Origin of the sequence: Peptoniphilus senegalensis JC140, from assembly GCF_000321025.1 — a bacterium.
GTDB lineage: Bacteria > Bacillota > Clostridia > Tissierellales > Peptoniphilaceae > Peptoniphilus_A > Peptoniphilus_A senegalensis.
This window is the reverse complement of record NZ_HE610718.1, coordinates 38872-95281: the sequence shown is the minus strand read 5'-3', so window position 1 is coordinate 95281 and position 56410 is coordinate 38872. Positions and strand designations below refer to the sequence as shown.

Sequence of the window (56410 nt, the reverse complement as noted above, 5' to 3'; positions counted from 1 at the left end):
AAGAGGTGGAAAGCAAGAAATTTACTCACGAGAACAATAAATTTCTTGGCATCAAAAAGAGATATTACAAGTCTATGGCTGGCTTTAACACAGTTAATAGAATTTTCGATGGACTAATGTATTTGATTTTAATTGCAAGTGGCGGCTACTTTTTAATGAAGAGAGAAATTGGTCCAGAGGACTTAATCGTCTATGTAATGTTTATCCAATCACTTCTTGCTACTGTTAGAAGAATTATTGAATTTACTGAACAGTTCCAAAAGGGAATGACAGGCATTGAAAGATTCGCAGAGATTATGTCCATTGAATCTGACATTTTGGACAAGGAAGATTCCCTTGAAATTAAAAATGTTAAGGGAGAGATTTCCTTTAATCATGTGGACTTTTCTTATGGAAAGGGAGAAGGCAAAGTTTTGGATAATTTTTCTGTTGACATCACTCAGGGCGAAAAACTTGCCATAGTTGGGCCAAGTGGTGCAGGAAAGACTACAATTTGCAATCTCATCCCAAGGTTTTATGATGTTAATAGTGGATCTGTTACAGTTGATGGAATTGATGTCAGAGACATAAAAATAAAATCTTTGAGAGAAAATATTGGCATTGTACAACAGGATGTTTATTTATTTTCTGGTACAGTTAGAGACAATATTGGCTACGGTAAAAGCGATGCTAGTGAAAGAGAAATTATTGAAGCGGCAAAACTTGCAGGGGCCTATGAATTTATAAAAAATTTGCCTGATGGTTTTGACACTTATGTTGGAGAGCGTGGAGTAAAATTATCTGGTGGACAAAAACAGAGAATTTCCATTGCAAGAGTCTTTTTAAAAAATCCACCAATTTTAATTTTAGACGAAGCAACTTCTGCTCTTGACAACAAAAGTGAAATTGTGGTCCAAGATTCCATAGAAAAACTTTCCAAGGGAAGGACTACTATAACTATTGCCCACAGACTTACAACAGTTCAAAATGCAGATTTAATTATTGTAATGACAAGAGACGGTATTGTTGAGAGAGGAAGTCACAAAGAGCTAATGGAAAAGAAGGCTTATTATTACAACCTCTACACTAAGGGTGGCAGATTAGAATAATAAATAAAGTTTGGGGTATTATCTTACTAAGTATAAAAATAAGAAGACAATAGCGAGGTGTATTATGCAAAATTATATAGAAATTATTAAAAAGAGAAGGTCTTATTACAATTTGTCAGAGAATGTAGAACTGTCCAATGAAGAGATAAAATATTTAATTGAGGATGTCTTAAACACAACTCCATCACACATGAATTCACAAACAACTAGAGTCCTCTTGCTTTTTGATGACAATTCAAAGGACTTTTGGAAGAGAGTTAATGAAACTTTTGACAATAAAATTAATGAAGAAAAGTTCCATGGATTTTATCATGCCAAGGGAACTGCACTAATTTTTATGGACAAGGATGAAATTAAGTCCCAAGAAAAAGATATGCCTTCCTACAAAGAATATTTTGAAACTTGGGGACACCATTCAGCTGCCATGATTCAGCTAAATATTTGGCAAGCTCTTAGAGATGAAGAAATTGGAGCAAGCAATCAACATTACAATCCTGTTATTGACTCTTGGGTAAAGGAATTATATGAAATTCCTGACTCATGGGAACTTATTGCAGAAATGCCCTTTGGAAAAATCGAAGAAGAACCAGAAAAAAAGGATAAAAAGCCTATTGATGAAATTTTAAGAGTAATTGAATAAAGGTAATATAAAAAGTAGGCGAGAGTCTACTTTTTTCTTTTAACTGGCCCTTGTAATAAAAAATTCTTATGACTATAATAAAAGTATCAGGGGAGCTTTTGCTGAGATTAGGTTTATCCTTAAACCCTTTGGACCAGGACAGGTAATGCTGTCTCGGGAAAAGTATGTCTCCCTTTGGGGACTTTTTTTATGCAAAAATTTATTTTTGCAAATTTATTTGAGGAGGTTATTATGAAAATATCAATAGCGATACAAATTCTTCCTACAACTAAAGAAGGCACAACAGAATCTGTAGTTGCAGTTGTAGATAAGGTAATTGAATATATTATAAGTCAAAAGGTAAATTATGTTGTTACGCCCTTTGAAACAGTTATAGAATTAGATGACTTTGACAAAGCCTTTGAAATTTTAAAAAATTGCGTGAAGATAGCAGGAGAAATTTCACAACAAGTTGCTTGTTATTCCAAGACTTTTTATTCTGAAAAGGGGATTTTGACAATTGAAGAAAAAACAGGCAAGTATCAAGGATAATATCTCAGCAGCTTCTTTGATAATAGTCATTTTAGTTATTTGGCATTTTATAACTACTAGAGGGATTGTAGGACCATATTTACTTCCTAAGCCCTTTGATGTAATTAAAGCCTTTGTGACAGATTTTCCTACAATTTTATCGCACTTAGGCACGACACTTACAGAAGCCTTTTTAGGTTTATTTGTTGGCGTGAGCCTAGGTTTTATTGCAGCACTTTTAATGGATTTATCAGCCACTATTTATTCTGCACTTTATCCGATTTTAGTTTTGACACAGACTGTGCCAACAGTTGCAATAGCACCTTTATTAGTCTTGTGGATGGGCTATGGTATAGCGCCAAAGATTGCACTTATTGTAATTGTGACATTTTTTCCAGTTGCTGTTTCTCTTCTTGAGGCCTTTAAGCAGGTGGACCAAGACAAGATAAAATTATTAAAGGCAATGGGTGCTGGAAAGGCGGAAATTTATAGATACATTAAGCTGCCAGAAAGTTTAGGGAATTTTTTCTCTGCTTTTAAAATAGCAGTCTCCTATTCAGTTGTAGGAGCAGTTATTGCAGAGTGGCTAGGTGGTTACAAAGGTTTGGGAGTATATATGATTAGAGTTCAAAAAAATTACTCCTTTGATAAGATGTTTGCAGTTATATTTTTAATTTCGGCAATTTCTCTTTTATTGATGAAGTTAGTTGGCTTTTTACAAAAAAAGATGATGCCGTGGATGGAGGAAAAATGAAAAATTTAAAGAAATTATCAGTTTTATTATTGGCAGGCCTTATGCTTACAGCTTGTGGCAAAACAGAAAATAAAAAAGTTGAAGAAAAAAAAGACCTTCCAACAGAAAGAGTTAGCTTTTTGCTTGATTGGGACCCAAATGTAAATCATGCAGGACTTTATGTTGCAATGGACAAGGGATTTTTTGCAGATGAAGGCATTGAAGTTGAAGTAAACCAACCACCGGCAAATGGAGTTGAAGCTCTTGTTGCATCAGGCAAGGCTGACTTCGGAGTATCTTTCCAAGACACAATTGCACCAGCTTTTGCAAGTGATGAACCACTTCCAGTTACTGCTCTTGCTGCAATAATAAATCACAACACTTCAGGTATTTTTTCTGCAAAGGACAAAAATATTGAAAGACCTAAGGATATGGAAAATCACAATCATTCAACTTGGGGACTTCCTATTGAACAAGCAATTTTAAAGCAAGTTGTAGAAGATGATGGTGGAGATTTCTCTAAAGTTAATTTAGTTCCTGGTGACGTTACAAATAATATTGCAGCAATCCAAGGAAAGGACATTGACACAGTTTGGATTTTTTACCCAGTAGATGGCGTAAGAGCTGGAATGGAAAATGTGCCAATTAATTATTTTGCTTTCAAAGACATCAACCCAATTTTTGACTACTACACACCAATTTTAATTGCAAATAATGACTTCTTAAAGAACAAGGAAGATGTGGCAAAGAGATTTATGCGAGCCTTCTCTAAAGGCTATGAATATGCAGCAGAAAATCCTAAAGAAGCTGCAGAAATTCTAGTTAAATTAAATCCAGAACTTGATAAAGATTACACAATAAAGGCAATGGAATATATTGCTGACAAATACAAAGATGATGCAAATTACTTTGGCGAAATTAATCCAGAAAGATGGAACGATTTCTACGCTTGGTTATGGGAAAACAAACTAATTGACAAAGAAATTCCAAAGGACTTCGGTTTCACTAATGATTTTGTAAATCCAGAAAAATTAAAATGAGTGACAAGTTAGAAATTTTAAAAGTTACTGATGTTGATAAATCCTTTGGAGACAAACTTGTCTTAAAGGATATAAACATTAAATTAAATGAGGGGGAGTTAGTATCTCTTGTTGGAGTTTCTGGCTCTGGAAAGACTACGCTATTTAATATAATAGCGGGTCTTTCGAAACCAGATAAGGGAAAAGTTTTTTTAAAGGGGGAAGAAATCACAGGTATTGCAGGGAAAGTTTCTTATATGCTACAAAAAGATCTTCTTCTTCCCTATATGACAATCATTGACAATGTATCTCTTCCCCTAATTCTTCGTGGTAAAAAGAAAAAAGTTGCTCGTGAAGAAGTTAGAGAGCTTTTTGCTGATTTTGGACTTGAGGGATGTGAAGATAAATTCCCATCACAACTCTCTGGAGGAATGGCACAGCGTGCTGCCCTTCTCAGGACTTATGTATTTAGCAATGAAGTTGCACTTTTAGATGAACCCTTCTCTGCACTTGATGCTATAACAAAGGCTTCAATTCACAAGTGGTATAAAAATATTATTAGCGAAATGAAAATTTCTACAATTTTTATAACTCACGACATTGAAGAAGCAGTTAAGCTATCTGATAGAATTTATATTTTGGGGAAAAATCCAGGAACAATAATTGATGAAATTGAAATCAATGAAGATTTTCAAGAAAACTTTTTTGAAAATAAAAAATTTATTGAGTATAAAAAATACATTATAGAAAAACTTGATAAAATAATTTAAACGAGGAAATTTCCTCGTTTTTTGTTTATCTATTATTGGTATAAGCTTATTAAATAGCATTTGGGAATGTTTGCATATTTTAATAAATTTTATTATAATTTACTTAGGCTATTTCAATTTTTTATTTAGAAAGAGGAGGAATTTAATGCAATATTTTGTAGATTTAAACAGCGACATTGGAGAATCTTTTGGTGCTTATAAGCTTGGAATGGATTCAGAAATTGTCAAGTATGTAACTAGCATTAACTGTGCTTGTGGTTATCACGCAGGAGACCCACTTATCATGGATGCAACTTGTAAGGCAGCTGCAGAAAATGGTGTAGAAATTGGTGCTCACCCTGGCTATCCAGATTTAATGGGATTTGGCAGAAGAAAAATTGATGTCAAACCTGAAGAAGCAAGAGCATATATGCTTTATCAAGTAGGAGCACTTGCTGCATTTGCAAAAGCTCATGGCAAAAAACTTCAACACATGAAACTTCATGGAGCATTTTACAATACTGCTTGCAATGACGAAAAACTTGCAAATGCAGTTTTAGATGCAGTAGAAGAATATGATAAAGATTTAATCTTAATGGTACTTAGTGGTTCATACATTGCAAAAGAAGGAAAGAGAAGAGGGCTTAGAGTTGCTCAAGAAGTCTTTGCTGACAGGGGATATAACGAAGACGGAACTCTTGTAAATAGAGCTCTGCCTGGCGCTTTTGTAAAAGATCCAAAAGAAGCAATCCCAAGAGTAGTAAAGATGATAAAAGAAAATAAAGTTACTACTGCGAGCGGTAAGGAAATTGACATTGTTGCAGATTCTATTTGTGTTCATGGGGATAATCCAGAAGCTCTTGAATTTGTAAAGAATATTAGAGAAGGACTTAAGGCAGAAGGTATTGAAATTAAATCTTTAACTTCTTTCTTAAAATAAGGAGAAAAATATGGAAAAAAATAAAAATAATTTATCAGTCCTATTAGGAGCAGCTTTCCTAATGGCAACATCTGCCATAGGACCTGGATTTATGACACAAACTGCTACTTTTACTACAAAAATTGGAGCAGACTTCGCAGCTGTAATTTTAATTTCAATAATCTTTTCATACATAGCACAGCTTAATGTATGGAGAGTTATTGCAGTTTCTAAAATGAGAGGACAAGACATTGCAAACAATGTACTTCCTGGACTTGGATATGTAATTGCATTTTTAGTTGCTCTTGGCGGTTTGGCATTTAATATTGGTAATGTCGGCGGTGCTGGACTTGGACTTAATGTAATTTTTGGAGTTGATGTAAAAATCGGTGCAGCTATTGGTGGAGTAATTGGTATAATTTTATTCTCATCTAAATCTGCATCTTCAATTATGGATAGAGTTACACAAGTTTTAGGTGCACTTATGATTATCCTAATTGCCTTTGTAGCAATTAAGACTCAACCACCAGTTGGAGAAGCTTTAAAATCAGCAGTAGGACCTTCAGGTGGATTTAATAGTATTTTACAACCAACTCTTACTCTAATCGGAGGAACTGTTGGTGGTTATATTATATTCTCAGGTGGACACAGACTTATTGATGCAGGAATCACTGGAGAAGAAAATCTTTCACAAGTTACAAAATCTGCATCACTTGGTATTGGTGTTGCTTTTATCGTTAGAGTTTTACTATTCCTAGCAATTCTTGGTGTTACAAAAATGGCAGGAGCACAAATTGACCCTGATAACATTGCAGCATCTTCATTTTTAGCTGCATCAGGTGTAATTGGATATAAGATTTTTGGATTTGTATTTGCAGCAGCAGCCTTTACTTCAGTAGTAGGTGCAGCTTATACTTCAGTATCTTTTTTAAAGACATTATTCAAATTTGTAGCTGATCATGAAAATATAGTTACAATTGCCTTTATCGTATTATCTACAATTATGTTTATCTTTATTGGACAACCACAAACTCTATTAGTAGTAGTTGGTACACTTAATGGTTTTATTCTTCCCATAACTCTTGCAGTAATTTTACTTGCATCAAAGAACAAGAAAATCGTTGGGGACTATGTTCACTCTAATCTACTTTTCATTCTTGGTTGGATTGTAGTTGCAGTTACTGCATTCATGGGAGTTCAAACTGTAATAGCAAATATTGGAAAACTATTTGGCTAAGTTAGGAGATAAAAATGTATGATAAAATAAAATTTCTAACTGCTGGCGATTCCGCCATTGTCATGGAATTTGGCAATACAATTGAAAAAGAAATCAATGCAAAAATTGCCGCAGTTGTAGAAAATTTAAAAAAGAAAAAATTAGATGGAATCTTGGATATTTTGCCAACTTATAGGTCAGTACTAATTAATTATGACCCAGTAAAAATTTCTTATGGCGAAATGGTAGATATTCTAAAGGGACTTAGCGAGGCGGATTCAAATAAAGAAAGTGATGAAGTTAGACTAATTGAAATTCCTACACTTTATGGAAAAGAATATGGTCCAGATATTGACTTTGTTGCTGAAAATGCAAATCTTAGCATAGAGGAAGTTATAAAAATTCACTCTGGCACAGATTATTTAGTTTATATGATGGGCTTTATGCCAGGCTTCACTTATCTTGGTGGTCTTGATGAAAGAATTGCTACTCCTAGATTAAAGAGTCCTAGACTCAAAATTGAACCAGGCTCTGTTGGTATTGCAGCCAACCAAACTGGTATGTATCCACTAGAATCACCTGGAGGTTGGCAATTAATTGGCAGAACTCCACTTAAACTTTACGATGATACTAAGGAGCCGCCAGTATTTATCCAAGCTGGAGACTACATTAGATACGTCTCAATTGATAAAAATGAATATGACAAGATAGCAAAAGAAGTGGAAAATGATACCTATAAAGTTTCAATTAAAAAAGTAAAGAGGGGTGATCTTCATGAGTAGTATTGATGTAATAAATGGTGGAATTCTTACAACAATTCAAGATTCTGGTAGATACGGTTATCAAGAATTGGGTATTCCTACATCAGGAGCCATGGATGATTACAACTTTAGACTTGCAAATATTTTAGTAGGAAATAAACTTGACGAAGCTGTACTTGAAATGACTTACTTTGGACCAACTTTGAAATTTAACGAAGATTTAACTCTTGCAATAACAGGTTCTGATATGAGTCCAAAGATTAATGGACAAGCTATTCCAATGTTTGAAACTATAAAAGTAAAAGCAGGGGACACTCTTCAATTTGGAAAAGTAAATGAAGGCATAAGGTCTTATTTAGCCTTTGGCGGTTCTATTGATGTGCCTATGGTAAACGGCTCAAAGTCAACTCACATCAAGACAAAAATGGGTGGAATTGATGGCAGAGCTTTAAAAGCAAAGGATACTTTAAACATCAAAAAGTCTAGAGAAAAGACAATGAGAAGAATACCTGAAAAATATCTTCCAAAGTTTTCGCATTGCAATATTTTAAGAGTTGTCCTTGGACCTCAAGATGATTATTTCACTGAAAAGGGAATCCACGACCTATTTAGGTCAGGTGGCTACCAAGTGACTAAGGACTTTGACAGAATGGGAATTAGATTAAAGGGAACTGAAATTGAACACAAAGAGACAGCAGATATTATTTCTGACGGAACTAATTTCGGCTCAATCCAAGTGCCAGCAAATGGTCAACCAATTATCCTTGTTGCAGACAGACAAACTACTGGTGGCTATACAAAAATTGGAAATGTAATTACACCAGACCTTCCAAAGCTTGCACAAATGACTTTCTTGGACAAGGTTCTTTTCCAAAAAGTTACCATTGAAGAAGCTCAAAAGTTAACTATTGATTATAAAAACAAATTTGATGATATAAAGAAGGAGTCAATAATATGAAATTAAGCCAACTTGCAAAAATGTATCCAAAGGATGTTAGAGAACTCATAAGAAAGGGCGAAGTTGATCTTCCAACTTCAGGTATGAGTGAAGGATATTTGCAAGCTAACCTTGCTATACTTCCAAGAAAATATGCCTATGACTTTTTGCTCTTTGCACAAAGAAATCCAAAGCCATGTCCAATACTTGAAGTATTAGACGAAGGAAGTCCTCTTACAAAAATTATGGCAGATGGTGCCGACATTAGGACTGATGTGCCAAGGTATAGAATTTATAAAAATGGCGAATTCGTAGAAGAAGTTAAGGACTTAAAAGATGTATGGCAAGATGATTTCGTTACCTTTGTAATTGGTTGTTCCTTCTCCTTTGAAAAGGCAATGCTTGAAGCAGATGTGCCCGTAAGACATATTGAAGATGAACACAATGTGCCAATGTATATAACAAATATAGCGACAGAGCCAGCAGGAATTTTCCATGGAAACACAGTTGTATCAATGAGACCAATCCCTTACAAGGACATTGTAAGAGCAACAACTGTAACAGCAAGATTCCCAGCAACTCATGGCGCACCAATTCACATTGGAGATCCAGCTGTTATAGGAATCAAAGACATTGACAAGCCAGACTTTGGCGAAAGAAGTGAAATTAAAGAAGGGGAAGTGCCAGTATTTTGGGCTTGCGGTGTAACACCTCAGGCTGTTGCTATGGCATCTAAACCAGAAATTATGATCACTCATGCTCCTGGTCACATGCTTATCTTAGACAAGAAAGATTCTTATGTCTCAGTATTCTAAAAACTTTTAATACAAATTTTAAAAATCTGTCAGGGAAATGATGTGTACACATCAAAACTTGACAGATTTTTTATGCTTAAAAATTTGTAGATTAAGTAGACGAAGAGTATAATTAAGTAAAGTAATAAAGTTTAAAGGAGTCCTTTCTATGAAAAAATATTTTAAATTTTTATTTGTATTAGGAGTCTTAATGCTTTTCCTCACTGCTTGTGAGAATAAATCTCTTTATCCTATGAAGACAGATTTGTCTAAGGAAAGGGGTCTAGAGAAATTAGTTGGAAGGATTGACTGGAGACCCTATAAGCCTGAAGATTATAAAGTAAAAAGCAAGGATTTGGAAATTAAACTAAGTGGCGAGTCTGACATAAGCCAAGATGAGTCCTTAAAAAAAGCTTTTATAAATGGAGTAATCCTACTTATCTTAACTGATGCAGAAGAAGTTAGGTATTCAGGAGAAGACCTATACTTTTCTTCAATTGATAAGGACCTTGCCAATGAAATTTTAAAAATTAAGTATGGGAAAGAAGTAGATGATTATAAAAAAAGCCAAGAGGACTTTGACAACTTAGTTGAAAGTTTAGACAATGAAAAATTTGAAGCTGGTGCTGCTAAATATGAACTGATGGAGTAAGCCTTTATTAAAAAAATTTTTAATTTCATATTCAACTTGTGATATTATATTTTGTAGTTTATAAGTTGAGGATGATTTAATGGAAAATAAATATATAATAATTTTAAACCTCATAAATTTTATTCTGTATGGCATAGATAAGTACAAGGCCAAGCACGATATGTGGAGAATAAGCGAAAAAACTCTTTTGACACTTTCAATCTTTGCAGGATTAGGAGGCTTTCTTGGAATGGAGATTTTCCGTCACAAGACTCGTGAGAAAAAATTTTACATAGCCAACATCATTGGCATGGCTCTTACAATTTATTTAATAAAAAATTAAGGATGCAAAAAAAATTGCATCCTTTTTTAGGCATCTATTTCAGCTAAAATATCTCGGTTATCCAACATTTTTAAAATATTTTTTATATCCAAAATTATAACATTTTCTTCCTTTAATTTTTTCTTAGTTTCCTTTTTTAAGAAAGAAGTGTTTACAAATAGAACGGGAGTGATGCCTTGATATAAATTAGAAAATTTATTGACTAAGGATTTTACTTCAGACTCTGGTAAAACTTCGATGTTATTGTATTTTTTTATTTCAAGAGCATATCTCTTTTTGCCCTTTTTAACATAAAAGTCAAAAGAAGCATCTTTCCTTGTATTTTTAAATCTTTCAACTATGTAGCCAGTTCTTTGAAGGGAAATTTGTGCTAGCTTTTCTGCTGTTATTTCTTCGTCAAGGCTTGAAAGTCCTCGCAAGAGATTTTGTGGGAAAATTTTAAAGATTCCTGTACAAACTTCTCTGCCCTCTGTTGCAGTTTTATAGTCGAAGCCAATTAACATATCCTCCACTATTGTAAAGTGTCCATGAGCAAGGGCATTTCTTATGTGACGAAGGAGGGAGTCAGTTTTAGATTCCCTTTCTCCTTGAATCAAAATTATCTTTTGTGAGTGAGGACAAATTTTCTTCTCATAAAATTTTACAATGTCTTTGTCTATGTAATCTAAAAAGGCAACATCCTTATTTTCTAAATTCATATAAGATTTTATTATGCCAAAGACAAAATTTTCAAAATTAATAGAAGATGTGAGTTCATTTTCTGGCGATTGAATTGAGTTTATGTTGGGGACATACCAAAGGAGGTATTCCAAAATTTTTGTCATCTCTTCTGTTAGTTTAATTGGTTTATTTTCGTGATAAATTGAATAAGAAATTCTATTTTCGCAATTTTCAAATTCAAATCCAAATCTTTTTAAATTAGGAAGCATTGTCATCCTTCTTTCATTTTAATTATAAAAAAAGTATATCATAGATTTATTGTTTTTATAATGTGATATAATTTGAATTGACATTTTAGTCAAAATTTTATTATTATAGATATAATTAGAAATTTTACTTATATGGAGGAAATATGGAAAATTTTGAAACTAATTTCGAAAATATAGAAAAGAAAAAGAAATTTGTTCCAAGTATAGAGACTGAACTTAGAAGAAGACAAGTGTCTGTTCCTGAAGTTACATATAGGGCAAGTGGAATAAATTTTATGGGAAAGCGAATAAAATCTCTCATGTTTACAAATGATATTCCAGTTGTAGTAAATAACAACGCACAGGCAATTATGTCTGTCTATCCTTTTACTCCACAACTAAAAATAATATCAGCAATAATAGAAGTTGCATCAGTTCCAGTTTTTGTTGGAATAGGTGGCGGAACGACATCAGGATTAAGATCAGTAAACATTGGACTACAAGCAGAGCTACTTGGAGCAACAGGAGTTGTAGTAAATGCACCAATGTCAAATGAAAACATAGAACTAATTTCAAAGACCCTAGACATAGCAGTTATTGCAACAGTAATAACGAAGTATGATGACATAAAGGGCAAGGTAGATGCAGGAGCAAGAGTTTTAAATATTGCTGGCGGCAAAAAGACTGCAGAATTAGTAAAATATACAAGAAAGATACTTGGAGATGAATTCCCAATTATCGCAACAGGTGGACATACAGATGAGCATATACTTGAGACAATAGACGCAGGAGCAAATGCCATCACTTATACACCACAGTCAAGCTCTGAAATTTTTTCAGAAGTTATGGATAAGTATAGATTTAACATGAAAGAAAAGGAGAAATAAAGGGGAAGAAATGGAATTTGGAATTTTATCAATAGTTCCTCCAATAGTTGCCATTGCCTTGGCACTTATAACTAAAGAAGTAATAACTTCACTTTTAATTGGCATTTTATCTGGAGGACTTATTTACACTGGTGGAAATATTATTGCCGCCTTAGAAACAGTTTTTGATTTAATGGGAACTAAGCTGGGCGACAACGCCTTAATGCTAGTCTTTTTGACCATGCTTGGCTCTCTTGTAATGGTAATGAATATGGCAGGGGGATCTTTTGCCTATGGAAAGTGGGCAAGTAAAAAGATTAAAAGCAAAAAAATGGCAAAACTAGCCACAGCTTTTCTTGGAATGTTAATTTTTATCGACGATTACTTTAACTGCCTAACAGTCGGTGCAGTTATGAAGCCAATTATTGACGAAAACAAAGTCTCAAGGGCAAAACTTGCCCACATAATTGACTCCACAGCAGCGCCTGTATGTATTCTTGCACCAGTATCATCTTGGGCAGCATCAGTAGTTGCAGTAATAGGAGATACTGGCGTAAAAAACCCAATGAGTATATTTTTAAGCACAATACCTATGAATGTCTATCCCATACTTACTCTTCTTTTAATCCTATATTTTTCAACAACAGATATAGAAATGGGAGTAATGGAAAAGTATGAATTAAATGACACATCAAGAATAATTGAAAAAGAAGATGTAGGTTATGAGTATTCAAAAAATGGAAAAGTTTATGACCTTGTAGTGCCAATTGTAGTATTAATTTTTGTAACAGTAATGATGATGCTAAAGACTGGAGGATTTTTCTCTGATGGAGTGGGAGCAGCAGCTGCCTTTGGCGATGCAAATGTAAACTTGTCCCTAGTAATAGGAGCCTTCTTTGCAATTGTCGTTTCCTTTGTATTATATATTCCAAGAAAACTTTTAAAGTTTGAAGAATTTATGAAGGGAATCGTAGAAGGAATGAAGACAATGGTATCTGCCATAGTAATTCTTTCTCTTGCATGGACAATTGGAGGAATAACAAGCGACGAATTTTTAAACACAGGATCCTACATTGCGTCTCTTATTTCTAATTCAACAATGCCAATGTGGCTTTTACCAGCAATAATTTTTGTAGTTGGAGCATTTTTGTCCTTCTCAACAGGAACAGCATGGGGAACTTTTGGTATTTTAATTCCAATAATTGTGCCAATCCTAATGCACACAGACCACATGCACTTCCTTACAATTGTCCTTGCGGCAATTTTTTCTGGTTCAGTATTTGGAGACCACTGCTCACCAATTTCTGACACAACAATTTTGTCATCAGCAGGAGCAGGCTGTGACCACATAGCCCATGTGTCCAGTCAGCTTCCCTATGCAATTAGCGTAGGCTGTGCGTCAGCTCTTGCCTTCTTAATATCAGGCATAATAGGAAAGCCAGCACTTACACTTCCAATTGGAATAGTAATACTTGCAGTAATTGTATTTGTGTTAAAGAGAATGACAATAAATAAATATTTGAAAATTGAAAATTAATTTTTAAGGCTAACTTCGTGTTAGTCTTTTTTTTGAGATATATTAAAAATTTGAAAAAAACTTTTATATATTACTTTAAAAATAAAATAAAGTGGTATATATTTAAAATAAGAAATATAAGGGGTGCATTATGAGCTTTCAAATTGAAAAGAAAAATATTTTAGATTACGAAGTTGACGCAATAGTGAATGCAGCAAATGCAGAATTAAAAAGAGGCGGCGGAGTTTGCGGACAAATTTTTAAAGAAGCCAGCGACAAAGGCTTAGAAGAAGAATGTAATAAACTTGCACCAATAAAACCAGGCCAAGCTGTTATTACAAGGGGCTATAATTTAAAATCAAAACACATAATTCATTCAGTTGGACCAATTTATTTTGATGGCAATAAGGGGGAAAGAGAAACTCTAGAAGCGGCATATAGGTCTGCTCTTTCCCTAGCAGTGGAAAATAATTTAAAGAGCGTGGTATTTCCACTTCTATCCTCAGGCATCTATGGTTATCCCCTAGATGAAGCAGCAGAAGTGGCAGTCTACACAATAAGAGACTTTATAAAGGATAAGGAGCTTGATGTGACTATTTCTGCTCTTAACGATTGCGTAGTTAAAGTTTTAAAAAAGAAAAATAAAGAGTGGATTGAAAGATAAAAACATAGTGAATAAATTTAGAAAAGGACCTGCATTTGAAGTGCAGATCCTTTTTTTAGTATAACAATCTTTTTATTTCGTTTCTCATTCTTATTCTTCCAGCGTGATAAGCAACTTTGCCTGCCCTCTTTGGGTTTAAGAGGGGCATTAGTTTTATTATTCTCCTTCTTCTTTTAGGCTTTATAAATCTTATAAAGGCAATTAATTTTATTAAGCTCTTTAATTTTTTCATATTTCCTCCTATTTTTTCTTCTTACTTGTTTTGCTTGTCTTTATTTTATCTGAAGATTTTTTTGATTTTTCTTGTTTTGATGATTTTTTAGCTTTATCTTTTTTTGGCGAATTATTTTCTTCTTCGCCAAATTCATTATACCACTCTCTAGTATGAACATCGCAGTGTTCCTTTGGAAGAGTCATATAGTCATCAGGATAGATGCCGTAGTGGTCCTTGGCGTCATATTTATCTTTTCTTTCAAAACGAACTGTATATAGGACTGACTCACTTGGGCAAAACTGCGTAGCAAGTTTATTGGAGTCTTTGCAAATTAAATATTTTTTAAACAAGTCATCTTGCTCACTTGGTTCAGTGCCAGAAATATATTTTTCACTGTAAGATGCACCTGCGTAATCGCTCATCTTTGTGGCAAGTTTGCCGCTCTTTGATGAAATTTTTCTCGTTACAATATAGGATGGGTCTTCATCAAAATTTTCAGCCTTGCTCAAATTTTTTGTCATTGTGTTAAATAAATCAATTGCCGCAGACTTGTCTGAAGTTAGAGAAATTTTTGGCGAGTCGGCACCAACCCAAAGAGAAATTGTGTGACTCTTATTAAATCCGTTAACAAAATAATCTGAATTGGTTTTATTTTGTCCCAGGTAAGCACCAGTTTCTGACTTGCCAATGTGGACACCCTTTGCGTTACCTCTTTGGCTGTTAGAAATAAATACATCTTTAAGAAGGTGGGAAGTCTTTTCGTCAAAAAGTTTTTTCTCCTTGTTGGAGTTGTCAATAATTATGTTTCCGCTAGGGTCTTCAATTTTTAAAATTGCCGTCTCTTCTTTATATACTCCACCATTTGAAATTGTCTGATGCATTTTTGATAATTGAGATAAGCTGATACCAACTTGCATATTGCCAAGGGCAAGGGACTCTAAATTTTCGTCATTTTTCTTTTTATTTTCACTGTGATTTATAAAATAATCGTCGCCATCTTCTCTTATTATTTCAAATTTTTTAAGGACATCCATGGCCTTGTCCTTTCCAATTTCCTTTAGGACTTCAGCTGCAATGACATTAGATGAATTTTCCATGGCAAGGCGAAGAGTCATGAGACCCTTAAAGGAATCATAATAATTGTGTGGCCAAAACATTCCGTCAACAGTTGTTGGAACATCGTCATAAACGTCGCCAAGAGTTTTTCCCTCCATAAGGGCAGGTAGGTAGACAGAAAAAGGTGTAAGGGCAGAGCCGGCTTGTCTATAGGAGTCCGTTGCACGATTTAAAATTTTTGCATTCTTTGTCCTTACATCGAGACCGCCAATTATTCCCTCCACAAAGCCACTGTCATTGTTGACAACGATCATTGCAGATTGTGGTTGCATAAGAGGGCTTGGATTGAAGTCAAAATATTTATTTGAAATAATCAAGTTGTCATTTTCAACTCTATAAAAGTCTGGATAGTCCTTTAAGTAGGCTCCGTCAATAATTAAATAATTATTTTTAAGTTCCCCAGCTCCTTCTTCAATTTTTAGGCCGCCAATTTCATAAGTGTTTAAAATTTTATTTTTGTCAATGATATAGGCATCTATGATGTCAATTCTTTGTCCTAAGTCTTTGAAGTAAAGGCTCTTAATTTTTAAATCGTCATGAGATGAAATGCTGTAAGATGATTTTGGAATTACCAAATTAAAGTTCTCATCTAAAATATTGTTGCGTGCAAAATACAAAATCTCGTCGCCAAAAATAATATTGTTGCCATCATCGAAGTTTAGGTTCAACATTCTGCTGCCACCACTTGATGACCTATTTAACAAAAAGCTTTTGAAGTTTTCGTACTTGTCTTCTAAGTCCTTTTGAATATTTTCATCAATTGTGGAATAAACCTTGTAGCCACCAGTGAAAAGTTTGTGCTCGCCTTCTTCCAAAGATGTCTTATAAAAATCAGCAAGGTATCTAGAAGCTTCTTTTTTTATGTAGTCAGTGGAATAGGTAGACATTGTGTGATTTTTAAAATTTCGTGGGTTTAGGGCATTTACAATATCATAGTTTTTGGCACGCTCATACTCTTTATCGTCAATGTAGCCAAGCTCGTGCATTCTCATCAAGACAATTTTTTGTCTCTTAAAGGCATCATCATTTAAGACCATGTATAAATCTTTGCCGTCAATTTCACGAGTGCCAATTACTTTAAAGTCATCCTTTAAATATTCTTCTGGGACAGATTTAAAGGGAGAATAATTTGTTGGAGATTTTGGTATGCCAGCAAGGAGTGCAGCTTCTGCAATGTTTAAGTCCACTGCGTCCTTAGAAAAATAAGTTTGAGCAGCAGCTTCAATTCCATAGGCACCTTGTCCAAGGTTAATTCTATTTAAGTAGGCTTCCAAAATTTCATTTTTTTCTAGGACATCCTCAACGCGTAGAGACAAATATGCCTCTTGAATTTTTCTGCCGAGAGTTTTTTGGTTAGTGAGATATACTGAACGCACCAATTGTTGTGTAATAGTAGACCCTCCACGTATAAGGGAGTGAGACTTTATATTTGCGGCAATAGAAGACATAATGCCAATGGGGTCAAGACCCTTATGTTTGTAAAATCTGTGGTCTTCGATTGCGACAAAAGAATTTTTTACGTTATCTGGAATATCATTTATGTCAATTAAAGTTCTATATTCCAGTGATTCAATTTTTTCAATTAGATTTCCTTCTTTAGAATAAATATAGGAGCTCTGATTAAAGGATGAGCTCAAATTATTTAAGTCTGTGGCAGGAGTTTTTGAAATAATTGAAACAATGAGTGCTGAAAAAAGTGAAATAATTAAAACAAAAATTAAAAGTAGAATTAAAAGTCCAATTTTAATTTTTTGTTTTTTATCTAAATTTTTAAAATTATTTTTTACATGTGCAAAATTTTTCATAGTTACTCCTTTTTTCAATTATAACATTTTAAGAAGATGATTACTATTATGTTAATAAGCTAAATAGTATTCCCTTATTTTTTTATGAAATGAGTGTAGCATAGTTTTGTTGAAAATAAAAATTTTATAAATTAAAATGTTATTGATTAACCTTAAATAAGCTAGGGGTGTAATATGAAATATTTAAAACACAATGTTTATATAGGAGATATTAATTTTTCTAAAGAAGATAATTTGTATTATGGGAAAATTCTAGGAATTTACGCACTTGTTCTTTACGATGGAAAAAATTTAGAAGAATTAAAAGAAGATTTTAAGGAAGCTATTAGATGTTATGAAGAGTTTTTTGAAACAGAAAAAGCTATAAAGAGTTTTGATGAGGCTGTAGAAGTTTAAATTTTATTAGACAAGGCTATTTAAGCCTTGTTTTTTATTATGCAAATTTTTTTAAAAGAGGAATTTGTCATTATGTAGTATAATGTAGTTATGGATAATGTTTATTTAGAGAATTTGAATTCAAATAAAAAATTAGAGAGAGTTATTATTGTTGGCACAAATATTGGTGCCTACCCTCACAGTCTTGAGACTTCTATGAAGGAGCTTAGTGACCTTGTCTTTGCAGATGGGGCAGAGGTTGTGGGAGAAGTTACGCAAAATATTTTAAAGTTCAATCCAAAATATTTAATTGGGTCAGGTAAAGTCGACGAGATAAAGGAAATGGTTGAGCTTTTAGAAGTTGATGCCGTTGTATTTAATGATGAACTTTCTGGCATTCAAGTTAGAAACTTAGAAAAGAGAATTAAGAAGAAAGTAATTGACAGGACAAATTTAATTTTAGATATTTTTGGACTTCGTGCCACTACTTATGAGGCTAAGCTTCAAGTTGAACTTGCCATGCTTGAATATCAACTGCCTAGACTTCTTGGAATTGACGGATGGTCAAGGACTGGTGGTGGAATTGGTACTAGAGGACCAGGCGAGCAAATTATTGAAACTGACAGGAGAAGGTTAAAAAGAGAAATCGACAAGATTAAGGAAAAGCTTGAGAAGGCAAAAAAAACTAGAGACACGACGAGGACTAGAAGACTTGATTCTAACATTCCAATTGTTTCCCTTGTTGGCTACACCAACGCAGGCAAGTCCACAATCTTAAATAGATTAAAGGATGAAGACTCTGGAGAGGTCTCTGTGAGAAATATGCTCTTTGAAACACTTGACCCGTCTTCAAGAAAGGCAAGGCTCCTTTCTGGTCGCGAGTTTATAATTTCTGATACTGTTGGCTTTGTTTCAAAGCTTCCTACAAAAATCGTCGAGGCTTTTAAGTCAACTCTTGAAGAAATTAAGTATTCTGATTTAATTCTTCATGTAATTGACGCATCAAGTGAGGACTTGGAAATTCAGTACAACACCACTATGGGAATTTTAAAGGATATTGATGTCTTGGATAAAAATATAATTACAGTTTTTAACAAGGTGGACAAGATAAATATCTACGATATAAATTTACCACTAAAAGTTCTTCCAGATAAAAAAGTGTATATTTCTGCAAAGAAGGACGAGAATATGGATGAGCTTTTAAAAGTTATCGAAGACAATCTCGAGGAAAAATATTTTGATGTGAAATTAAAATTTGCCTATGATGATACAGATTTACTTTACAAATTAGTGGAAAAATTTGATGCAAAACCTCTCTATGAAGATGACGGAATTTATTTAGAACTAAGACTTGAAGAAAGGGAATACGAAAAAGTAAAGGGTTATGTTGTAAATGTATAAGACAATTTTAAAAAATGGAAAGGCTGAAATTGAAATAAAAAAATCTATTTTTATTGGAAGAGCTTTTTTCGTAAAGAGTGAAGAGGAAGCCCTTGAAATTTTAAAAAGTGTAAAGGAAGAGGAGAGGTCTGCAACTCACAACTGCCACGCTTATATAATTGGCGAAGATGGACTTACACAGAGATATTCTGACGATGGAGAGCCATCTGGCACAGCTGGAGTTCCCATGCTTGAAGTCCTAAAAAAAGAAGATATGAAAAATGTCCTCGTCATTGTCACTCGTTACTTTGGCGGCACAAAACTTGGAGCAGGCGGACTTGTTCGTGCTTATACGGATTCAGTTGTAAAGGCCCTTGACCAAGCCAGAAGAGTTGTGAGAAAAAAATTTACAAGGACAAAAATAATTTATGATTACACCTTTCACGGCGCTATAATTAATTTATTAACCAATGAAAATTTTAAAACTCTAGAAGAAAATTATACAGATAAAGTTGAGGTCACAATTGATATTGATGATGACAAAAGCATTTTAGATAAAATTAGAGATTTGACCTCTGCAAATTTTATAAAAGAAGACTTAGAAGAAATTGAACTTCCAACTATTGAAGGAAAAATTATTTATTAAAAATTTAGGAGACATTATGGATTATAAAAAAGTTACAGAAAATTTAGTAAAATGGGTAGAAGATTATGCAAAAAAAGTTGGCGCCAAGGGATTTATTTTTGGTCTATCAGGTGGAATTGATTCAGCAGTTATCGCTGCCATAGCAAAAAGAGTTTTCCCAGAAAATTCTCTTGGACTAATTATGCCCTGCGACAGCATAGATAAGGACAGAGAAGATGCCCTAAAAGTTGCCGAAGCAATAAATTTAGAGACAAAGACAATTGATCTTACAGGCACCTTTGAAGAGCTTATGAAGGCATCCTTTACATCAGAAAACAAGATGGCAAGGTCAAACATCAAGCCAAGACTTAGGATGACTACACTCTATTATTATGCCCAAGACCTTGGCTACTTAGTCCTCGGTCCATCAAATGCCAGCGAATGGTATCTTGGCTATTCAACAAAATATGGCGACTCTGGTGCAGACATCATGCCAATAGCAAATATTTTAAAGACAGATATTTTTGAAATAGCAAAGGAACTTGGACTGCCAGAATTTGTAATAAATAAAAAACCATCAGCAGGACTTTGGGTGGGACAAACTGACGAAGATGAAATGGGCTTTACTTATGAAGTTCTTGACGCCTACATCAGGGGAGAAAAAGTTCCAGAGCCTGATGTAAAAGAAAAAATCGACAGAATGCACAAAAATTCAGAGCATAAGAGAGTAATGACTCCAAAATTTGAAATCTAAAATTTATTTAAAGCTGGTTTAAATGTTAAAAGATAGGATTAAAAATTTATTTATTTTAATATTCTGTATGATAATTTTTGAAGGATTTATTTATTACAAAACGGGGAGTTTAAATCATGATGTAATAAAATATGATCTTTTTGGCATAGGAGTTTATCTAATAACTTGGCTTATTATTTATATCATTTCAAGGAGAAAGAGATAAGTTGAAAAAATACATCAAAAATGCCTCAGTCTTACTTGCTTACTTAGTCTTTGTTAGAAAAATTTTTATTTACAAGTTTGGAAGTTACGAGGATCACAAACTTATAATTGCCATAATAGTTTTTGTCTTATATATATTAACTTATTTTGTCATAGAAAAAATAAAAAATAAAAAAAGTTCTTGACAAATAATTTTCCTGTGCCTATAATACTTTCTAATAAAATAATAAATGCGAAGAAAGAGAAAAAGGTATTTAATAAGTCTTAAAGAGAGTGGGGATGGTGAGAGCCCACAGACAAGTTAGTATCATATATTCACTCTAAAGCATGAAGATTGAAAAAAAGTAGATCTTCACGGCAGTCACCGTTATCATGGACTAGAGATTGTTAGATCTTTAATGAGGAAATATTTATATTTCGAACTTAGGTGGTACAGCGAATCCTTCGCCCTATATGGGTGGAGGATTTTTTTATTATTTTAAATAATTTTTTTGGAGGACAAAAATGAAAAATTTAAAGAAAATGGTAAAAGTTATAAGTATTGGTGCCCTTGCACTTTCACTTGTTGGATGTGCAGGCGATAAGAAAGCAGAAAAAGAAGATGGAAAAATAAAAATTGGCGCCATTCAGTATATTGAACACGTGTCCCTTGACAATGCCCTAAAGGGTTTTGAGGATAGGTTAAAGGAAGAAGGCATTGAGGCAGAAGTTGAAGTGGAAAATTTGCAAGGCGACCAAGCTTTAACTACTACTGGGCCAAAAAAATTTGAAGGCGATGACTACAAATTAGTTTACGCTATTTCTACTCCAGCTGCACAGGGAGCAAAGACTGCTCTTCCAAATAAATATATTGTCTATTCAGCAGTTACAGATCCAGTGGAAGCAGGGCTAATTGAAGGACCAGATAAAATTACAAACATAACAGGAGTTAATGATGCAGTTTCTGCCAAGGCTCAAATTGAATCCTTCTTAAAAATTTATCCTAATGTAAAAACTATAGGAACAATTTTCTCAACTAATGAAGCTAATTCAAAGGTACAAGTGGAAGCTTTAGAGAAGGCTTGTGACGAGCTTGGACTTAAACTTGAAACTGTTGGAATAAATAATATCAATGACATTGGTCAAGCTCTTTCAACTTTAACAGGAAAGATTGACGCTTACTATGCCCTAACTGATAACACAGTTGCATCAGCTGGTCCAATAGTTGCTGAAAATTTATTAAAAGAAAAAATCCCATCTCTTTCAGCAGAAGAAGGACAAGTTTCTAAGGGACTACTCATGAGCGAAGGCGTTGACTACTACGAACATGGAAGACAAGCAGCTGATCTTGCCATAAAAATTTTAAAGGGCGAAGACATTAAAAATATTCACGCAGAAGACAACAAGGCTTCAAAGAAAAAGGTAAATGGAAAAACTGCAGAGGCTCTTGGACTTGACTTAAACAACGAAAATTTAAAGGATGCTGAAATTTTAAAATAATTTAAATGAATTTCATTCAATAAAACTAAATAAAAAATTTTTTGGGAAAAATAAAAAAAGGCTTGACTTTGTTCTGCTACTAGAATATAATCATTTTAATTTAATAAAAGCGTTGAAAGAGAAAAAAGAATTTTTGATGATTTAAGAGAGTTGCCGTCTGGTGCGAGGCAATACACAAAAATTTAACATACACTCTAAAGCTTATTTGTTGAAATTAGTAGGCAAGTACGGAAGCCACCGTTAACTGAGGCTAGAGGTTGTTAGACCTTAAAGTGAGGTAATCTTTTTAGATTATAAAATCGGGTGGTACCGCGAAGTCAGTCTTTCGTCCCAATGTGGATGAAAGGCTTTTTTTTATTTTATGGAGGTTTTTTATGAAATTTAGAAAGTTGTTTGTTTTACTTATTATGTCCCTTGTCCTTGTAGCTTGTGGCAAAAGTGGAAATAGTGAAAATGTGAAAGAAGAAACTGCTAAGGAAACTAGCAGTGCAAAAAAAATTGGTGTCATTCAAATTGCAGACCACATTGCTCTTGAAAGAGCAAGACAAGGTTTTGAAGATGAAATAAAAAAGACTAACCCAGATGTTGAAATTATTTCAAAAAATGCCAATGGAGATTTGACAGTTGTACCATCAATTATTAAATCTTTTCAAGATAAAAAAGTTGATTTGATTTATGCAATTGCAACACCAGCTGCACAAGGTGCAAAAAATGGCGAAAAGGAAGTTCCAATTATTTTTAACGCAGTAACTGATCCTGAAAGTGCTGATCTTGTTAAAAATTTGGAAGAACCTGAAGGAAATATTACAGGCGTTAGCGATTATTTTTCAATCTCTGCACAACTTGAAGAAATGATAAGTATTTTCCCAGATGTTAAAAATGTTGGCGTTATGTTTTCTACAAACGAAGCCAATTCAAAATTCCAAGTAGAAGAACTTAAAAAAGCAGCTGCAGGTTTTGGATTAAATGTAGTTGAAGTTGGAGTAAATAATATTAATGACGTGTCAACTGCAATAAAGACAATAGAGCCAAAGATTGACATCTTTATGGCGATTACAGATAACACAGTTTCATCTGCCTCAACAATAATAGCAGAATCTTTAAAGGAAGCAAAAATTCCTTCCTTTGCATCAGAAGAAGGACCTGTAGAAAATGGAATACTATTTAGTGCAGGTGTTGACTATGTAGATCTTGGAAAGAAAGCAGCAGGCATGGCAAGTGAAATTCTTGGCGGCAAAAAAGTTTCTGAACTTCCAGTAGTATTTTCAACTGACACAAGAAAAGTTGTAAACAAAAAAACTGCTGAGGCCCTTGGACTAAGTAATGAAGATAATTTAATGAAAGACGCAAAGGTCGTTGAATAAAAAATTGTAATAAATTTTAGGAGGAAGAAAGTTGAATTCAGTAATAATGGAATCCATTGTCATGGGACTTATATTTTCCATATTGACAATAGGAGTAGTAATAACATTTAAAATTTTAGATTTTCCAGATATGTCTGTGGAAGGCACCTTTCCACTGGGAGCTTTTGCCTTTGCAAAGATGCTAACTCTTGGTATGAATCCACTACTTGCAATGTTAGTTTCACTTATTGCAGGTGGTCTTGGTGGATATATAACTTATATTTTATTTAGAAAATTTAAAATTCAGGCAATACTTGCAGGGATTTTGACTATGACATTTTTATATTCAGTTAATTTGAGAATTACTGGCACGCCAAATGTTACCTTCTTTGATTATAAAACTGTTTTTCAACTTTTTGAAAGCCTGCCAAAAATTGTAATTTTAATTGTCATGACCCTAATAATAAAAATTATTTTAGATTGGTTTTTAAAAACAGAAAAAGGATATTTACTTTTGGCAACTGGCGACAATGAAACTCTAGTAAAAGCTCTTGGCAAAAATCCAGACAAGTATATTGCTATAGGTCTTATAATTTCAAATGCATTGGCAGCCTTGGCAGGAGCCTTAATGGCACAGTCAAATGGATACGCTGACATTACTATGGGTCAAGCCATAATCGTATCTGCTCTTGCATCAGTTATTATAGGCGATGCCTTTTTAAAGAACGCAAACTTTTTAAATAGAACTACAAGAGCAATAATAGGAGCAATAATTTATAGAATCATCTACGGCATAGCTCTTTACCTTGGACTTGCTCCAAGTGATTTAAAGGGAATAACTGCAATAATAGTTGTATTCTTTATAGTTTATAATAATGTCTCCTCCAAGGGACTATCTGTATTAAAGGGAAAGAGGGAAGAAAATGCTACAAATTAAAGATATATCAAAAACTTTTTACAAGGGAATGGAAGAAGAAAATCAAGTATTTAATAACTTTTCCCTTGATATTGAAGAAAATAAGTGCGTTGCAATTTTAGGACCAAATGGATGTGGCAAGTCTACATTATTTAATATGATTTCTGGATCACTTAACCCAGATAAGGGAGAAATTCTCTTAGACCATGTAGACATTGCAAAATTATCTGAAGACAAGAGGGCAATTGACATTGGAAAGGTAAACCAAGACCCTTCAAAGGGAGTTTGCCAAAGCCTAAATATTTTAGAAAACATGTCTATGGCTTTTAAAAAGGGACATAAATTTACCTTCAAAAAATTAATCGACAAGGCTAACAATGAAAAAATAATTGAAAAACTAAAGAGCCTTGACCTTGGACTTGAAAATAAATTAAAGACACAAGTAAAATTTTTATCAGGTGGACAAAGACAATCACTATCTCTTTTAATGGCGACAGTAAAAAAACCAAAAATACTTTTACTTGACGAACATACAGCAGCCCTTGACCCAAAGACATCAAAGCTAATTATGGATAAGACCAATGACCTTATAAAAAAAGAAAAAATAACAACCCTTATGATCACACACAACTTGAAAAACGCCATAGAATATTCTGACAGAATAATAATGCTAAATAAGGGAAAAGTTGTCTTAGACATCCTTCCAAATGAAGTTACAGAAGAAGAATTAAATAGAATTTACAACGAAAAAATCGAAGAGACAAGTAACTTAGAATCACAAAAGATTGAAGAAATAGAAAATATGAAACAAGTAGAAAAAATTGCATAAACCTCATAAAATAATTGCATGGAAAAAAGTCCTACCTTTTGTCGGGTAGGACTTTTTCCTTAATATAAAATTTTATTTTAGTGTGAGAGTGAATTCGTCGCCAATTGCTTGTTCTCCAACAGGCAGTTTCTCATCATAGCTGTGGACAGTCACTCTGTATAATTGGCATTTTAGTGTTTTAATTTCATTTAAAAGTTCATCAGCAGAGACCTTGCTAGTGACTGGTGAAAAATATAGGGAGGAAGTATTTTTTTCTCCTTCAAGAGTTTCAAAATAAACAAATCTGTCCTTGGAATCTCTTGCTTTTATTGAATAAATATAGCCGTTTTCGGTGTCAGGATAGGTCAATAGGATTTTTTGTGAAGCTGGACTTGTAGTAAAGCTTTCTATTACAATGTTATTAGTATCTGGAATGGTAAAGTCCCTTACTATAAGATTTTTCTTCATTTTCATTTGTGACATATCTATATTTGTTGAGAGAGTAATTTTTTTCTTGTTCCCTAAAAATTCATCAAAGGAAAATTCTAAATTAACTATGCCTTCTTTTGGCAATGAGTCTTCTAAAACATATTTAAGAGAATTAACATTTATTTTTTTATCTTCAGGTAAGGTATAAGCAGAGCCACTAGAACTAAAAATTCTATTTTCCTTGCCATTAACCTTAAGTTCAGTTAAAGCAACTTCTCCAGAAGGCATTTTTTCTGAGTCATTTAGGCTCAAAATAACTGTGTATAAATTGTTATCTTCAATAATAAATTTATCTAGAATATATTTTTTTCCATTTATTTCAAAAGCTTCATTTAAATCTACGCTGTATTTATCAACTTCTCTTGAAAGACCCATGGCATTAGATAAAGTAATTTTAAGGGTACTTGCTAATTCTCTAGTCTTAGCAAAGACATAGCCCTTTGATGTGTAGTTTGATATGCCAAAAACTAAAATAAGTGATGCTGCAATAGCAAGAATTTTTTTATTTAACTTATTCTTTTTATTTTTTATCCTTAATGATTTAACAGTTTTATTGAGATTTTCTCTTTCAAAATCATTAAGAGGAACTTCTTCATAATCTATTTTCATGTCGTTTAATTCATCATAAATATTATTTTTCATAAAAACTTTCCCTCCATTTTTTTAATAAATTTCTTCCTCTGCTAACTTTTTTATAGGCATTTGCTGTGGAAATATTTTGCTTTGATGCTGCTTCTTTATAGGAGAGCCCCTGGATAAAAATATTTTCAAAAAGTTTTTTATCTTCATCATTTAAAAGTGAAAGGATTTCTTCTACTTCTAGATTTGAAGATAAATCTGAATCGACAATTTTTGAATTTTCATCTAGTCTAAGGCTTTCAAATTTAAATTCTTTTCTAAGAATATCTATGGCTCTGTATTTTGCAACAAGGGCACACCAATTTTTAAAAGTAGACCTACTTGAATCAAAGTAATCAATATTTTGCCATATACTTAAAAGGGCGTCATTCATGGCTTCTTCCCAAAGGTTTGGATATTTCCAAAGTGTTTTTGAAATAACTCCCTTTAATATTTTTCCGTAATCTTCAATAAATATGTAGAGGGCATTTTCATCTTTCTTTTTTAGCCTTTCTATCAAGTCTTTATTATCCATATTTCCTCCTTCACTAATATATTCGTGATAGAGATAATAATTCTGACAAATTTTTAAAATTAAAATTTATGAAAAATAATTTTGAGCATAAAAAAACTACTTTGGCTTAACCAAAATAGTTTTCTAAAATTAATATTTAAGTTCTTTATTTGAATAGATTGTGTAAGTCAATACTATCATTAGTATAAAGATAACTAAGTTTGCAATTAATGAAACTAAGTTTAGGTTTGCACTAACAAAGCTGTAAGGTCTAAAGGCTTCGTTAGGGAAGTAAGAAACAACCATGCCAAAGACATCGCCCATAACTTTCCCAACAATTGTAAGTAGTACAATTAAGAATACAAATAGGGCAGCTACTGCATCTTGGTGTAGTGAAGATTTTGACATTGATGAGAAGAAGTAGCCAATGGACATAAACACAAGACCAGAGCCAAGAAGTCCAACGAAAACTTTTATTACTGCTTCAAAAATTTCAAAGCTTGTTATATCAGCTGCACCTTCTGCGCCAATCCCTATTGAAGAAATTCCAAGGACGAGTCCAACTGTTGCAAGTGCCATTATTATTAAGAATAAAATGTAAGTTAATAAGTTGGCAGCAATTTTTCCTGTCACAATTTCTGATTTTGAAATTGGGTTTGAATAAATGTATTCAATGTTGCCTGAACTTTGTTCCTTTGCAAGGGAATTTGCTCCAAGTTGCATTGCAAATACAAAAATTAAAACTGCAAGGTAATGGTAAACAAGGGCAATGTAGTCGCCAATATTTACTATATCCATGCCTTCATAAATACCTAAAATATTTCTAGTTGGCTCATTAAAACTTTCCATTACGGAATTAAATAATGAGTTCATTTGTGATTCTGCAAGGAAAGGATAAAAGGCAAGCATAAGTCCAAGTAAAATTATTAGGACGATTGCCCAAGATATCATCTTTGCAAAATTTGATTTGAATTCCATATTAAATATCATCTTTATCCTCCTTTAGCTTTGTCTCTTCTGTTGCATTAAAGACGCCTTCATCAGAGGTATTAAAAATAATTGTATCCTTATTTGTTTCAGTTTCCATAGTGTTGAAAGTATTGTCAAGGACAATAGTTTCATTTGGTGTATCATTTTCTTTTATTTCATTACTTATTTCACTAGAAGGATTTTCTTCTTTACCAATAACTACTTCCTTGTATTCGTCATCTACAAAAAGATTTGTCTTAGTGTTGTGAATTATATCTTTTTCAGAATTTTCTAAATTAACAGATTGAGCTTCAGGGAAGTTATTTCCTGCTTCATTGATTTTTACTGTGCTTTCAGTAACATCATTAATTTCAGAAGTTTCAAGACCATTTTCAGAAATTTTTTCTGTAGGACTTTCTACTACTTCGGTCTTTATTGATTCAACTTTTTTCCTAGGAAGTTTTGCATTTTCTCCCTTGTAATAAGCATTGACCTTGTCAGATAATTTTGCGTCTTCAAGTACATAATTTTCAAGAGCCTCTTCGTAGATTACCTTTGAAAGCTCAGGCAAAGCTCCATCAAAGTAGAGGATGGTTTCATCTTCTTCGTCTTTAATAATTCTTGCGCCAATAGATGTAAAGTAATTCAAATTTCCTCTGTAAGAGTCAATTTTCAAAACTTTATCTCCTGCTGCCTTTACATTGTTGTATTCAGTGTCTTGAATTTTTCCATCAGACAAGTAGGCAATTCGTGAAGAATATTTTTTTGCCTGTCTAAGAGAGTCGGATAAAAGTAAAACTGTTAAGCCTTCACTCTCATTTAATTTTTTCACATGAGAAAAGAGTCTATCTATATCTTTTTCTTCTAAGAATTTAGCAGGAGAGTCTAAAATTAAAAGTCTTGGCTTAATAACAAGAGCGTTAATAATAGCTAATAACTTTCTTTCCCTATCTCTTAAATCGCAAATTCTTAGATTTGAATTAAATTCAAAATAATCACAAAGGACATCAATGTCTTCTGTGTTAGACAAACCATGTGTGCTAAGTGTCTTCTTTAATAAAGCATAAGATTTTATCTTTGAATCGAAAATCATATCTTCAGAAACGAAGGACACAGTTTCTTTTATTTCCTTTGATTCTTTAAATGAATCCATATCATAAACCCTAATAGATCCTCTACCAGGTTTTAAGTATCCCATAATAATTCTTGCAAGAGTTGTCTTTCCGGAGCTTTCTGTTCCAAGAAGAGAGAAAAATTCGCCATCTAAAATTTCTAAATTTAAATTTGATAAGACTTTTTCCTTGCCCTTGCCTTTTGTCAGGTCATTTATGACGATGGCACTCATACTATTCACCTCTTTAATAATTGATAAACTCATTATACAATAAAAAATAAGTAAATAAAAGTTAAGACTAGGCTTTTATCTTTTATTTGCATCAAATACTTGTATAGAAATTTTTAATTTTGAAAAATTTTTAGAAGAAGTCTTAATGAAAAGTCTTTTTATATTTAAAAATTCTTATAAAGAAAGCTATTAGGAAAGGCAAAGAATGAAAATTAAATGACCATTATCTTTTCTTGTGATATAATTTTATTCTGAATGGAGGTTTTCTAATGAAACTTGGAATCGTGGGACTTCCCAATGTAGGTAAGTCAACTTTATTTAATGCCCTAACAAGTGCTGGTGCTGAAGCTGCAAATTATCCTTTTGCAACTATTGAGCCAAATGTTGGGGTTGTAAATGTACCTGATGAACGATTAGACGTGCTTGCAAAATTGAGTAAGTCAGAAAAAATTGTTCACACTAATATAGAATTTTATGACATAGCTGGTCTTGTTAAGGGTGCCAGCAAGGGCGAAGGACTTGGAAATCAATTTTTAGCAAATATTCGTGAAGTTGATGCCATTGTCCATGTAGTAAGATGCTTTGATGATGAGAATATTATTCATGTTGATGGGTCTATTGATCCTCTTCGAGATATAGAAAATATAAATTTGGAATTAATCTTCTCTGACCTTGAACAAATTGAAAATAGGTATGGAAAAGTTGCAAAAAAAGCAAGGGCAGAAAAATCTCTTGCTAAGGAAAAAGAGCTTTTAGAAAAAATAAAAAATGCCTTAGAAGAGGGAAGAGCTGCAAGAGAACTTGAGCTTGATGACGAAGAAGAAAAGATCATAAAAAATTATTCTCTTTTAAGTGCAAAGCCAGTGATCTATGTCTGCAATGTGTCTGAAGATGAATTAAAAAGAGAAGACAATGAATATGTAAAAAAAGTAAGAGAATATGCAGAAAAATCTGGCGACGAAGTTGTTGTCATCTCTGCAGAAATCGAAGCAGAAATTGCATCTCTTGATGAAGACGAAAAAGAGCTTTTCCTTGAAGAACTTGGTCTTGATTCATCTGGTCTCGACAAATTAATTAAATCTTCTTACAAACTTCTTGGACTAATTTCTTTCTTGACAACTGGCGAAATGGAAACTAGAGCTTGGACTATTAAAAAGGGCTCAAAGGCTCCAACAGCTGCAGGAAAAATCCACACTGATATGGAAAGAGGCTTTATTAAAGCTGATACAGTTAGCTACAAGGACTTAGTTGAATCAGGTTCAGTTGCTGTGGCAAGAGAAAAGGGACTAATAAGAAGTGAAGGAAAGGATTATGTCGTTGAAGATGGCGATGTAATTGTATTTAAGTTTAATGTATAGGTGATTTATGATTAAAATGGTTTCTATGGATTTAGATGAAACTCTATTGACTACTGATAAAGTAATTACAAAGAGTTTTGAATCCTTTGTACAAAAACTAAAATCAAATAATATTATCCCAGTAGTGGCTACGGGAAGAGAATACTATTCTGCTCATAAATTTGTGGGAAATAATGTAGACATAGATTTAATTTGCAACAATGGAAATGTAATTAGAGATAATTTAAGTGGCAAAGTCAAATATGTTAATCCAATTAAGGATGAAGATTTGAAAAAAGTAATGGCCTTTGATGACAATGACAATATTTACACTTCTCTTCATATACAAAGAGATGATGGCATTGACCTTGTCTATAAGAAAAAGAATTTCTCAAACTTAGAGGGTACTTATGTTGATGCCTTTAGAGGAAGAAATTTGGGACTTGATAATTTCGACAACTTAGAGGGCAATCCTCTTTCTATTGTTTTTGCCGGAAGTCATGACGATTTAGTTCATCTAAGAAATAGAATGAGAGATAAAATTTCTGACAGATTTAATTTTCACATCATGAAAATTAAAAGAGAGCCAAAGTGGATGCTGGAAGTTTTGCAAAAATCTGGCGACAAATTTTATGGAGTAAAAAAATACGCAGAAATTAGGAATGTGGATTTAAAAGATGTTGCCGCAATTGGGGATGACTCCAATGATGTTATGTTAATAGAAAATGTTGGACTTGGCATTGCCATGAAAAATGGTGTTGAAAGGCTAAGAGAAGTTGCAAGTGTCATATCTGATTATGATAACAACAATAATGGCGCAGTAAAAATTTTAGACAAGGTTTTGTTTGGTGATTAAATGAATATTAACTGGTATCCAGGTCACATGAAAAAGACCATTGAGGACATAGAGAAAAAATTAAAGCTAGTTGATTTTGTAATTGAAATAATTGACTCTCGCATTCCTTATTCAAGTAGGAATCCTCTCTTTAATGACCTTTTAAAAAATAAAAAGAGACTTTTGATATTTAATAAGTCAGATTTATCGAATCCAAAATTAAATGAAGAGTGGATGGAAAAGATTACTGACGAAAATAACTTTGCCATTTCCTACAATGCAATGAAGCCAAATGTAAATTTAGTTGTAAAAAAATCTGAAGAGCTCATGGCAGAAGAGATAAAAAAATATGAGGACAAGGGTCTAAAAAAAGGTCCACTTCGAGCGATGATTGTGGGCATACCAAATTCTGGCAAGTCAACCTTTATAAATTCAATTTCTGGCACAAAGTCTGCAAAGACTGGCAATAGACCAGGAGTAACAAAGACTAATCAGTGGATAAAAATTCACTCAAAACTTCATCTCTTAGACACACCAGGAGTTTTGTGGCCAAAGTTCCAAGAAAAAGTTGGATTAAATCTTGCCTTTACTGGTGCAATTAAAGATGAGATTATGGATAGAGAGACTCTAGCCCTAAAATTAATTGAAAAATTAAAAAATATTGCTCCATCTTCCCTTGAAGAAAGATATAGACTTTCTGACATTGAAGCTATGTCAGGTATTGAAATTATGGATGAAATAGGCAAAAACAGAGGGGCACTTATGCGCGGCGGTTTTATAGATTATGAAAAAGTTTCTGGAATAATTTTAGACGAATTTAGAAAAGGGACTCTTGGAAGAATAACTTTGGAGGAGCCAAATGAGTTTTTATAATTTTGAAAATGAATATTACGAAAAGGGATATAAATTTATTTGTGGCATAGACGAAGTTGGAAGAGGTTGTCTCTTTGGCGATGTAGTTTCCTGCGCAATTATTATGCCAAAGGATGAGTATATCGACGGAGTAAATGATTCAAAGAAACTTAGTCCCAAAAAGAGAGAAGAACTCTACACAAAAATTTTGGAAAGTTCTATTGCCGTTGGCATTGGCAGGGCAAACCCAGATATAATTGATAAAGTTAACATTAAAATGGCTACTCACATTTCCATGATAAATGCACTTGAAAATTTACGTGATAAGGAAGGCAAAAAAATTATTACAGACTGTGTATTAATAGATGCGGAGACAATTGAAACTGGGATTTTTCAAAAAGCAATTATTAAGGGCGACGAGTCATGCTACTCTATAGCCTGTGCCTCAATAATTGCAAAAGTTTATAGAGATAATCTTTGCAATAAGTGGGCAGAAAAATATCCAAATTATGGCATTGAAAAGCACAAGGGTTATGCCACGAAGTATCACAGGGAAGCTTTAAAGACTTATGGGCCAACAGAAATGCACAGAAAATCATTTTTGAAGAATATAAAATTATGGTAGGACACAATTTATTTTTTGGAAATCGTGGGGAGGACATTGCCACAAAATTTTTGGAGAAGAAGGGCTACATTATATTAGAAAGAAATTATAGAGCTCTTGGAACAGAGATAGATATTATTGCAAGAGATAAGGACGAGCTTGTTTTTGTAGAAGTTAAGTCGCGTAACTCTAGAAAATATGGAGACGCCTATGAAGCTGTCACTGAATTTAAAATGCAAAACATTATTCAAACGGCAACAGCCTATATTATGGAGAAAAATCTTTTTGATATAATGGTGCGTTTTGATATAATTGAAATTTATTTTAAGGAAAAGGAAATCAATCACATAGAATCGGCATTTATGCTTTCATAAACTAGGTTAAGCCTAGTTTTTTTATTGCAATAAATATTTGATTATTAAATAACTTGTGTTATTATAGTTAATAGAAAAAACATAGTAATTTTGTATGAATTATTTTTTATAAATGGAGGAAGTATGACAGAGTTATTGAGAATAGAAAATTTAAGTGCAGGCGTAGAAGATAAAGAGATTTTAAAAAATATTAATTTAAAGATTAATTACGGCGAAGTTCACGTAATTATGGGACCAAATGGTTCAGGTAAATCTACACTTGCCAATGTAATAATGGACAATCCTGTTTATAATGTTACAAGTGGAAAAATATTTTTAGATGGAGAAGATATAAGTGAACTTTCAACTGATAAGAGAGCTAACAAGGGACTTTTTATGTCTTTCCAAACTCCAGAAGAAGTGCCAGGAATTTCTGTAGAAAATTTTATTAGAACAGCAAAATCTTTAAAGGAAGATAAGAATATTTCTATTTTAAAATTCAAAAAGGAAATTCAAAAGGAAATGGAAGAGTTAAAGATGGACTCCTCCTACGCAGAAAGATACTTAAATGTTGGTTTTTCTGGTGGAGAAAAAAAGAAAAATGAAATTCTTCAAATGCTTATGTTAAATCCAAAACTTGCCATTCTTGATGAAACAGATTCAGGACTTGATGTTGATGCAACAAGAATTGTTTCCAGTGGAATTGAGAAGTTTTTAAATAAAGACAATGCAGTTTTGATTATCACTCACCACAAAGAGTTAATAGATAACATTAAACCTGACTTTGTCCATGTAGTTTTAGACGGACAAATTGTAAAAGAAGGAGACGCTTCTCTAATAGATAAAATCGAAAAAGAAGGATTTAATTGGATAAGAGAAGAGGTGAAATAATTGACTAAGACAGAAAAAACTTATGTAGAAGACATGGACCGTGGCGTCTATGATATTAAAAATAAATTCACTTTTAGATCAAAAACTGAAAAGGGACTTACAGAAGAAATTGTAAGACAAATTTCTAAGGAGAAAGACGAACCAGAATGGATGCTTGAAAGCAGACTAAAGGCTCTAAAGATTTTTAATGAAAAGAAAAATCCAGAGTGGGGGCCAGATGTTTCTGAAGTGGACATGGATAAAATCACAACTTACATCAGACCTGATGCAGATATGTCTGACGATTGGAAAAATGTTCCTGATGAAATAAGAGATACCTTTGATAAGCTTGGTATACCTGAGGCAGAAAAAGAATCAATGCTTTCTGGTGTTGGAGCACAATATGACTCTGAAGTTGTATATCACAACATTCAAAAATATTTGTCTGACCAAGGAGTAATCTATACTGACTTTGAAAGTGGACTTAAAAAATATCCAGAAATTGTAAAAAAATATTTTAGTAAATGTATTACACCAAATCTTCACAAGTATGCTGCTCTTCACTATGCAGTTTGGTCTGGTGGGTCTTTTGTCTATGTGCCAAAGGGAGTAAATGTAGATATTCCTCTACAATCTTACTTTAGACTTAACGCCCCAGGTGCAGGTCAATTTGAACACACACTTATTATTGTAGAAGAGGGTGCTTATTGTCACTTCATCGAAGGCTGCTCTGCTCCAAAGTACAATGTAATAAACTTGCACGCAGGTGCAGTTGAACTTTTTGTTGGCGAAAATGCAACTCTTAGATATTCGACAATTGAAAATTGGTCAAGAAATATGTACAACTTAAATACAAAGAGAGCCATTGTAGAAAAAAATGGAAAAATCGAATGGGTTTCAGGTTCCTTTGGCTCAAAGGTTTCTATGCTTTACCCTGCATCAATTTTAGTTGGAGAAAATGCATCCAGTGAGTTTACTGGAATTTCATTTGCAGGCGAAGGACAAAATCTTGATACAGGTGCACAAGTTGTTCATGCAGCACCACACACTAAGTCAACTATAAACACTAAGTCAATTTCAAAGTCTGGTGGAATTGCAATTTATAGAGGCCTTGTTGAAATAAAAGAAAATGCTGTTGGTTCAAAGAACTCTACATCATGTGAATCCTTGATGCTTGATAGTAAGTCTAGGTCAGATACAATTCCTACAATAAAAATTGAAAATAATGATATTGACATTGGACACGAAGCAAAAATTGGAAGAATTTCTGACTCAGTAATATTTTATTTGATGTCAAGGGGAATATCTGAACAAGAAGCAAAGGAAATGGTTGTAAGAGGATTTGCAGAGCCGATTGCAAAGGAACTTCCTATGGAATATGCAGTTGAAATGAATAACCTTATTAACCTTGAACTTGTTGGAGCAATTGGGTAGGTGAAAGATGAATATAATTGGAAATGAAATTGCCTTTAAGACTTATAGTTTTTTAAAGGTAAATGAAACTGAAATAAAAATTCCTGAAATTAAGGGAAAATTATATAGAGAAATGGGAGAAAAAAATCCTACAGAAATTTCTGGATTTGAAAAAATAAAATATGGAATTTCAGAAGATGCACTAGAATTAAATAGAAAATTTTTGAATTATTATAATTCTTATGCTACAAAGGAAAATGAAGAAAAAGAAGATTATAAATTATTTGAATTAGATGATGATTATTCTGAACTCTTCGACCTTCATCACATTCTTGCAGAAAAAAATTCAAAATTAAAGGTAGTTCTTGATTACACATCTTGTGGTCAAGACGAAAAATTTAGAAATTCTGTAATAAAAGTTCTTGCAAAGGAAAATTCTGAAGTAGAAGTTTTTGTCATTGCAAGAGATGATGACAAGTCCCTTGTCCTTGAATCTATTGGCATTTATACAGAAGATGGCGCAAAGGTAACTCTTCATCAATATGAACTTGGCGCAGCAAAACTTTACACAAATTATAAATGTGAGCTGATTGGAGTAAAATCTTCATCAATAGTAGATTCAATTTATTTTGGACAAAAGGACGAATATCTAAACATGAACTACGACATGATTCATAGAGGAAAGAAGACTGAATCAGATATTTTAGTAAATGGTGCCTTAAAGGATAAAGCCTTTAAAAACTTTAAGTCAAACTTACAATTTATAGAAGGTGCAAAGGGAGCTGTTGGTTCAGAAGAAGAGTATTCAATATTGCTTGATGACACAGTTCATTCTGTTTCAGTTCCTCTAATGCTTGCTCACGAAGATGATGTAGTTGGTAATCACGCATCAAGTGCGGGAAAGCTTGACATGGAACAAATTTTTTATCTCATGAGTAGAGGAATTAGCCACGAAGAAGCTGAAGCCTTAATAGTTGAATCAAAATTTTCTCGTGCAATTGATGCTCTTTCTGATGAAAAATTGAAAGAAGAAGTTTGGACTTCAGTTAGAAAAATTATAAAGAGAGGGAATTAATATGTTTACCAAAAATGAAATTGAAGATATTAGAAAAGAGTTTCCCTTTTTAAAATTAAAAGCAAATGGCAAGGACATTGTCTATTTTGACAATGGGGCAACGACACAAAAGCCTCGTGAAATTATAGAAAATATAAAGAATTTTTATGAAAATGAAAATGGAAACCCTCACAGGGGAGCTCACTATCTTGCCATGAAGTCCACTGAAGTTTATGAAAATGCAAGACAAAAAGTGGCAGACTTCGTGGGAGCAAAAAAGGCATCAGAAATTGTATTTTTGAGAAATGCAACGGAAGCCCTAAATTTAGTTGCCTATTCCTATGGACTTAACAATTTAAGCCAAGACGACGAAATTTTAATTTCAATAATGGAGCACCACTCAAACTTAGTTACTTGGCAAGAAGTTGCTAAAAAAACTGGTGCAAAATTAAAATATTTATACATTGATGATGATAAGCAAATTCCTTTTTCTGAAATAGAAGAAAAAGTTACTGAAAAGACAAAAATTTTATCAATCACTGGAGCGTCTAATGTAGTTGGAACAAATCCTGACATTGAAAAAATTGTGAAATACGCAAGAGAGCATTCTCATGCAAAAATTATTTTAGACGGCGCACAACTTGTGCCTCACAGAAAAGTAAATGTCAGCCAGCTTGATGTGGACTTTTTAGCATTTTCAGGTCACAAAATGTATTCTGCTCTAGGAATTGGCGTCCTTTATGGAAAAGAAAATTTATTAAACCAAATAGAACCCTTCCTAGCAGGTGGCGACATGATTGAATATGTCTACGAGGATCATACAACTTTCTTAGATGCACCACAAAGGTTTGAAGCAGGAACGGCAAATGTTGAAGGTGCAGTAAACCTTGCAGCAGCCATTGATTTTATAAATAAATATGGCATGGAAAAAATCGACGAGTACGAAAGATATTTGACTGACTATTGTTATGACAAATTAAAAAAATTAGATTATCTTGAAGTTTACACAACAAGTAACAAAAACAGAGCACCAGTAATATCTTTTAACTTTAAAGAAGCTCATCCTCACGATGTTGCATCAATCCTTGACACTTTTGGCATTGCCATAAGATCAGGTCATCACTGTGCCCAACCACTTCACAGATTTTTGGGTTCAAACTTCTCATGTAGGGCAAGTTTTGCCATTTATAACACAGTGGAAGAAATTGATTATTTCGTAGAACATCTTGAAGATGTAAGGAGGATTTTAGGAATTGAATCTTGATAATATTTACACAGAATTAATTTTGGAGCACTCAAGAAATAAACACAATAGACATGAACTAGAGGACTACACTCATAAGGAACTTGGTCATAATCCAAGTTGCGGCGATGAAATAACTCTTGAATTAAAGGTAGAAGATGGAATAATAAAGGACATCTCCTACATGGGACACGGCTGTGCAATTTCACAAGCTTCAACATCTATAATGTGTGACAATGTAAAGGGAATAAAAGTTGAAGATGCTATTGAAAGGGCAAAAAAATTTATTGGAATGGTTAAGGGAGAGGTCACTGACCCAGATGAACTAGAAGACCTTGATGATGCTATTGCCTTTGAATCTATTAGGACCCTTCCTGCTAGAGTAAAGTGTGCAGTCCTATCATGGTACACATTAAAGGATATGTTAGAAAATAATAAAGAAGAAGGCTCTTTTATTCCATCATAAGAGGTGATTAAATGAAACTTTCTACAAAAGGCCGTTATGGTTTAATGGCGATGTATAATTTAAAAGAAAATATGGGCAAGGGCCCTATTGCACTAAAGGATATTGCAAAAGAGGAAAATTTATCTGAATCTTATTTGGAACAACTCTTCACTATGTTACGCAAAGCTGACCTTGTGAAATCCATAAGAGGAGCAGGTGGCGGCTATGTATTGTCGAGAGATCCAAAGGAGATTGCAATAGGAGAAATAATAAATGCCCTTGAAGGCGATATGTCTCTTTCTTGTTGTGACCTTGGCAAAAATTCCAATTGTGGCAAGCTAAAGGACTGTGCAACTAGAGATATTTTATCAAAACTTCAAGGAAAAATTGAAGATGTAATGGAGTCCATGACTCTGGCAGACATGTGAGGTATTTATGATTTACATGGACAATGCTGCCACAACAAAAGTAACAGAGAATGTTTTTAATGCCATGCTCCCATATTTGAGAGAAAATTATGGGAATGCATCGGCAATTTATTCTCTGGGTCAAAAATCTAGGGCGGCAATTGAAAATTCAAGAATAAAAATTGCAGAAATTTTAAAAACTAAGCCAAGTGAAATTTATTTTACATCCTCTGGCTCTGAGTCAGATAACTGGGTTATAAAAGAATCATTGAATCCAAGGGAAAAAAATCATATAATATCATCAAAGATAGAACATCCAGCTATTTTAAATTCACTTAAAGCAGTAAAAAAATGGGGAGCAGACTATTCTCTACTTTCAGTTGATGAAGAAGGCTTTGTAATTTTAGATGAATTAAGTGAAAAGATTAAGGGAAATACAAAATTAATTTCCATTATGTTTGCAAATAATGAAATAGGTACTATTGAGCCAATAGAAGAAATTTCAAAAATTGCGAGAGATAAAAATATTTTACTGCACACAGATGCAGTGCAAGCTATGGGAAATGTCAAATTTAATCTAAAGGATTTAGACCTAGATATGCTTTCTCTATCTGGTCACAAACTTGGTGCTCCCAAGGGGATTGGAATTTTATACATCAAAGATGGCACAGAAATTTCTCCATTTATAAATGGCGGAGAACAAGAGAGGGGCATGAGAGCCTCAACAGAAAATGTGGCGTCCATAGTAGGTCTTGCAAAGGCAATAGAAGATGCCTATAAAGACATTGATGAAAATATAAGTTACACAAGTGATTTGAGAGATTATACTATTGAAAAACTTTTAAACATTGATGGAATTATTTTAAATGGTCCAAGAGAAAAGAGACTTCCTGGAAATATTAATATCACACTAAGGGACACTAAGCCACAAACCATGGTGCAGTATCTTGATATGTATGATATATGCACATCTTCTGGATCTGCTTGTGCAGCAGGAAGCATAAATCCATCTCATGTACTTAGGGCAATTGGAAGAAGCGAAGAGGATTCACTTTCAATGCTTAGGCTTTCACTAAATCACAACAACACAAAGGATGAATGTGATTATGTAGTGGAAAAAATAAGTCAAGGGATGAAAAAGTTCAAGAACAGGTGATAATATGTTGGGGCAAATTTCAGGTAATGCTGCTAGATTTATGGTTTATGCTCTTGTCATACTATCTATCCTTCTAATATTTTTGGCGATTTACTATCTAATAAATATTGGAAATAGATATATAGAAGGCAAAAAGAGAATAAACATAGACTTGCATTTCATTACAAAAATATTTTTAGGGATTTTAATTCTCTATTTAATAACAATAATTTTTAATAAATTTCCAATTTTAGGCTATACTATTTCGTCGGCTATTATTGCAATTATTTTTGCTTACATAATAGATCCCATAGTAAATTATTTGGAAAGAAAGGGAGTTAAGAGACCCTTTGGTGTAATAATTGTTTATATTACAGCTCTTTTAATTTTTGGAATTTTAATAGTTTCTGTTATTCCAAAGACCATTAATGAAATTTCAAATTTACTTACTAGTCTGCCTGCAATGATTGATACACTTACAAGAAATGCAAATAATTTTTTGACAGAAATTTTTGCAAAGTTTAACATTGAACTTCCAGAGAACTTTATAGATATTTATAAGGAGTCAAACCCAAAGGTAGAGGGAAATGTTGAAACACCACAGATTGTGTCAAATATATTAAATTCAATGACAAAGACTTTAACTGACTTAGTGGCAAAAGTTCAAGGTTCACTAATGAGTTCTATATCTGGAGTTTTTTCAAAGGTTTATGGAGCTGTGACATCTGCCTTTAGACTTGTTTTAATAATTATTTTTTCTTTTTACTTCTCAGTTGATAAAGAAAAATTTACGCATAAAGTAAAAAAAGCTATTCCAAATAAATATAGAGATGATATTTCATTTTTGTCAAATAGAATTGATATAGCTCTCCAACAATTTATTAGGGGAAGAATGCTAATGGCAATATTCGTAGGAATAATTACAATGATATATCTACTTATTTTGAGAGTAGATTTTGCAATTATTATTGGACTTATAACTTGCGTGGCAGATATTATTCCTTTTGTGGGACCTTTCTTAGGATGTGTGCCAGCTGTTTTGTTTGCCTTTATGGATTCGCCAGTAAAAGCCTTTTGGGTTTTAGTTCTTTTCATATTAGTTCAATGGGTTGAAAATAATATTTTAGCACCAAAACTAATTGGAGACAGTACAGGACTAAATCCACTATTAATTTTAATTTCAATAATTATTGGTGGAGGTATTTTTGGTGTTTGGGGAATGGTAATTTCTGTTCCAATTACATCAATTATCTTTATACTAATTGATTTTGCAAAAATAAAATACAATGACAAATATAGCTCTAATTGACAATCATATTCTTTATAATTATAATATTTATAGCACATCCTCCCAGGGTATGGGAGGATTTTTAATAGGAGTTGTTTATGAAATATTTAGGTTTACACGATATAAGAACTGAATTTTTAAAATTTTTTGAATCAAAGGGACATTTGATACTACCAAGTTTTTCACTAATTCCAAAAAATGACAAATCATTACTTTTAATTGGAGCAGGAATGGCGCCAATGAAAAAATTTTTCACTGGAGAAGAAGTTCCACCTTCAAAAAGAGTTACAACTTGCCAAAAATGTATTAGAACTGGCGATATAGACAATGTAGGCTTAACAGATAGACACGCAACATTTTTTGAAATGCTTGGCAATTTTTCCTTTGGAGATTACTTTAAACACGAAGTAATTCCTTGGGCTTGGGAATTTTTGACAGTTAATCTTGAAATTCCAAAGGAAGATCTTTGGGTAACTGTTTATCATGAAGATGATGAAGCCTATAATATTTGGAAAGACGTTATTGGAATACCTGAAGAAAAAATAATTAGACTTGGAAAAGATGATAACTTCTGGGAACTTGAAGTTGGTCCATCTGGTCCATGTTCAGAAATTTATGTTGATAGAGGACTAGAATATGGCTCAGAAGATGAAAGACCAGGAGGAGAAGGAGACAGATTCATCGAAGTATGGAATTTAGTTTTCACACAATTTGATAAAGATGAAGAAGGAAATTACAATCCACTTTCACATCCAAACATTGATACAGGAATGGGTCTTGAAAGAATTGCCACAGTTTTACAAAAGACTGACAATATTTTTGAAATTGATGCAATTAAAGATATTATTGGGGAAATTGCTAAAGTTTCAGGCAAAAAATATGGCGAAGATAAAAAGGCGGACATTTCCTTTAGAGTTATTACAGACCACATAAGAGCAATGACTTTCATGATTTCTGACACAATTGTGCCATCAAATGAAGGAAGAGGCTATGTCTTAAGAAGACTTATAAGAAGAGCTGCAAGACATGGAAGAAAATTGGGAATAAAGAGAGCCTTCTTATTTGAAATTGCAGACATGGTAATGGACTCTTGGGGCGAACAATACAAAGAATTAAAGGAAAATAGAGAATCTATCAAGGAAATAATCAGAAGAGAAGAAGAAAAGTTCTTAGAAACTATTGATGGTGGACTTGTTAGACTTAATGCTCATATCGAAGAAATGAAGGAAAGTGGCGAAAAGCTGCTTGACGGCAAAAAAGCTTTTAAACTCTATGACACTTATGGTTTCCCTGTTGATTTGACAGAGGAAATTCTTAAAGAAGAAGGTCTTGATGTTGATATGGCTGGTTTTGAAGAAGAGATGAATCTTCAAAAGAATAGAGCAAGAGCTGCGAGAGATGACAAAAATGTTGGCTGGGCAAACCAAGACAACAAGCACCTATTTGAAGGACTTTCTAATGAATTTTTAGGCTACGAAAAAGATGAATGCCAAGGAAATATTATAAGAATAATTTCTGATGATGACGAAATTGTTGACTCTATAAATGAAGGAGAAAAGGGAATTGTTATCCTAGATAAAACTACTTTCTATGGCGAAAGTGGTGGACAAGTAGGAGACACTGGAGAAATTATTTCTGATAAATTCAAATTAAAAGTTACTGACACTAAAAAAACTAAGGATGGACTTCATCTACACTTTGTAGAAGTAGAAGAAGGAAATCTAGAAAAAGCTCCTGTAAAGATTACTATTGATGTAAATAGAAGAAATAATATAAGAAGAAATCACTCTGTAACTCACTTACTTCATAGAGCACTAAAAGATGTTTTAGGAAATCATGTAAATCAAGCTGGATCACTTGTTATGCCAGACAGAATGAGATTTGACTTTTCACACTTTGAAGCTATGTCTAAAGAAGAAATTGAAAAAGTAGAAAAAATAGTAAATGAAAAGATTTTTGAAGCTTTACCAGTTAATACTAAAATAACAAGCTTAGATGATGCTAAAGAAATGGGAGCAATAGGACTTTTTGAAGACAAATATCATGAAGAAGTTAGAGTTCTTTCTATGGGAGATTATTCTCGTGAACTTTGTGGAGGTACTCATGTGTCAAATACTTCTCAAATTTCAATGTTTAAAATCTTATCTGAAAGTGGTATAAGTAATGGGATTAGAAGAATTGAATCTATTACTGGTCCTTCTGTTTTGAAATATCTAAATGAATTAAAAGATGAGCAAGAAGAAATAGCTAAGGAATTAAAATCAAATAAAGAAGAAATTCTACAGAAGATTAAATTAAATATTAAGAGTCTTAAAGAAGCAAATAAAGAAATTGAAAGACTTGAGCACGATAAGGCAAAGGACCAAATTTCTGGACTTATAGATTCTGTAAAGAATAAAAATGGCATAAATTATGTTGTAAAGAAATTTGAAGGAGTAGATGTAAATACACTTAGGGACTTAGCTGATGAAGTTAGAAATAAAATTGGTTCAGTTGTAGTTTTATTTGCAACAGTAAATGATAATAAACTAAACTTTGTATGTGCAGTTTCAAAAGACTTAGTAGAAAAGAAAATCGCTGCTGGAAAAATTATTAAAGAAATTGCAAAAGTAGCTGGTGGCGGAGGCGGAGGCAGACCTGATATGGCAACTGCTGGTGCTAAAGACTTAGGAAAGGTTAAAGAAGCTCTAAATAAGCTAAGCGAGCTATTATAATATTATCAAAATAGATAATTTATGATATAATCTATTTGGAGGTAATTATGGGTCAAAACAATAATACACAAATTTTTGAAAAAAACAGTTTGGAGCAAGAAAGAATTAAGAGTATTTTAAAAGTTGTTTACAATGCTCTAGAGGAAAAAGGATACAATCCTTCTGACCAAATTATTGGATATATACTATCTGGCGATCCAACATATATTACAAGCCATGATAATGCAAGATCCATGATACAAGAAATAGAGCGTGACGAGCTTTTACAAGAAATGTTAAAAGTTTATTTAGAAAAGATTTGAGATGGCTAGACCATCTCTTTTACATATTATATATGTACCTGTAAAGGTTGTGGTTATATGAATAGAATTTTAGGCCTTGACGTTGGAGATGTGTGGATAGGAGTAGCTATATCAGATGCTTTAATGCTCACAGCCCAACCTCTTATGACAATTAAGAGAGAGTCAAATAAGATTGCCTATGATAAAATTCATGACATAATAAAAGAAAATGATGTAGAAAAAATAGTGGTAGGTCTTCCAAAGAACATGAACAACACTATTGGACCTCAAAGTGAAAAAGTCATGAAGTTTGCAGAAAAATTAAAAAATAAATTTAATATTGAAATTGAGTATGTTGACGAGAGAATGACTACTTTAATGGCACAGCAAGTTCTAATAGAAGGTTCTGTTCGCAGAGAAAATAGAAAAAAATATATAGATAAAATTGCAGCGACATATATTCTGCAATCCTATCTGGATAGAATTAATTTATAGGTGATAAAATGGAAAAAATAAAATTATATGATGAAAATGATGTTGAAGTTGAATTTTTTGTAGATGCAAAGTTTTCAATTGAAGACACAGACTATGTTGCCCTCTATACAGATGAAGAAGAACCAGAAATCTATATATTGAAAGTGATAGAAGATGAAGATGGCAATGAGCTTCTTGCTGGCATTGATGACGATGAACTTGAAGATGCAAAAAAAGCTTATGAAGAACTTTTAGATGAATTGGAATAGGTGATTATATGGATTTTAATATTGAGCCTGTTAAAAAAATCTTAAAAGATAGTGGTTACAAATACACTAAACAAAGAGCAAAAGTTTATGAAATTTTCTTGGACAATAAAGATAAACACATGACAACTGAAGAGGTTTATAATTTAGTTGCAAAAAAAGATCCTGAAATGGGTATTGCAACTATATATAGAACTGTCCAATTGTTTCACAAACTTGGCGTTTTAGACCAAATTGTATTTGATGACAATATTATAAGATATGAGCTTAGAGTCCCAAGTGAAGGACATAGACATCATCATCTTGTTTGCATAAATTGTGGAAAAGTTGAAGAAGTTGACATCGACAATTTGAATGAATTAGAAGCTAAAGTTGAAAAAGAGAAGAATTTTAAAATTATTGACCACACTCTAAAATTTATGGGTTATTGCGAAGACTGCCGCCACGAATTTGAGGAGAAAGCAAATTAATGAAAAATACTAATAAAGTGAAGATTATTCCCCTGGGAGGACTTCACGAGATTGGAAAAAATCTTACAGTTATAGAATACAGGGATGATATTATTATTATCGACTGTGGTATGACTTTCCCAGAAGACGAAATGCTTGGTATTGATGTAGTAATACCAGATGTAACTTATTTGGAAAATAATAAGCACAAGATTAGAGGACTTGTATTAACTCACGGTCACGAAGACCACATTGGTGCAATTCCATACGTATTAAGAAAGATAGATTTAGACATTTATGGAACAGGTCTTACTATTGGACTTTTGGAAAACAAGTTAAAAGAGCATAGACTTTCAAAAGACAAACTCCATGTAGTTAATGCAGGAAATGTTGTAAAACTTGGAAAAATGGAAGTTGAATGGATAAATGTAAACCACTCCATACCAGATTCTTGTGCCTTAGCTATAAAGACACCTCTTGGCTATGTTTATCATTCAGGAGACTTTAAAGTTGACTTTACACCAATTAGTGGAAAGCCAATTAACCTAACTAGGATTGCTGAAATAGGAGAAAAAGGTGTACTTGCAATGATTGGCGAAAGTACAAATGTACTAAGACCAGGTTACACAATGAGTGAATCCAAGGTTGGAGAAACTTTTAATAGACTTTTCCAAAACTTACAAGACAACAGGATTATCATTGCGACATTTGCATCAAATGTCCATAGAGTTCAACAAATTATAAACTCTGCAGAAAAATATGGCAGAAAAGTTGTACTTTCTGGCAGGTCAATGGTAAATGTAACGGAGACTGCAAGAAAACTTGGACAATTTAGAGTTAAAAAAGATACTTTTGTTGACATAAAAGATATGGATAAGTATGATGACAGTGAAATTGTATTAATAACAACTGGTTCACAAGGGGAGCCAATGTCTGCTCTTACTAGAATTGCTTATGGCGAACACAGAAAGATAGAGCTTACTCCAAATGATGCAATAATTCTTTCGGCGACTCCAATTCCTGGAAATGAAAATGCAGTTACAAAAGTTATAAATAGACTTCTTGAAAGAGGAGCAAAGGTAATTTATGAGACTCTTTCAGAAATTCACGTTTCAGGTCACGCTTGTCAAGAAGAATTAAAATTAATTTTAAGCCTAGTAAAGCCAAAATATTTTATTCCTGCTCACGGCGAAGTTAGACACTTGATGAAACATGCTAAGATTGCAACTCAAATGGGAATGTCAGAAGAGAATATTTTCATTATGGAAAATGGAAATTGTCTAGAAATTTCACAAAAAGAAGCTAAATTAGTTGGCGATGTTCCTTCAGGAAATATTTTAGTTGATGGACTTGGTGTTGGCGATGTCGGAAATATTGTATTAAGAGACAGAAGACATCTTTCTGAAGATGGACTCATAATAGTTGTAATAACTATTACAAAAGAAGGAAAAGTTGTTTCAGGACCAGACATAATATCAAGAGGATTTGTCTATGTTAGAGAATCTGAAGATTTAATTGAAGATGCAAAAAATGTTGTTAGAAAAATTTTAAATGACAACTCAAGAGACAATTTAAAGGATTGGAATGGACTCAAGTCAGACATCAGAGATAATTTGAGGTCTTACATTTTCAAAAATACAAAGAGAAATCCTATGATTTTACCAATTATTATGGAGGTTTAGGATATTTAGGGAATCTGTTAGGTTCCCTTTTTTAGAGGAATTATGCCAAATATAAATTATGATTATATAGAAAATTATCTTAGAGATTTAAAAGACATAAAAGATGACAAATTAAGAGAAATGTTTGATTATGCTGAAAAAAATCACGTGCCAATCATAGAGAGAGAAAGTGAAGAATTTTTAAATTTTTTGATTTCTATGCAAAAGCCAAAAAAAATTCTTGAGCTAGGCACAGCTATTGGCTACTCATCTATTTCCTTCGCAATGAGAAATAAGTGTGTAGAAAAAATTGACAGCGTAGAATTAAAGGAAGAAATGGCAGAAATTGCCAAGAAAAATATTTCTGATGTTGGCTTAGATAATGTTATTACTGTTTACCTAAGTGATGCCTATGATTTTTTGGAGGACTTAAAAGAGTCCTATGACTTAATTTTTATTGATGCGGCAAAGGGTCAGTACGAAAAGTATTTTGAGTCAGCACTGAAAAATCTAAATAAAAAGGGCCTTATCATTTGCGATAATGTGCTCTTTAAGGGCATGATTGCAGAAAATTCATTAGTTAAGAGAAGAAAAATAACTATAGTTAAAAGACTTAGAAAATTTTTAAAAGATATTTCAGAAGATGAGAGATTTATATCTTCCGTAGTTCCCATTGGAGACGGAGTACTTTTAGTTAGGAGAAAAGATGAAGAAGATTGAACTTTTAGCACCAGCTGGTGATATTAATAAATTAAAAACTGCAGTGGAGTATGGTGCCGATGCAGTTTATCTTGGTGGAGAAAGCTTTGGACTTAGAAAGGCATCAAAGAATTTTTCTCTAGAAGATATTAAGTGGGCAGCAGATTATTTACATGAGAGGGGAAAAACTCTTCATGTTACATTAAATATTATTCCTCACGATAAAGACATGGCGGGAGTAGAAGATTATATCAAGAAGTTATATGAAATTGGAGTTGACGCACTAATTGTTGCAGACCCTGGTATGTTTATGAAGGTAAAGGAAGTGGCACCAGATTTTCCAATTCACATTTCAACTCAAGGCTCAGTTACAAATGCCCAAACAGTAAAATTTTGGCAAAAACTTGGAGCAGAAAGAGTTGTAATGGCAAGGGAGTTAAGTTTAAAGGAAGTTTCTGATATAATAAAGGAAGTTGGAGATTCCATTGAAATTGAAACCTTTGCTCATGGGGCAATGTGTATGTCTTACTCAGGCAGATGCCTTTTGTCAAATTATATGACTGGAAGAGATGCTAATATGGGCGACTGTGCACAACCTTGCAGGTACAAATATCATTTAGTTGAGGAGAAGAGACCTGGCGAATATTTCCCAATAGAAGAACATGACGAAGGAACTTTTATAATGAACTCCAAGGACCTCTCAATGATTGAGCATATTGATGACTTAATCGAAGCAGGTATTTCTAGCTTAAAAATCGAGGGTAGAGTTAAAAGTGAATATTATCTTGCAACAGTTATAAGGTCTTATAGAATGGCAATTGATACTTATTATGCTGACAAGGAAAATTATAAGTATGATCCTTATCTTTTAAATGAGATAAAAAAAGTTAGTCACAGAGATTTTACAACGGGATTTTTCTATGGCAAAGCTAATGAAAATTCACAAGTTTATGAAGATAATTCTTACATCAGAGGCTATGACTTTGTTGGAATTGTCCTTAATTATGACAAAGATACTAAAATCGCAACTATTGAGCAAAGAAATAGAGTTTTTGTTGGCGATGAAATAGAAATTTTTGGACCAGGAATAAAACACTTTGACTACAAAATCGAAAAGATGTTAGATGATAAGGATAGAGAAATAGAAGTTGCAAATAAGGCAAAGCAAATTTTTAAGATAAAAATAGACGAGCCTATTAAAAAAGGATTTATTTTGAGGAGAGAAAATGAAGACTAAAGCCTGCATTATTGGTATATGTGGTGGAAGTGGTAGTGGAAAGAGCACTGTCACAAAAAAATTAATTGAGCTTATAGGTAAAGATAATGTGTCTGTAATTGAGCAGGATTCTTATTACAAAGATCAGTCAAATCTCGTATTTGAAGATAGGGTAAAGACTAACTATGATCATCCACTTGCCTTTGACAATGACCTTTTATACGAACACTTAAAGATGTTAAAAGATGGAAAGGAAATTGAAAAGCCAATTTATGACTTTTCACTTCACAATAGAAAAAAGGAAAAAGAGAAAGTATATCCAAAGCCAATTATAATTTTGGAAGGAATTTTGATTTTCAATGAAGTGAATTTAATTGATATTATGGATATAAAAGTTTTTGTTGATACAGACGCTGATGTGAGAATTATTAGAAGAATAAAGAGAGATATGGAAGAAAGAGGAAGATCTCTTGATTCTGTTATAGATCAGTATCTTTCCACAGTTAGACCTTCTCATCTTCAATTTGTTGAGCCCTCTAAGAGATATGCGGATGTTATCGTACCTGAAGGTGGAGAGAATGAAGTTGCCATTGACCTGTTATATCAAAAAATTAAATCTTTAGTATAAAAAGTATTTGACAATATAAAAACTATGTGTTATCATATCACATGTTATTAAAGAAGAAGTCCGCTTCTCACCTAATGGCAAAGTCATTTAGGTTGTTTTAAAATTATGATGAATTTGCGGGCATCTTTGTGTGCCTGCTTTTTTAATTTACGGAGGTGCTTAGAAATTAAAGAACTTCAAATCAATGAAGAGATAAGAGAGAAGGAAGTCAGATTAGTAGATGATGAAGGCAATCAATTAGGTCTTGTACCTAGGATGCAAGCCCTTGATTTGGCTATATCTAAAAAGCTGGACTTAGTAAATGTTGCTCCAAACGCAAAACCACCAGTATGTCGTATAATGGACTATGGTAAATACAGATACGAACAAGAGAAGAAAGAAAAAGAAGCTAGAAAAAAACAAAAGGTTATCAATATTAAGGAGCTTAGATTTACTCCAAATATTGAAGATCATGACTTGAATACTAAAGCCAATAGAGCTATTGATTTCTTAAAAAATGGTGATAGAGTTAAGGTTTCAGTAAGATTTAGAGGTAGAGAAATGGGTCACACTGATTTAGGACAAGAAGTTCTCGACAAGTTCTATGATTTAGTTTCTGAGTATGGAGTTGTGGACAAAAAACCTAAACTGGAAGGAAGAAATCTTGTAATGTTCCTTTCAGAGAGAAAAGACAATGATAAGTCTGATAATTAAAGGAGGATTTTTATGGCAAAAATGAAAACTCACAGAGCTTCCGCAAAGAGGTTTAAGAGAACTGGTTCCGGAAAGCTTAGAAGATTTTATGCTTATAAAGGACATTTAACAGGTAAGAAGACTGCTAAGAGACTAAGAAAACTTAGAAAGGGCAGTTTAGTTTCTAAAGGTGATCAAAAGAGAATTGATCACATGATCCCTTAATAGGAGGTAAAGATGGCTAGAGTAAAAAGAGGCGTTAACGCTAAAAAAAGACATAAGAATATCCTAAAACAAGCTAAGGGATATTTTGGTGCAAAATCAAAATTATTTAGAACTGCTAACCAAGCTGTTATGAAATCTCTTAACTATTCATACATTGGTAGAAAACAAAGAAAAAGAGATTTTAGAAAACTTTGGATAACAAGAATTAATGCAGCTGCTAGACTTAATGGCATGAGCTATTCAAAATTCATTAGTGGTCTAAAGAAAGCTAATGTTAATATTAACAGAAAGATGCTTTCTGAAATGGCAATTAATGACCCAGCTGGTTTTGCAAAATTAGTTGAGATTGCAAAAGAAAATTAATTTTATGCTCCCACTAGGGAGCTTTTTTTATGAAAATTTTTGTATAATAATTATATAAAATATTTAAAAGAGGTTATTATGTTTAGAAATTTAAAAAAGAATCCACCTCTCATTGTTTGCCTTTCCTTTTTTGCCCTAATATTTTTGGGGGCCTTGCTATTGGACCTTCCCATAGCTAGTGCAAATGGAGAGAGCCTCGGATTTTTAAATGCCTTTTTCACATCCACATCTGCATCTTGTGTAACTGGGCTTATAGTAGTTAATACTGCAGAACATTGGACAGCCTTTGGCAAAGTTGTAATTATTCTTTTAATTCAAATTGGTGGACTAGGCACAATGGTATTTTTATCACTTATTGCCATGGCTTTAAATAAGAAGATAGGTATAACAGAGAGAAGAATTATCGTTGAGCAGACTTCAGCTGACACCAGCAAGGGAATTATTAGACTTGTAATTTATATAATAAAGTTTTCTTTGACAGTTGAATTTATTGGAGCAATTTTACTTGCCACTAGATTTATACCTGACTTTGGTCTAGAAAAAGGAATTTTATATTCTCTATTTCATTCTGTTTCTGCTTTTTGTAATGCAGGCTTTGACATTTTGGGAGATTCACTGGTAACTTATGTAGATAGTTTTACTGTCAACATAGTTATTTCTCTCTTAATAATTTTTGGTGGTTTAGGTTTTACAGTTTTTATTGACGTCTTTAGAAAGAAAAATTTTAAAAACCTAACTCTTCACTCAAAAGTTGTTATTTCGATTACTTTGATATTACTAATAATTGGTACTATTGCTTTTTTCCTAATTGAATACAATAGTCCAGCTATGGAAGGATTGACTTTAAAGAGTAGAATTTTAGCTTCTTTCTTTATGTCTTCTACAGCAAGAACGGCGGGATTTAATACAATTGACATAGGAAAGATGCAAGAAGGCTCTATTATTGTGACAATTATGCTCATGTTTATTGGAGCATCGCCTGCATCAACTGGTGGAGGAATAAAGACTACAACTTTTGGTATTTTATTATTTTCAACAATTTCAGTTTTGAGGGGAAATAAGGAGACAGAAATATTTCATAAGACAATACCGAGAGATGCCCTATTAAAATCTCTTTGCATCTTTTCCTTAGGTTCTGCCTTGGTAATATTCTCTTCTCTTTTTATTACAATCCTTGAACAAGGAAAGTTCTTATATTTAGATATTTTATATGAAATTGTATCTGCCTTTGGCACTGTAGGAATAACAAGGGGAATTACAAGTGATTTAAGTTCTCTTTCAAAAGTAATTTTAATTGTTTTGATGTATCTTGGAAGAGTTGGAGCAGCAACTTTAGGAATAGGTATTTTAAATAGAAGTAGAAAAAAACATACGAGATATTCTGAAGGAAAAATTATAGTGGGGTAATTATGAAGACATTTATTGTATTTGGTTGTGGTAGATTTGGTTCGACTGTAGCTACAAGATTATATGATTTAAAAAATGATGTTGTAATTGTAGATTCTGATGAAGAAAAAATTGATGCTATTTCAGAAAATGTTACAGAAGCAGTTGTATGCGATCTTGAAGATGAAAAGGCAATGACAGAGCTTGCATTAAAAAATTATGATGTTGCAGTTGTTGCCATTGGAGAAAATTTGCAAGCTGCAATTATGGCAGTTCTTGCATCAAAGGAAGCAGGAGTAGAAAAAGTTATTGCAAAGGCACCTAATTATAGGTTTGGAAAAATTTTGTTAAAGTGTGGAGCTGACAAAATAATTTTCCCTGAGAGAGATATGGGATTTAGACTTGCAAATAATTTGTCTAATGACAGCCTTCTTGATGCCAATGAAATTTCCAAGGGTTATAGTATTTATGACTTCAAGGTAAATCCACAGATGAACGGCAAGGAACTTAAAGATTTAAAGCTTAGAGAAACTTATAATTTTAATATCTTGATTGTAAAAAGAGCTGGAGAAAACTTTGTTAATCCAGAAGCATCTTTTAAGATAAAAGAGGATGACACTCTAACAGTTTTAGGTTCAGATAAGGATATTAAAAAATTCACAGAAAAAAATTAAGGGCTACTTAGTCCTTATTTTTTTGCGGATTTTTATAAAAATTTTTTTAGGACTAATTCATAGACAAGCAGAAGCCAAGCTATGAGGTTAAAGACATAAGAGACTTTGCCTCTAAGTTTTTCGTCTGGAATTATTTTTGTGTATTTAGTCAAAAAGTATCCAAATAAAGCAACAAAATAGACACATATTTCAAGATATTTAATCATAAAAACACCTCCTATTTTAATTTTATCATAAGAAAAAATATTTTGAAGAATACTTTGTTTACATATTGAGCTTTATAAACTACAATTAAGTTAATACATAAAAGAACTAGAAAGAGGAGAGACAATGAAAAAATTAAAAAAACTTTTACTTATGACTTTAGTGGCAACTTCACTAATTGCCTGCAACAAAAACACAGACACAGCCAATGCACCTAAGGAAGAAGAAAAAAAGAACCAGAAAAAATAGTTTATTACACACCACTTACTCATGAAGAAAGAGACAATGAAGAGCAAGCAAAGAAAAAGATTTTTGCAGTTATGCTTGACAATCACGATGATGCAAGACCTCAAGCACAAATTTCTAAGGCTGACATAATTTATGAGTACAGAGTTGAAGGTGAGTTCACAAGATATATGGCACTTTTCCAAAGTAATTTCCCAGAAAATGTTGGACCAGTTCGTTCTGCAAGGCCTTACTTTGTGCAAACTGCCAAGGAATACAATGCAATTTATGCTCACTGGGGTGGTTCTGAAGCAGGGCTTGCTGAAGTTAGAAGTAGAAATGTTGTTGACCTTGATGGAATTGCCCTTGAAGGAATAGTCTTTCACAGAAATAAAAATGTTGGCAAGCGAGCACCTCATAATGGATACATTTCTCTACCTGAACTTGAGAATTATTTAGTAGAGAAAAAGCAAATTGATGTAAATGACAATGCTGTATCACTAAATTTTTATGATAAGATTGCAGAAATTGAAGGCCTAGATGTAAAGGAAATAACTTTAAATTTCAACAATAGGTATAAGACTAATTTCATTTACGACGAAGCAAGTGGAAAGTATAAGTACATCCGCCAAGATAAACCTGTAATTGACGAAGCAACAGGGGAAGAATTTTCCACAGACAATCTTGTAGTCCTCTTCCAAAAGGGAGTTGTCGCTGGACCTAAGGGAACTTTAAAAATGGCAAACATAGGTAGCGGCTCAGGACTTCTTCTTCAAAAGGGAAAACTTGCTCCTATAACTTGGGAAAAGGAAAATGAAGATGCTAGAACAATTTTAAAATATCTTGATGGTACGGAAGTTAAATTTTATCCAGGCAGAACTTTCTTTTCTATAGTTGATGAAGAAAAGGATGCAGTTTACCAAGTTCCACAAGCTGAAGGTCAAGAAGGTCAAGATTCTTCTTCTGCAAATACTAATGCAAAGTCGGAAAGAGAAACTGCAAAAAAATAATTTTTTAAAATATTTTTCTTGGGTAAATATAAGCACGAGGTGATATTATGATTAATATGACAAAAATTGATTATGTAATAAATGCCACTGGAGCATCCTATGAAATTGTAAGAAAGGCACTTTTAGACAGCGACGGCGATGTTGACGAAGCTATAAAATTTATAAACGAAGGAAAATACGATGAAGGCGCTGAAGCTTCAGAGGTATTTGAAAGCGAAGAAGAAAAAGAATCCTATGAAAGTCGTGAAAATAAAACAGGCAGAGAATATGTTGACGAAGTTATAAATTATCTTGACGAAATTGTAGATGCAATTAAAGAAATTTGGAGAAAGGGCAATGCAAGCAGACTTCTTGTTGAAAAAGACAATGAAACAGTCCTATCTCTTTCCCTAACTACATCTGCAATTGGAATGATTTTGGCACTTCCTGCATCACTTATTGGACTTTCTGCAGCCTATGTCTATGACTACTCCTTTAAAATAATTATGGAAAATGGAGAAGTAATTGATGTCAAAGAATATTTAAAAGAAAAAAGTAATTTTAAATAAAACAAAAGTGAAGAGCCCTTCGGGGCTTTTTTCTTTAATGAATAGAGGAGAAAAATGCTAATCACAAGTAAAAATAATGATACATTTAAGTTTCTAAAGTCTTTAAAAGAGAAAAAATATAGACAAGAGCATGGACTTTTTATGGTGGAAAAGCCAGTGGTGATTGAAGAGGCGAGAGACTTTAGACCAAAGTACATTGCCATTAAGGAGTCTATATATAAAGAAAATAAATTTGCACATATAACAAAAAAGGTAAAAGAAGAGAATTTATTTATTTTTTCAGACAATATTTTCAAAAATCTTTGTGATGCAGTGACTTCGCCTGGCATAATCGCCTATTACAGTGAAGTCCACAGAGAATTTAATGAAAATTCTGGAAAATTTTTGTACTTAGATGACATAAGAGAGCCGGGAAACCTTGGAGGTATGATAAGATCTGCTGATGCCTTTGGACTTGACGGACTAATAATTTCGCCAAACTCCTGCGATTTATACAATCCAAAAACAGTTAGATCTTCCATGTCATCAATTTTTAGGGTTCCAATTTATTTTATGAGCCGAGAAGATTTAGTCGCTTTAGACTTTAACATCATTTCGACTTCACTTGACAATTCCACTTCTACAAGGGACTATAAATTTAAGGATAAGGACATTGTTGTAATTGGCAACGAGGCAAAGGGAGTATCCGACTTTTTAATGTCTCATGCAAAGAGTTTTTTAAATATTCCAATCTCAGAGAATGTTGACTCTCTCAATGCCAATGTTGCGGCATCAATTATAATTTACGAGATGATGAAATGACTTATATATTAGTTGCAGAAAACTTTCCAGAAGACTCTGCCGAAAAATTAAAAGCCTACGGAGAAGTAGTGAGGACTCGTGCCAACAAAAACCTTTTAAAGGGGCTTGACTCGCACACAGATATATTAGTCCATCCGATTCCCAGTGGAGAGCTTGTTGTCGATAGGGAAAATTTTGAATACTACAAAAAAATTTTTCCAGACAAAAATATCCTTCCCTCTAACTCAATTTTGTCAAAAAAGTATCCAAAAGATGTTCCCCTAAATGCCTTTTCCTTTAAAAATTATTTCATTCACAATTTAAAATTTACAGATAAAGTTCTTTTAGATTATTACAAAAATTCTGGCTATGAGATGATAAATATTAAGCAAGGCTATGGCAAGTGCTCCTGCCTTGTTACTAACGACTTTATAATTACAAGCGACGGAGGAATTTATGAAAGCCTAAGGGATTTTATACCAATTTATAAGATAAATCATGGGGAGATTAGACTTCAAAACTTTAATTATGGTTTCATCGGCGGGGCAAGTGGAGTCTTGGGCAAAAAAATTTTCTTCACAGGAGATTTTTCTCATCACTCCTCCCATGAAGAAATTTTAAAAATTATAAAGAAATATAATTATGAAATTGAAATTTTGTCAAAAGATCCCATAGAAGACTTTGGTTCTATTTATTTTATTTGAGGGTCTTTGTAAAAATGGAAAATATAAAAGGATGGTATGTAGAAGGGTTAATTCCCTTCTTTAATACCATCTTTTATTTATAATATAATTATTAGGATATTTATAAACATATACTATCTATTTATTTTTTTGTGAATAATTTTTTTA

The 56410-nt window shown here is 32.9% G+C and carries 66 protein-coding genes and 2 other annotated features (1 of these 68 cut by a window edge); of the genes, 58 read left to right on the top strand and 8 right to left on the bottom strand.

The features are described from left to right. The 13 genes from PTSHG_RS04700 to PTSHG_RS04640 all read left to right on the top strand — a co-directional run. Positions 1–1088 carry the 3' portion of an ABC transporter ATP-binding protein gene (locus PTSHG_RS04700; RefSeq protein ID WP_019107736.1) on the top strand. Its footprint begins 658 nt before the window's first position, so the window shows 1088 of its 1746 coding nt (coding positions 659–1746); the start codon falls outside the window, past its left edge; the stop codon is at positions 1086–1088. 64 nt (positions 1089–1152) lie between these two features. After that, entirely contained in the window at positions 1153–1728 is a 576-nt protein-coding gene (locus PTSHG_RS04695; protein WP_019107735.1) for a nitroreductase family protein, read from the top strand. A 231-nt stretch (positions 1729–1959) separates the two neighbouring features. Further along, entirely contained in the window at positions 1960–2259 is a 300-nt protein-coding gene (locus PTSHG_RS04690; RefSeq protein WP_019107734.1) for a thiamine-binding protein, read from the top strand. After that, positions 2228–2992 carry an ABC transporter permease gene (locus tag PTSHG_RS04685; RefSeq protein ID WP_019107733.1) on the top strand — a complete coding sequence of 255 codons (765 nt, stop codon included), beginning with the start codon at positions 2228–2230 and terminating at the stop codon, positions 2990–2992. Before PTSHG_RS04690 ends, PTSHG_RS04685 begins: the two co-directional genes overlap by 32 nt. Continuing rightward, positions 2989–4011 carry an ABC transporter substrate-binding protein gene (locus PTSHG_RS04680; RefSeq protein ID WP_019107732.1) on the top strand — a complete coding sequence of 341 codons (1023 nt, stop codon included), beginning with the start codon at positions 2989–2991 and terminating at the stop codon, positions 4009–4011. Before PTSHG_RS04685 ends, PTSHG_RS04680 begins: the two co-directional genes overlap by 4 nt. Then, positions 4008–4760, top strand: a complete 753-nt coding sequence (locus PTSHG_RS04675) for an ABC transporter ATP-binding protein (RefSeq protein ID WP_019107731.1) — start codon at positions 4008–4010, stop codon at positions 4758–4760. The genes PTSHG_RS04680 and PTSHG_RS04675 overlap by 4 nt, the downstream gene beginning before the upstream one ends. Positions 4761–4905: 145 nt before the next feature. After that, a complete protein-coding gene (locus tag PTSHG_RS04670; protein WP_019107730.1) occupies positions 4906–5679 on the top strand; it encodes a LamB/YcsF family protein in 774 nt (257 codons plus the stop codon). Positions 5680–5689: 10 nt separating this feature from the next. Then, the gene (locus PTSHG_RS04665) at positions 5690–6895 is read left to right on the top strand and encodes an NRAMP family divalent metal transporter (RefSeq protein ID WP_019107729.1); all 1206 of its coding nucleotides are present in this window, start codon (positions 5690–5692) and stop codon (positions 6893–6895) included. 14 nt (positions 6896–6909) lie between these two features. Next, positions 6910–7656: a 5-oxoprolinase subunit PxpB gene (gene pxpB / locus PTSHG_RS04660; RefSeq protein ID WP_019107728.1), complete on the top strand. Its 747-nt coding sequence runs from the start codon at positions 6910–6912 to the stop codon at positions 7654–7656. Next, positions 7649–8593: a 5-oxoprolinase subunit C family protein gene (locus PTSHG_RS04655; RefSeq protein WP_019107727.1), complete on the top strand. Its 945-nt coding sequence runs from the start codon at positions 7649–7651 to the stop codon at positions 8591–8593. The genes pxpB and PTSHG_RS04655 overlap by 8 nt, the downstream gene beginning before the upstream one ends. Next, positions 8590–9387 carry a putative hydro-lyase gene (locus tag PTSHG_RS04650; RefSeq protein ID WP_019107726.1) on the top strand — a complete coding sequence of 266 codons (798 nt, stop codon included), beginning with the start codon at positions 8590–8592 and terminating at the stop codon, positions 9385–9387. Before PTSHG_RS04655 ends, PTSHG_RS04650 begins: the two co-directional genes overlap by 4 nt. Positions 9388–9535: 148 nt before the next feature. Beyond that, on the top strand, positions 9536–10018 hold the full coding sequence (locus PTSHG_RS04645; RefSeq protein WP_019107725.1) for a hypothetical protein: 483 nt from the start codon (positions 9536–9538) through the stop codon (positions 10016–10018). 79 nt (positions 10019–10097) lie between these two features. Beyond that, complete coding sequence (locus tag PTSHG_RS04640; RefSeq protein ID WP_019107724.1) at positions 10098–10340, top strand: DUF1294 domain-containing protein; 243 nt, start codon at positions 10098–10100, stop codon at positions 10338–10340. A gap of 26 nt (positions 10341–10366) precedes the next feature. Here PTSHG_RS04640 and PTSHG_RS04635 read toward each other — a convergent pair whose 3' ends face one another. Beyond that, positions 10367–11269 carry a restriction endonuclease gene (locus PTSHG_RS04635; RefSeq protein ID WP_019107723.1) on the bottom strand — a complete coding sequence of 301 codons (903 nt, stop codon included), beginning with the start codon at positions 11267–11269 and terminating at the stop codon, positions 10367–10369. Between the two features lie 143 nt (positions 11270–11412). Here PTSHG_RS04635 and PTSHG_RS04630 point away from each other — a divergent pair, with 143 nt between their 5' ends. The 3 genes from PTSHG_RS04630 to PTSHG_RS04620 all read left to right on the top strand — a co-directional run bounded on the left by PTSHG_RS04630 (position 11413) and on the right by PTSHG_RS04620 (position 14294). Continuing rightward, positions 11413–12135, top strand: coding sequence for a dihydroorotate dehydrogenase (locus PTSHG_RS04630; RefSeq protein WP_019107722.1), 723 nt, complete (start codon positions 11413–11415; stop codon positions 12133–12135). 10 nt (positions 12136–12145) lie between these two features. Then, the gene (locus PTSHG_RS04625; protein WP_019107721.1) at positions 12146–13651 is read left to right on the top strand and encodes a Na+/H+ antiporter NhaC family protein; all 1506 of its coding nucleotides are present in this window, start codon (positions 12146–12148) and stop codon (positions 13649–13651) included. A gap of 130 nt (positions 13652–13781) precedes the next feature. Next, on the top strand, positions 13782–14294 hold the full coding sequence (locus tag PTSHG_RS04620) for a macro domain-containing protein (protein WP_019107720.1): 513 nt from the start codon (positions 13782–13784) through the stop codon (positions 14292–14294). A 55-nt stretch (positions 14295–14349) separates the two neighbouring features. Here PTSHG_RS04620 and PTSHG_RS09960 read toward each other — a convergent pair whose 3' ends face one another. After that, a complete protein-coding gene (locus PTSHG_RS09960; protein ID WP_019107719.1) occupies positions 14350–14526 on the bottom strand; it encodes a hypothetical protein in 177 nt (58 codons plus the stop codon). 8 nt (positions 14527–14534) lie between these two features. Further along, positions 14535–17429 carry a transglycosylase domain-containing protein gene (locus PTSHG_RS04610; protein WP_019107718.1) on the bottom strand — a complete coding sequence of 965 codons (2895 nt, stop codon included), beginning with the start codon at positions 17427–17429 and terminating at the stop codon, positions 14535–14537. 174 nt (positions 17430–17603) lie between these two features. On the opposite strand from PTSHG_RS04610, the gene PTSHG_RS09220 reads away from it, so the two are divergent. The 10 genes from PTSHG_RS09220 (at position 17604) to PTSHG_RS04560 (ending at position 25334) form a co-directional block, all read left to right on the top strand. Next, positions 17604–17825, top strand: coding sequence for a hypothetical protein (locus PTSHG_RS09220; RefSeq protein ID WP_019107717.1), 222 nt, complete (start codon positions 17604–17606; stop codon positions 17823–17825). Between the two features lie 90 nt (positions 17826–17915). Next, on the top strand, positions 17916–19205 hold the full coding sequence (gene hflX, locus PTSHG_RS04600) for a GTPase HflX (RefSeq protein ID WP_019107716.1): 1290 nt from the start codon (positions 17916–17918) through the stop codon (positions 19203–19205). Then, positions 19198–19830 (top strand): YigZ family protein, encoded by a 633-nt coding sequence (locus tag PTSHG_RS04595; RefSeq protein ID WP_019107715.1) that lies wholly within the window; start codon positions 19198–19200, stop codon positions 19828–19830. Before hflX ends, PTSHG_RS04595 begins: the two co-directional genes overlap by 8 nt. A 16-nt stretch (positions 19831–19846) precedes the next feature. After that, on the top strand, positions 19847–20563 hold the full coding sequence (gene nadE / locus PTSHG_RS04590; RefSeq protein WP_019107714.1) for an NAD(+) synthase: 717 nt from the start codon (positions 19847–19849) through the stop codon (positions 20561–20563). A gap of 22 nt (positions 20564–20585) precedes the next feature. Next, positions 20586–20768 (top strand): hypothetical protein, encoded by a 183-nt coding sequence (locus PTSHG_RS04585; RefSeq protein ID WP_019107713.1) that lies wholly within the window; start codon positions 20586–20588, stop codon positions 20766–20768. Position 20769: 1 nt separating this feature from the next. Beyond that, positions 20770–20952, top strand: a complete 183-nt coding sequence (locus PTSHG_RS04580; RefSeq protein ID WP_019107712.1) for a hypothetical protein — start codon at positions 20770–20772, stop codon at positions 20950–20952. 41 nt (positions 20953–20993) lie between these two features. Further along, positions 20994–21222, top strand: a binding site (T-box leader). A 49-nt stretch (positions 21223–21271) separates the two neighbouring features. After that, positions 21272–22246, top strand: coding sequence for an ABC transporter substrate-binding protein (locus PTSHG_RS04575; RefSeq protein WP_019107711.1), 975 nt, complete (start codon positions 21272–21274; stop codon positions 22244–22246). A gap of 103 nt (positions 22247–22349) precedes the next feature. After that, positions 22350–22582, top strand: a binding site (T-box leader). A 38-nt stretch (positions 22583–22620) separates the two neighbouring features. After that, a complete protein-coding gene (locus tag PTSHG_RS04570; protein WP_019107710.1) occupies positions 22621–23610 on the top strand; it encodes an ABC transporter substrate-binding protein in 990 nt (329 codons plus the stop codon). A gap of 31 nt (positions 23611–23641) precedes the next feature. Then, positions 23642–24526 (top strand): ABC transporter permease, encoded by an 885-nt coding sequence (locus tag PTSHG_RS04565; protein WP_019107709.1) that lies wholly within the window; start codon positions 23642–23644, stop codon positions 24524–24526. Continuing rightward, a complete protein-coding gene (locus tag PTSHG_RS04560; RefSeq protein WP_019107708.1) occupies positions 24513–25334 on the top strand; it encodes an ABC transporter ATP-binding protein in 822 nt (273 codons plus the stop codon). Before PTSHG_RS04565 ends, PTSHG_RS04560 begins: the two co-directional genes overlap by 14 nt. A 72-nt stretch (positions 25335–25406) precedes the next feature. Here PTSHG_RS04560 and PTSHG_RS04555 read toward each other — a convergent pair whose 3' ends face one another. From PTSHG_RS04555 to PTSHG_RS04540, 4 genes are all read right to left on the bottom strand, one after another. Further along, positions 25407–26444, bottom strand: a complete 1038-nt coding sequence (locus PTSHG_RS04555; RefSeq protein ID WP_019107707.1) for a hypothetical protein — start codon at positions 26442–26444, stop codon at positions 25407–25409. Continuing rightward, complete coding sequence (locus tag PTSHG_RS04550; protein WP_019107706.1) at positions 26434–26955, bottom strand: sigma-70 family RNA polymerase sigma factor; 522 nt, start codon at positions 26953–26955, stop codon at positions 26434–26436. Before PTSHG_RS04550 ends, PTSHG_RS04555 begins: the two co-directional genes overlap by 11 nt. Before the next feature lie 129 nt (positions 26956–27084). Beyond that, positions 27085–27924 carry an ABC transporter permease subunit gene (locus PTSHG_RS04545; protein WP_019107705.1) on the bottom strand — a complete coding sequence of 280 codons (840 nt, stop codon included), beginning with the start codon at positions 27922–27924 and terminating at the stop codon, positions 27085–27087. Then, entirely contained in the window at positions 27914–29248 is a 1335-nt protein-coding gene (locus PTSHG_RS04540) for an ATP-binding cassette domain-containing protein (protein ID WP_019107704.1), read from the bottom strand. Before PTSHG_RS04540 ends, PTSHG_RS04545 begins: the two co-directional genes overlap by 11 nt. A 269-nt stretch (positions 29249–29517) precedes the next feature. On the opposite strand from PTSHG_RS04540, the gene ychF reads away from it, so the two are divergent. The 27 genes from ychF to PTSHG_RS04405 all read left to right on the top strand — a co-directional run bounded on the left by ychF (position 29518) and on the right by PTSHG_RS04405 (position 52792). Beyond that, on the top strand, positions 29518–30606 hold the full coding sequence (ychF, locus tag PTSHG_RS04535) for a redox-regulated ATPase YchF (RefSeq protein ID WP_019107703.1): 1089 nt from the start codon (positions 29518–29520) through the stop codon (positions 30604–30606). A gap of 7 nt (positions 30607–30613) precedes the next feature. Continuing rightward, complete coding sequence (locus PTSHG_RS04530) at positions 30614–31441, top strand: HAD-IIB family hydrolase (protein ID WP_019107702.1); 828 nt, start codon at positions 30614–30616, stop codon at positions 31439–31441. Continuing rightward, complete coding sequence (ylqF, locus tag PTSHG_RS04525) at positions 31442–32293, top strand: ribosome biogenesis GTPase YlqF (protein ID WP_019107701.1); 852 nt, start codon at positions 31442–31444, stop codon at positions 32291–32293. Continuing rightward, positions 32280–32897: a ribonuclease HII gene (locus tag PTSHG_RS04520; RefSeq protein WP_019107700.1), complete on the top strand. Its 618-nt coding sequence runs from the start codon at positions 32280–32282 to the stop codon at positions 32895–32897. The genes ylqF and PTSHG_RS04520 overlap by 14 nt, the downstream gene beginning before the upstream one ends. Then, positions 32891–33250, top strand: a complete 360-nt coding sequence (locus tag PTSHG_RS04515; protein WP_019107699.1) for a YraN family protein — start codon at positions 32891–32893, stop codon at positions 33248–33250. The genes PTSHG_RS04520 and PTSHG_RS04515 overlap by 7 nt, the downstream gene beginning before the upstream one ends. 123 nt (positions 33251–33373) lie before the next feature. After that, complete coding sequence (gene sufC / locus PTSHG_RS04510; RefSeq protein ID WP_019107698.1) at positions 33374–34120, top strand: Fe-S cluster assembly ATPase SufC; 747 nt, start codon at positions 33374–33376, stop codon at positions 34118–34120. Next, positions 34121–35533, top strand: coding sequence for a Fe-S cluster assembly protein SufB (gene sufB, locus PTSHG_RS04505; RefSeq protein ID WP_019107697.1), 1413 nt, complete (start codon positions 34121–34123; stop codon positions 35531–35533). Between the two features lie 7 nt (positions 35534–35540). Continuing rightward, entirely contained in the window at positions 35541–36587 is a 1047-nt protein-coding gene (locus PTSHG_RS04500) for a SufB/SufD family protein (RefSeq protein WP_019107696.1), read from the top strand. A gap of 1 nt (position 36588) precedes the next feature. After that, positions 36589–37830 carry an aminotransferase class V-fold PLP-dependent enzyme gene (locus PTSHG_RS04495; protein WP_019107695.1) on the top strand — a complete coding sequence of 414 codons (1242 nt, stop codon included), beginning with the start codon at positions 36589–36591 and terminating at the stop codon, positions 37828–37830. Further along, positions 37820–38275 (top strand): Fe-S cluster assembly sulfur transfer protein SufU, encoded by a 456-nt coding sequence (gene sufU, locus PTSHG_RS04490; RefSeq protein WP_019107694.1) that lies wholly within the window; start codon positions 37820–37822, stop codon positions 38273–38275. Before PTSHG_RS04495 ends, sufU begins: the two co-directional genes overlap by 11 nt. Positions 38276–38286: 11 nt before the next feature. After that, positions 38287–38682, top strand: coding sequence for an RrF2 family transcriptional regulator (locus PTSHG_RS04485; RefSeq protein ID WP_019107693.1), 396 nt, complete (start codon positions 38287–38289; stop codon positions 38680–38682). A gap of 7 nt (positions 38683–38689) precedes the next feature. Then, positions 38690–39817 (top strand): cysteine desulfurase family protein, encoded by a 1128-nt coding sequence (locus tag PTSHG_RS04480; protein ID WP_019107692.1) that lies wholly within the window; start codon positions 38690–38692, stop codon positions 39815–39817. A 4-nt stretch (positions 39818–39821) separates the two neighbouring features. Beyond that, positions 39822–41105 carry an AI-2E family transporter gene (locus tag PTSHG_RS04475; RefSeq protein ID WP_019107691.1) on the top strand — a complete coding sequence of 428 codons (1284 nt, stop codon included), beginning with the start codon at positions 39822–39824 and terminating at the stop codon, positions 41103–41105. Between the two features lie 77 nt (positions 41106–41182). Further along, positions 41183–43798, top strand: coding sequence for an alanine--tRNA ligase (gene alaS / locus PTSHG_RS04470; RefSeq protein WP_019107690.1), 2616 nt, complete (start codon positions 41183–41185; stop codon positions 43796–43798). A 47-nt stretch (positions 43799–43845) separates the two neighbouring features. Then, positions 43846–44100 carry an IreB family regulatory phosphoprotein gene (locus PTSHG_RS04465; RefSeq protein WP_019107689.1) on the top strand — a complete coding sequence of 85 codons (255 nt, stop codon included), beginning with the start codon at positions 43846–43848 and terminating at the stop codon, positions 44098–44100. Positions 44101–44157: 57 nt separating this feature from the next. Continuing rightward, a complete protein-coding gene (gene ruvX / locus PTSHG_RS04460; RefSeq protein WP_019107688.1) occupies positions 44158–44574 on the top strand; it encodes a Holliday junction resolvase RuvX in 417 nt (138 codons plus the stop codon). Positions 44575–44582: 8 nt separating this feature from the next. Further along, positions 44583–44822 (top strand): DUF1292 domain-containing protein, encoded by a 240-nt coding sequence (locus PTSHG_RS04455; protein WP_019107687.1) that lies wholly within the window; start codon positions 44583–44585, stop codon positions 44820–44822. A gap of 8 nt (positions 44823–44830) precedes the next feature. After that, complete coding sequence (locus PTSHG_RS04450) at positions 44831–45289, top strand: Fur family transcriptional regulator (RefSeq protein WP_019107686.1); 459 nt, start codon at positions 44831–44833, stop codon at positions 45287–45289. Continuing rightward, positions 45289–46950, top strand: a complete 1662-nt coding sequence (locus tag PTSHG_RS04445; RefSeq protein WP_019107685.1) for a ribonuclease J — start codon at positions 45289–45291, stop codon at positions 46948–46950. Before PTSHG_RS04450 ends, PTSHG_RS04445 begins: the two co-directional genes overlap by 1 nt. A 42-nt stretch (positions 46951–46992) precedes the next feature. Next, on the top strand, positions 46993–47649 hold the full coding sequence (locus PTSHG_RS04440; protein ID WP_019107684.1) for an O-methyltransferase: 657 nt from the start codon (positions 46993–46995) through the stop codon (positions 47647–47649). Further along, positions 47636–48865: a peptidase U32 family protein gene (locus tag PTSHG_RS04435; RefSeq protein WP_019107683.1), complete on the top strand. Its 1230-nt coding sequence runs from the start codon at positions 47636–47638 to the stop codon at positions 48863–48865. Before PTSHG_RS04440 ends, PTSHG_RS04435 begins: the two co-directional genes overlap by 14 nt. Further along, on the top strand, positions 48855–49472 hold the full coding sequence (gene udk / locus PTSHG_RS04430) for a uridine kinase (protein ID WP_019107682.1): 618 nt from the start codon (positions 48855–48857) through the stop codon (positions 49470–49472). Before PTSHG_RS04435 ends, udk begins: the two co-directional genes overlap by 11 nt. Before the next feature lie 105 nt (positions 49473–49577). Further along, positions 49578–50165, top strand: coding sequence for a translation initiation factor IF-3 (infC, locus tag PTSHG_RS04425; RefSeq protein WP_238318730.1), 588 nt, complete (start codon positions 49578–49580; stop codon positions 50163–50165). Between the two features lie 12 nt (positions 50166–50177). Then, entirely contained in the window at positions 50178–50369 is a 192-nt protein-coding gene (gene rpmI / locus PTSHG_RS04420) for a 50S ribosomal protein L35 (protein WP_019107680.1), read from the top strand. Positions 50370–50381: 12 nt separating this feature from the next. Continuing rightward, positions 50382–50732 (top strand): 50S ribosomal protein L20, encoded by a 351-nt coding sequence (rplT, locus tag PTSHG_RS04415; protein ID WP_019107679.1) that lies wholly within the window; start codon positions 50382–50384, stop codon positions 50730–50732. A gap of 78 nt (positions 50733–50810) precedes the next feature. Then, entirely contained in the window at positions 50811–52139 is a 1329-nt protein-coding gene (locus PTSHG_RS04410; RefSeq protein ID WP_019107678.1) for a TrkH family potassium uptake protein, read from the top strand. A gap of 2 nt (positions 52140–52141) precedes the next feature. Continuing rightward, positions 52142–52792, top strand: a complete 651-nt coding sequence (locus tag PTSHG_RS04405; RefSeq protein ID WP_019107677.1) for a potassium channel family protein — start codon at positions 52142–52144, stop codon at positions 52790–52792. A 32-nt stretch (positions 52793–52824) separates the two neighbouring features. Here the strand turns inward: PTSHG_RS04405 and PTSHG_RS09955 are convergent, their stop codons facing one another. Beyond that, positions 52825–52998, bottom strand: coding sequence for a hypothetical protein (locus tag PTSHG_RS09955; protein ID WP_019107676.1), 174 nt, complete (start codon positions 52996–52998; stop codon positions 52825–52827). A 124-nt stretch (positions 52999–53122) separates the two neighbouring features. On the opposite strand from PTSHG_RS09955, the gene PTSHG_RS10225 reads away from it, so the two are divergent. The 5 genes from PTSHG_RS10225 (at position 53123) to PTSHG_RS04380 (ending at position 56263) form a co-directional block, all read left to right on the top strand. Beyond that, a complete protein-coding gene (locus PTSHG_RS10225) occupies positions 53123–53245 on the top strand; it encodes a hypothetical protein (protein WP_019107675.1) in 123 nt (40 codons plus the stop codon). Positions 53246–53316: 71 nt separating this feature from the next. Then, the gene (locus PTSHG_RS09215) at positions 53317–54231 is read left to right on the top strand and encodes a DUF3048 domain-containing protein (protein ID WP_019107674.1); all 915 of its coding nucleotides are present in this window, start codon (positions 53317–53319) and stop codon (positions 54229–54231) included. Between the two features lie 47 nt (positions 54232–54278). Beyond that, positions 54279–54779: a DUF4342 domain-containing protein gene (locus tag PTSHG_RS04390; RefSeq protein ID WP_019107673.1), complete on the top strand. Its 501-nt coding sequence runs from the start codon at positions 54279–54281 to the stop codon at positions 54777–54779. Positions 54780–54833: 54 nt separating this feature from the next. Further along, a complete protein-coding gene (locus PTSHG_RS04385) occupies positions 54834–55580 on the top strand; it encodes a TrmH family RNA methyltransferase (RefSeq protein ID WP_019107672.1) in 747 nt (248 codons plus the stop codon). Next, entirely contained in the window at positions 55577–56263 is a 687-nt protein-coding gene (locus tag PTSHG_RS04380; RefSeq protein WP_019107671.1) for a DUF6873 family GME fold protein, read from the top strand. Before PTSHG_RS04385 ends, PTSHG_RS04380 begins: the two co-directional genes overlap by 4 nt. Positions 56264–56410 lie beyond the last annotated feature (147 nt).

What these genes read in the sequence shown, in the direction of transcription:
- PTSHG_RS04450 (WP_019107686.1), top strand. Translation starts at nt 44,831, where the DNA reads ATGGATTTTAATATTGAGCCTGTTAAAAAAATCTTAAAAGATAGTGGT.
- ruvX (WP_019107688.1), top strand. Translation starts at nt 44,158, where the DNA reads ATGAATAGAATTTTAGGCCTTGACGTTGGAGATGTGTGGATAGGAGTA.
- rpmI (WP_019107680.1), top strand. Translation starts at nt 50,178, where the DNA reads ATGGCAAAAATGAAAACTCACAGAGCTTCCGCAAAGAGGTTTAAGAGA.
- PTSHG_RS04595 (WP_019107715.1), top strand. Translation starts at nt 19,198, where the DNA reads ATGTATAAGACAATTTTAAAAAATGGAAAGGCTGAAATTGAAATAAAA.
- PTSHG_RS04625 (WP_019107721.1), top strand. Translation starts at nt 12,146, where the DNA reads ATGGAATTTGGAATTTTATCAATAGTTCCTCCAATAGTTGCCATTGCC.
- PTSHG_RS09960 (WP_019107719.1), bottom strand. Translation starts at nt 14,526, where the DNA reads ATGAAAAAATTAAAGAGCTTAATAAAATTAATTGCCTTTATAAGATTT.
- PTSHG_RS04385 (WP_019107672.1), top strand. Translation starts at nt 54,834, where the DNA reads ATGCTAATCACAAGTAAAAATAATGATACATTTAAGTTTCTAAAGTCT.
- alaS (WP_019107690.1), top strand. Translation starts at nt 41,183, where the DNA reads ATGAAATATTTAGGTTTACACGATATAAGAACTGAATTTTTAAAATTT.
- PTSHG_RS04635 (WP_019107723.1), bottom strand. Translation starts at nt 11,269, where the DNA reads ATGCTTCCTAATTTAAAAAGATTTGGATTTGAATTTGAAAATTGCGAA.
- PTSHG_RS04665 (WP_019107729.1), top strand. Translation starts at nt 5,690, where the DNA reads ATGGAAAAAAATAAAAATAATTTATCAGTCCTATTAGGAGCAGCTTTC.
- PTSHG_RS04570 (WP_019107710.1), top strand. Translation starts at nt 22,621, where the DNA reads ATGAAATTTAGAAAGTTGTTTGTTTTACTTATTATGTCCCTTGTCCTT.
- rplT (WP_019107679.1), top strand. Translation starts at nt 50,382, where the DNA reads ATGGCTAGAGTAAAAAGAGGCGTTAACGCTAAAAAAAGACATAAGAAT.
- PTSHG_RS04640 (WP_019107724.1), top strand. Translation starts at nt 10,098, where the DNA reads ATGGAAAATAAATATATAATAATTTTAAACCTCATAAATTTTATTCTG.
- PTSHG_RS04675 (WP_019107731.1), top strand. Translation starts at nt 4,008, where the DNA reads ATGAGTGACAAGTTAGAAATTTTAAAAGTTACTGATGTTGATAAATCC.
- PTSHG_RS04530 (WP_019107702.1), top strand. Translation starts at nt 30,614, where the DNA reads ATGATTAAAATGGTTTCTATGGATTTAGATGAAACTCTATTGACTACT.
- PTSHG_RS04555 (WP_019107707.1), bottom strand. Translation starts at nt 26,444, where the DNA reads ATGAAAAATAATATTTATGATGAATTAAACGACATGAAAATAGATTAT.
- PTSHG_RS04695 (WP_019107735.1), top strand. Translation starts at nt 1,153, where the DNA reads ATGCAAAATTATATAGAAATTATTAAAAAGAGAAGGTCTTATTACAAT.
- PTSHG_RS04560 (WP_019107708.1), top strand. Translation starts at nt 24,513, where the DNA reads ATGCTACAAATTAAAGATATATCAAAAACTTTTTACAAGGGAATGGAA.
- PTSHG_RS04690 (WP_019107734.1), top strand. Translation starts at nt 1,960, where the DNA reads ATGAAAATATCAATAGCGATACAAATTCTTCCTACAACTAAAGAAGGC.
- PTSHG_RS04610 (WP_019107718.1), bottom strand. Translation starts at nt 17,429, where the DNA reads ATGAAAAATTTTGCACATGTAAAAAATAATTTTAAAAATTTAGATAAA.
- PTSHG_RS04465 (WP_019107689.1), top strand. Translation starts at nt 43,846, where the DNA reads ATGGGTCAAAACAATAATACACAAATTTTTGAAAAAAACAGTTTGGAG.
- PTSHG_RS04620 (WP_019107720.1), top strand. Translation starts at nt 13,782, where the DNA reads ATGAGCTTTCAAATTGAAAAGAAAAATATTTTAGATTACGAAGTTGAC.
- PTSHG_RS09220 (WP_019107717.1), top strand. Translation starts at nt 17,604, where the DNA reads ATGAAATATTTAAAACACAATGTTTATATAGGAGATATTAATTTTTCT.
- PTSHG_RS04475 (WP_019107691.1), top strand. Translation starts at nt 39,822, where the DNA reads ATGTTGGGGCAAATTTCAGGTAATGCTGCTAGATTTATGGTTTATGCT.
- PTSHG_RS04405 (WP_019107677.1), top strand. Translation starts at nt 52,142, where the DNA reads ATGAAGACATTTATTGTATTTGGTTGTGGTAGATTTGGTTCGACTGTA.
- pxpB (WP_019107728.1), top strand. Translation starts at nt 6,910, where the DNA reads ATGTATGATAAAATAAAATTTCTAACTGCTGGCGATTCCGCCATTGTC.
- PTSHG_RS04550 (WP_019107706.1), bottom strand. Translation starts at nt 26,955, where the DNA reads ATGGATAATAAAGACTTGATAGAAAGGCTAAAAAAGAAAGATGAAAAT.
- PTSHG_RS04630 (WP_019107722.1), top strand. Translation starts at nt 11,413, where the DNA reads ATGGAAAATTTTGAAACTAATTTCGAAAATATAGAAAAGAAAAAGAAA.
- PTSHG_RS04515 (WP_019107699.1), top strand. Translation starts at nt 32,891, where the DNA reads ATGGTAGGACACAATTTATTTTTTGGAAATCGTGGGGAGGACATTGCC.
- udk (WP_019107682.1), top strand. Translation starts at nt 48,855, where the DNA reads ATGAAGACTAAAGCCTGCATTATTGGTATATGTGGTGGAAGTGGTAGT.
- PTSHG_RS09955 (WP_019107676.1), bottom strand. Translation starts at nt 52,998, where the DNA reads ATGATTAAATATCTTGAAATATGTGTCTATTTTGTTGCTTTATTTGGA.
- PTSHG_RS04410 (WP_019107678.1), top strand. Translation starts at nt 50,811, where the DNA reads ATGTTTAGAAATTTAAAAAAGAATCCACCTCTCATTGTTTGCCTTTCC.
- PTSHG_RS04485 (WP_019107693.1), top strand. Translation starts at nt 38,287, where the DNA reads ATGAAACTTTCTACAAAAGGCCGTTATGGTTTAATGGCGATGTATAAT.
- PTSHG_RS04645 (WP_019107725.1), top strand. Translation starts at nt 9,536, where the DNA reads ATGAAAAAATATTTTAAATTTTTATTTGTATTAGGAGTCTTAATGCTT.
- PTSHG_RS04455 (WP_019107687.1), top strand. Translation starts at nt 44,583, where the DNA reads ATGGAAAAAATAAAATTATATGATGAAAATGATGTTGAAGTTGAATTT.
- PTSHG_RS04680 (WP_019107732.1), top strand. Translation starts at nt 2,989, where the DNA reads ATGAAAAATTTAAAGAAATTATCAGTTTTATTATTGGCAGGCCTTATG.
- PTSHG_RS04650 (WP_019107726.1), top strand. Translation starts at nt 8,590, where the DNA reads ATGAAATTAAGCCAACTTGCAAAAATGTATCCAAAGGATGTTAGAGAA.
- PTSHG_RS10225 (WP_019107675.1), top strand. Translation starts at nt 53,123, where the DNA reads ATGAAAAAATTAAAAAAACTTTTACTTATGACTTTAGTGGCAACTTCA.
- nadE (WP_019107714.1), top strand. Translation starts at nt 19,847, where the DNA reads ATGGATTATAAAAAAGTTACAGAAAATTTAGTAAAATGGGTAGAAGAT.
- PTSHG_RS04520 (WP_019107700.1), top strand. Translation starts at nt 32,280, where the DNA reads ATGAGTTTTTATAATTTTGAAAATGAATATTACGAAAAGGGATATAAA.
- PTSHG_RS04655 (WP_019107727.1), top strand. Translation starts at nt 7,649, where the DNA reads ATGAGTAGTATTGATGTAATAAATGGTGGAATTCTTACAACAATTCAA.
- PTSHG_RS04390 (WP_019107673.1), top strand. Translation starts at nt 54,279, where the DNA reads ATGATTAATATGACAAAAATTGATTATGTAATAAATGCCACTGGAGCA.
- PTSHG_RS04380 (WP_019107671.1), top strand. Translation starts at nt 55,577, where the DNA reads ATGACTTATATATTAGTTGCAGAAAACTTTCCAGAAGACTCTGCCGAA.
- ychF (WP_019107703.1), top strand. Translation starts at nt 29,518, where the DNA reads ATGAAACTTGGAATCGTGGGACTTCCCAATGTAGGTAAGTCAACTTTA.
- PTSHG_RS04670 (WP_019107730.1), top strand. Translation starts at nt 4,906, where the DNA reads ATGCAATATTTTGTAGATTTAAACAGCGACATTGGAGAATCTTTTGGT.
- PTSHG_RS04545 (WP_019107705.1), bottom strand. Translation starts at nt 27,924, where the DNA reads ATGATATTTAATATGGAATTCAAATCAAATTTTGCAAAGATGATATCT.
- infC (WP_238318730.1), top strand. Translation starts at nt 49,578, where the DNA reads ATGATGAATTTGCGGGCATCTTTGTGTGCCTGCTTTTTTAATTTACGG.
- ylqF (WP_019107701.1), top strand. Translation starts at nt 31,442, where the DNA reads ATGAATATTAACTGGTATCCAGGTCACATGAAAAAGACCATTGAGGAC.
- PTSHG_RS09215 (WP_019107674.1), top strand. Translation starts at nt 53,317, where the DNA reads ATGCTTGACAATCACGATGATGCAAGACCTCAAGCACAAATTTCTAAG.
- PTSHG_RS04585 (WP_019107713.1), top strand. Translation starts at nt 20,586, where the DNA reads ATGTTAAAAGATAGGATTAAAAATTTATTTATTTTAATATTCTGTATG.
- sufC (WP_019107698.1), top strand. Translation starts at nt 33,374, where the DNA reads ATGACAGAGTTATTGAGAATAGAAAATTTAAGTGCAGGCGTAGAAGAT.
- PTSHG_RS04440 (WP_019107684.1), top strand. Translation starts at nt 46,993, where the DNA reads ATGCCAAATATAAATTATGATTATATAGAAAATTATCTTAGAGATTTA.
- PTSHG_RS04480 (WP_019107692.1), top strand. Translation starts at nt 38,690, where the DNA reads ATGATTTACATGGACAATGCTGCCACAACAAAAGTAACAGAGAATGTT.
- PTSHG_RS04445 (WP_019107685.1), top strand. Translation starts at nt 45,289, where the DNA reads ATGAAAAATACTAATAAAGTGAAGATTATTCCCCTGGGAGGACTTCAC.
- PTSHG_RS04500 (WP_019107696.1), top strand. Translation starts at nt 35,541, where the DNA reads ATGAATATAATTGGAAATGAAATTGCCTTTAAGACTTATAGTTTTTTA.
- PTSHG_RS04435 (WP_019107683.1), top strand. Translation starts at nt 47,636, where the DNA reads ATGAAGAAGATTGAACTTTTAGCACCAGCTGGTGATATTAATAAATTA.
- PTSHG_RS04495 (WP_019107695.1), top strand. Translation starts at nt 36,589, where the DNA reads ATGTTTACCAAAAATGAAATTGAAGATATTAGAAAAGAGTTTCCCTTT.
- PTSHG_RS04540 (WP_019107704.1), bottom strand. Translation starts at nt 29,248, where the DNA reads ATGAGTGCCATCGTCATAAATGACCTGACAAAAGGCAAGGGCAAGGAA.
- hflX (WP_019107716.1), top strand. Translation starts at nt 17,916, where the DNA reads ATGGATAATGTTTATTTAGAGAATTTGAATTCAAATAAAAAATTAGAG.
- PTSHG_RS04575 (WP_019107711.1), top strand. Translation starts at nt 21,272, where the DNA reads ATGAAAAATTTAAAGAAAATGGTAAAAGTTATAAGTATTGGTGCCCTT.